Genomic DNA, 55,931 nt, shown 5'->3' with positions numbered 1-55,931 from the left:
CGATGACCGCGGGGAGGATCTGCGGCAGGTAGTAGGTCGCGCGCAGGAAGCTGGCGAGCTTGCCGCCGAACTTGCGGCCGATGAGGTCGAAGAGCATCGCGGCGAGCAGCAGGCCGAGCAGCGTCGGCACGATCACCATCGCGAGGATCATCGCGATCGAGTTGGCGAAGCTGGTCCAGAAGACCTCGTCGCCCATCAGTTCGACCCAGTTCTCGAGGCCGATCCACTGCGGCGGGCGGATGCCGCGGTACTCGGTGAACGTCAGGTAGACGTTCCAGAGCAGCGGCACCACCACGATGACCGCGAGGAGCGCGAGTCCGGGCACGAGGTAGAGCCAGTAGGTGCCGCGACGGGCGCCCGGGATGAGCCCCTCCTCGGGCCCGCGCGGGCGGCGACGGGAGGCGCGGCCGGCGCCCGTGGCATCCGCCGCCTCGATCGTCGTCGCGGCCCTGGTGTCGAGGGCTGACATGGTGGTTCCTTCCGGTGGTCCGGCATGCGCGAATGGGTGTGCCCCCGAGGGGCGGATGCCGCGGCGCACGCACCACGCCGCGGCATCCGGGTCTCAGCCGACGATGTCGTCGACGCCCGACTGGTACTGCTCGCCGAGCTGTTCCTGCACCTCGGCCGGCGTCTTCGTGCCGTTCACGAGCTCCTGGAGCCCGGCGTTCAGCTCGTCGTAGAACGTCGGCGTGGGCCAGTCGGGGTAGAACGAGATGCCGTCCCTGTCGTTCAGCGCGTTGAAGTTCGCGATGAGCTCCTTCGACTTCTCGTCGGTGATGTCGGCCTCGTCGGCCGCGACGGGCACGCCGCCGTTGTTGCCGAGCAGCGCCTGGATCTCGGGGCGCATCGTGATGTCGATGAACTCGTACGCGAGCTCCTTGTTCTGCGCCCGCTCGGGCACGACCCACATGTTGCCCGCCGAGCCCGGCGAGAGCTCGGCCTCGGGGAAGAGGAACGTGCCCCACTCGAAGTCGGTGATCTCGCTCGTGAAGCGGCCGTACCACCAGCTTCCCGAGTAGAAGATCGGGGCGTCGCCGCTGATGAAGCTCACGCCGGCGTCTTCGGCCTTCAGGCCGGAGGCATCCGTCGAGATGCAGCCCGCGTCGACCCAGTCCTTGACGGTCTCGGTCGCGTAGCTGATCTCGTCGCCCGACCAGTCGACCGGGTTCTCGTACAGCTGGTAGTCGTTCACGAACTGGCGGTCGGCCTCGCTCAGCGCGAGCTGGTACCAGAGCTGCCCGAGCGGGTACTCGGCGGCCGACTCGGCGAGCGGCGTGGTCCCCTGGTCGGCGAACGTCTTCAGCACCGCCTCGAACTCGGCGAGCGTGGTGGGCACCTCGACGCCGGCGGCGGCGAACGCATCCTTGTTGTAGTACACCTGCACGAACTCGCCGTAGTTGGGCACGCCGTACCAGCTGCCCGAGCCCATGATGCCGTTCTCGTCGTACCTCGCCGTGGTCTGCAGGGCGGGCGCGAGCTGGTCGGCCCAGCCGTACTCCTCCACCACGTCGTCGAGCGGCGTCAGCAGGCCCTCGCTCGAGAGCAGGCCCGCGGTCGCGTTGCCCTTGTTGTACTCGAGGATGTCGGGCGCCTCATCGGAGTTGAGGACCTGGCTGGCCGTCGAGCGGATCTGCTCGAAGCTCTTCTCCTCGAACTCGACCGTGGCGCCCGTCTCCTCCTCGAATATCTCGATGGCGCGATCCCAGGCGATGCCCATGGCGGAGTCGGCGCCCTCGTAGTGCCAGAGACGCAGGGTGTCCTCGTCGCCGCCCGCGTCGCCGCCGGAGCAGCCGGTGAGGACGAGGGCCGCGGCCGCGACCGAGGCCGCGACGGCGAGGGTTCTGGTGTGCTTCATTGCTACCTCCTGGTGTGGGTGGTGCCGGTGGTCCGCTCCCAGGCGGATTCCGATGGTGTGGATGGAAGGGGGGTGTCGGGTCTGGCGTGATTGTCGAAGCGCTTCGAAAGACGGCGAACGGATGCTCGGGGCGGACGGCCCCCGTCAGGCCGAAGCGCGGGGCAGCGGCGCGGTCGAGCCGTGCTCGCGGTACTCGGGGGCGATCAGGCGGACGCCGGGCGGCACCTCGTCGCCGTCGACCAGGCGCATGGCGAGCTCGACCGCGAGCTCGCACGACGCGCTCGGCACGAGCGGGACGGAGTCGACCGGCGGATGGAAGGCGGAGGTGTCGAAGGTCGCCCCGACGGAGACGACCGACACCCCCTCGGGCACGCGGCGGCCGAGCACCGCGAGCTCGTCGAGCGCGACGGCGTGGCTCGTGTCGTCGCAGTGCAGCACGAGCGCGGTCGCACCGCCCTCGACGAGGTCCCGCACCGCGGCCCGCACTGGCGTGCGGCGCGGGCCGTCGGCCTCGGGCAGGCGCACGGTGCACGCGATGCCGAGCTCGGCGGCCCGCTGCTCGAGCCCGCGCCGCACGCGCGGCGGGAAGTTGGACTTCTCGTACGAGGTGGGCGGGTGCCCGACGAAGCCGATCGACCGGTGGCCGAGGTCGGCGAGCCGGTCGATCGCCAGGGCCGACGCCGCCTCGAAGTCGAGGTCGACGCATACGAGGCCCTCGTGGTCGTCGGGCACGCCGATGAACACCGTCGGCAGCGAGATGCGTCGCGCCAGGGCGACGCGCTCGTCGTCGGGCGCCACGTCGAGCACGAGCACGCCGTCGGCCAGGCCGCTGGACGCGACCCGGCGCATGCCGGCCGACGCCTCCTCCTCGGTGAGGAGCAGGATGTCGTACTCGTACCTGCGCGCGGCGATGGAGGTCGCGAGCACGAACGCCATGTGGGCCGGCGCGTGGGTGTCGGCCCGGAACGGCTCGGTGAGCGCGAAGATCTGCGTGCGGCGGCCGGCGAGCATGCGGGCACCGGCGTTCGGCCGGTAGTCGAGCTCGAGCGCCGCCTCCTCGATGCGCCGCCGGGTGTCGGCGGAGATCGAGCGCTTGCCGCTCAGCGCGTACGACACGGTGCTGATGGACACGCCGGCGGCCTTGGCCACCTCGTGGATCTTCGCCATGTCGACTCCATCGTCTCGAAGCGTTTCGATTGGATTGGGATGGACTCTACGCAGGTGTCGAAGCGTTTCGCAAGTGTTTGTCGAAATTGAGAACAAATGGCTTCCGCCAAGTTGCGCGGCAGGGCGGCGCCGGGTTATGTTTGGTATGCCAACAAATCAACGACGATGCCCGAAAGGCCCGCCCATGGCTCCCACGCCCACCCGCGACGACAAGTTCTCCTTCGGCCTCTGGACGATCGGCTACAACGGCACCGATCCGTTCGGCGGCCCGACCCGCAACGCGCTCGACGTGGTGCACGCTGTCGAGAAGCTCGCCGAGCTCGGCGCCTACGGCCTCACGTTCCACGACGACGACCTGTTCGCGTTCGGCTCCTCCGACAGCGAGCGGCAGACCCAGATCGACCGGCTGAAGGGCGTCCTCGCCGACACCGGCGTCATCGTGCCGATGGTCACGACCAACCTCTTCAGCGCGCCCGTCTTCAAGGACGGCGGGTTCACCTCCAACGACCGCCAGGTGCGCCGCTTCGCGCTCCGCAAGGTGCTGCGCAACATCGACCTCGCCGCCGAGCTCGGCGCGAAGACGTTCGTCATGTGGGGCGGCCGCGAGGGCGCCGAGTACGACGCCGCGAAGGACATCCGGTCGGCGCTCGAGCGCTACCGCGAGGCCGTCAACCTGCTCGGCGACTACGTGACCGACAAGGGCTACGACATCCGGTTCGCGATCGAGCCGAAGCCCAACGAGCCGCGCGGCGACATCCTGCTGCCGACCCTGGGCCACGCCCTCGCGTTCATCGACTCGCTCGAGCGCCCCGAGCTGGTCGGCCTGAACCCCGAGGTCGGGCACGAGCAGATGGCGGGCCTCAACTTCGCCGCCGGCATCGCGCAGGCGCTGTACCACGGCAAGCTCTTCCACATCGACCTCAACGGCCAGCGCGGCATCAAGTACGACCAGGACCTCGTGTTCGGCCACGGCGACCTGCACAACGCGTTCGCGCTCGTCGACCTGCTCGAGAACGGCGCCCCGAACGGCGGCCCGGCGTACGACGGCCCCCGCCACTTCGACTACAAGCCGTCGCGCACCGAGGACGAGACCGGCGTCTGGGACTCGGCCGCCGCGAACATGCGCACCTACCTGCTGCTCAAGGAGCGCGCCGCGGCCTTCCGCGCCGACCCCGAGGTGCAGGAGGCGCTCGAGGCGGCACGCGTGCCCGAGCTCGCGCAGCCGACGCTCGGCGAGGGCGAGTCGTACGACGACCTGCTCGCCGACCGCTCCGCCTACGAGGACTTCGACGCCAACGCGTACCTCGGCGGCAAGGGCTTCGGCTTCGTGCGCCTGCAGCAGCTCGCGACCGAGCACCTGCTCGGCGCCCGCTGATCTCCGCCGTCGCTGCGCCGGTTCGGCAGCCGGCGCGCCACTCCTGGTGGCGCGCCGGCCCCGCGAGTGGCGCGGCGGCGCACCCATCCTGCTGACGAAGGAGTTCCCATGGCGCTCGTCGCCGGCGTCGACTCGTCGACGCAGTCCTGCAAGGTCGTGATCCGGGATGCCGCGACCGGGGCGCTCGTGCGCTCGGGCCGCGCTGCGCACCCCGAGGGCACCGAGGTCGACCCCGCCGCCTGGTGGGGCGCGCTGCTCAGCGCGTTCGCCGACGCGGGCGGCTTCGACGGCGTCGAGGCGGTCTCGGTCGGCGGGCAGCAGCACGGCATGGTCGTGCTCGACGCCGAGGGTCGCGTCATCCGCGACGCCCTGCTCTGGAACGACACCCGGTCGGCGCGGGCCGCGCGCGACCTGATCGACGAGGTCGGCGCCGACGAGTACGCGCGGCGCACCGGTGTGGTCCCCGTCGCCTCCTTCACCGCGACGAAGCTGCGGTGGCTGCGCGACGCCGAGCCCGAGAACGCGGCGCGCGTCGCCGCCGTCGCACTCCCCCACGACTGGCTCACCTGGCGCCTGCGCGGCTTCGGCCCCGCCGGCGAGTCGCCGCTCGGCCCGGTGCTCGAGGAGCTCACGACCGACCGGTCCGACGCCTCGGGCACGGCCTACTGGGGTGCCGACGGGTACGACCGCGACCTGCTCGTGCGGGCGCTCGGGCACGACGCGATCCTCCCCCGCGTGCTCGGCCCCGGCGAGGCCGCGGGCCGCACACCCGACGGCATCCTCATGGGCCCCGGCGCCGGCGACAATGCGGCGGCCGCACTCGGGCTCGACGCGGCATCCGGCGACGTCGTCGTCTCGATCGGCACGAGCGGCACGGTGTTCGCCGTGACGGATGCCGCCACCGCCGACGTCTCCGGCACGGTCGCCGGGTTCGCCGACGCCACGGGCCGGTACCTGCCCCTCATCGCCACGCTGAACGCGGCGCGGGTGCTCGACGCCACGGCGAACCTGCTCGGCGTCGACCACGCCGAGCTCGGGCGGCTCGCGCTCGAGGCCGAGCCCGGGGCTTCCGGTGCCGTGCTCGTGCCCTACTTCGAGGGCGAGCGCACGCCGAACCTGCCCGACGCGACCGCGTCGTTCACCGGCCTGACGCTCGCGAACACGACCCGGCCGGCGGTCGCGCGCGCCGCCGTCGAAGGCCTGCTGTGCGGGCTCGCCGACGGGCTCGACGCGGTGCGGTCGCAGGGCGTGGAGGCGCGGCGCATCCTGCTCATCGGCGGGGCCGCCCAGAACCCCGCGGTCCGCCGGATCGCCGCGCAGGTCTTCGACGTGCCGATCGTCGTGCCGGCCCCGGGCGAGTACGTCGCCGACGGCGCCGCGCGCCAGGCCGCGTGGGCGCTCACGGGCTCGCGCCCGGCCTGGCCGGTCGAGACCGCCGACGAGCTCGCGCCCGACACGCGTCCGCTGATCCGCGAGCAGTACACCCGCGCGGCCGGGGCCGTGGCGGTCGCCCCCGCCGAGGTGCCGGTTGCGCCGGGTCCCGAGGTCGCCGACCCGGCCGAAGCGGCAACTCGAGGGAACCGCGCGTGACCTCGGGCGCACACGTCTCTGCTCCGGGCGGTCCCGAGCACCGGCTGGGCACGACGACGCTCGTGGTGACCGGGGCTTCGGGCGAGCCGATCTCCGACGCGGAGGTGGTCGTCGAGCAGACCCGCCACGCCTTCACGTTCGGCAACATCGGGTTCGACCTCGTCGGCCTCGCGAACGGCCGGGGCGAGGTCGGCGACGAGGTGATCGCCGAGCGCTACGTCGAGCTCTTCAACGCCGCGACGCTCCCGTTCTACTGGCGCGACTTCGAGCCCGAGCCCGGCCGGCCCCGCACCGAGGAGCTGCGACGGGCCGCCGAATGGTTCCGCGACCGTGGGGTGGCGGTGAAGGGCCATCCGCTCGCCTGGCACACGCTCGCGCCGCAGTGGCTGCTCGGCCGCCCGCTCGACGAGGTGGAGCAGACCCTGCGCGCGCGGATCCGCAGGGACGCAACCGAGTTCGCCGGCCTGATCGACACGTGGGACGCGATCAACGAGGTCGTGATCATGCCGGTCTTCACGGCCGAGGAGAACGCGATCACGCCGCTGGCTCGCCAGCGCGGGCGCATCCACATGATCCGCCTCGCGTTCGAGGAGGCCCGCGCCGCGAACCCGCACGCGACCCTCGTCCTCAACGACTTCGACCTCTCGAGCGCCTACGAGTGCCTCATCGAGGGCGTGCTCGAAGCCGGCATCCGCCTCGATGCCATCGGGCTGCAGACGCACATGCACCAGGGCTTCCGCGGCGAGGAGCAGCTGATCGCGATCGCCGACAGGTTCGCGCGCTACGGCCTGCCGTTGCACTTCACCGAGACGTCGCTGGTCTCCGGCGAGCTCATGCCGCCCCACATCGACGACCTCAACGACTGGCAGGTCGACGAGTGGCCGTCGACGCCCGAGGGCGAGGCGCGCCAGGCCGACGAGCTCGAGCGTCACTACCGGGCGCTCGTCGGGCACCCGGCGGTGGAGTCGATCACGTACTGGGGCATCACCGACCGCGGCGCGTGGCTCAACGCGCCCATCGGGCTGCTGCGAGCGGATGGCACGCCGAAGCCGTCGTTCGACGCGCTCCGCTCGCTCGTCAAGCGCGAGTGGTGGCTGCCGCCGACGACCGTCCGCGCCGATGGCGAGGGTCGCGTCTCCGTCCGCGGCTTCGCGGGCGACTACGAGATCCGGCATGCGGCGGACCCGGGCGGCAGGCGCACGGCGTTCTCGATCGCGCGCGGCGCCGACGAGGACGTGGCCATCACCCTCTGACGGGGCGCCGCCCACGTCGCGCGCGAGGGGTTCCGCTCGCCGGAACCGGGCGGGCGCAGGGCACGACGCTCGTGCGCGCGTCAGGCGCTCGAGCGCGCGAGCGCGGCGCCCGCCGCCTCGAGCCAGCGCAGCGGGTCGGCCATGGCGGCGTCCCCGCTGCCGGCGAGCTCGGTGAGCGACGCGGACGCGGCGAAGCCGGAGGCATCCGCGTCGATGGCCCCCGCGACCAGGGCGACCGGCACATCCTCAGCAGCAGCCCGCGCGGTGACCTCGCTGGGCACCTTCCCGGCGGCCGACTGGCCGTCGAAGCGCCCCTCGCCGGTCACGACGAGCGTGGCGCCGCGCAACGCCTCGGAGAGCCCGATCGCGTCGGCGACCGCGCCGGATCCGCCGGCCATCGTCGCCCCCCACGCGAGCAGGCCGAACCCGGTACCGCCGGCCGCGCCGGCGCCCTCCTCCTCGCAGAGCCCGTCGCCGCCCGGAACAGCGCGCACGAGTCGCGCCAGGTTCACGTCCATCGCCTCGACGAGCTCGGGCGTCCCGCCCTTCTGCGGACCGAAGATCGCGGCCGCGCCGAAGGGTCCGATCAGCGGGTTGGTCACGTCGGAGAGGATGAGCGCGCCATCCGCGGGCAGTGGCCGCAGCCCCGAGAGGTCGGCCCGGGCCAGGGCGCCGACGCCGCGGTTGCCGAGCGGCACCGGCCGACCCTGTGCGTCGAGGAACGCGCCCCCGAGCGCCGCGAGTGCGCCCACGCCGCCGTCGGTCGACGAGCTGCCGCCGATCGCGAGCAGCAGCCGACGTGCGCCCGCGTCGAGCGCGGCCGCGATCGCCTGCCCGAAGCCGAGCGTGTGAGCATCGAGCGGGCGCAGCGGATCGAGCAGCGTGATGCCGCTCGTGAGGGCGAGCTCGACGACCGCAGAGCCGTCGGGCAGGCGAAGCCACGCGGCGTCCACCGGCCGGTCGTCGGGCCCCTGAACGGTGACGGGCACGCGCTCGGCTCCCTGCACCGCCGTGGCGAACGCGTCGACCGTGCCCTCACCGCCGTCGGCCATGGGCTTCTCGATGAGCAGGTCGTCGGGCGCGACCGATCGCCACCCCCGTGCGAGCGCGTCGGCCGCCTCGGCGGCCGTGGCCGTGCCCTTGAACGAGTCGGGGGCGAAGACGACGCGGCGGCTCATGCGCCGTCCGCCGCGGCGCCGGCCGCACCGCCGGCTGCACCGCGATCGCCAGCCGTCGGCGCCGGTACCTGCGACAGCCACCCGAGCGCTCGCTCGATGAGCGCGCGATGCCCCTCGGAGTCGTACGAGCGGGCGTCGTGCCCGAGCGCGTCGTACACGAGCCGCGAACGCCCGAACTCACGGGCCCAGATGAACGGATGGCGCGTCCCGCCCTCCTCGTGCTCGCCGATGGGCTCGATCACGTCGTAGAGGCGCAGCGCGGTGTAGCGCTCGTCGAGCACGGTGAAGTCGTCGAGGCCCTCGCGCACGGGATGGTTGCCCACGAGGTGCACGCGCGTCTCCCCGAACGGCGGATGCCACGACACGTCGGGTTCCCACCGCCCGCCGACGGCCCGATCGTACGCGGCGTAGTCGCGCAGGCTCGACGCGGCCGCGTGCATCGCGAGGATGCCGATGCCGCGCTCGATCGCGGCATCCAGCGCCGTCTCGTCGGCCACCGGCGGGTCGCCGAGCTCGACGCCGTCGGGCACCGACCCGTCGGGGTCGGCCGCGTTCACCACGAGCAGCGTCACGTCGTCGCCGAGCGAGGCGAGGGCGGCATCCACGTCTTCACGCACCTCGACGTCGTACCCCGCGTCGCGCACGAGCTCGGCCAGTCTGGCGCTGGTCTCGGGATAGGGATGCCAGGGGTCGGCGTACCGCCCGGCCCCGCTCAGGATGATCGCGCGCATGGGAACCTCCTCGGTCGGCTGATCGTACGACGCTCAGTCGGTGAGCACCATGGTCCAGTCGTATGCGCCGAGTTCGACGCGCGCGACGCGCTCGCCCGTGACGGCGTCGAGGCCCGCGATGTCGACGGATGCCACGGGGCCGCCGTGGTTGACGAGCGTGAGCAGCCGCCCCCGCCGGGCGGCCTCCACGTGGTCGGGCAGCCCCGCGGCGACCGGCTCCACGTCGGTCGCCGCGAGGAGTCGGTCGACGACGGCCTGGACTCCGGCCTCGTCGGGGATCGTCGCGAGGTAGCGCGCGGTGCCTGCTCCGGCGGCTCGCACGGTGAGGGCGGGGTCGCCGGCGCGTCGGCCGGCGGTGAAGGTCGCCTCGACGCGCGCGTCGGCGGCGATCACGTGCAGCTCCTCGGCGAGCAACGTGCCCGTGCCGGCGAAACCAGGGGCCGACTCGACCGCCTCGCCCGCGAACGGCGCCTCCCGCTGGCCCGGGTGGTCGCCTGGCGTGGACGGCGCGACCAGCGCCCCGAAGTCCTCGATGCGGATGCCGCAGAGCGGTCCGAGCTGTGTCGCGAACCCACCCTCGCGGAACCGGTCGACCTCGTCGACCACGTCGGTGAACGGCCCGACGAGGAGGTGCCCGCCGCCGTCGACGAAGGACGTGAGCGCCGCGGCATCCGCCTCTCGGACCAGGTAGAGCAACGGCGCGATCGCGACGTCGTAGTCCCCGCCGACCCGCGCGGCGGGCACGACGTCGACCTGCACGTGCCGGCGGTGCAGCGCGCGGTACCAGCGCTGGATGACCGCGAGATAGTCGATCCCGTTCTGCGGGTGGTCGGACGCCTCGACGGCCCACCAGTTCTCCCAGTCGAACACGAGCGCGACCCGCGCGTCGCGGGCGCCGGCCGGCAGTGTCGGCAGCGCCGCGAGATCGGCGCCGAGCGCGACGGCTTCCCGCCACGTGCGCGTGTCGGTGCCGGCGTGCGGCAGCATCGACGAGTGGAACTTCTCGGCGCCCGCCCGGGACTGCCGCCACTGGAAGAACAGGATGCCGTCGGCGCCGCGCCCGATCGCCTGCGCGCTGAGCGCCGCCATCTGCCCCGGCGCCTTGGGCGCGTTCGCCGGACGCCAGTTCAGTGCATTGGTCGACTGCTCCATGAGGATCCACGGCACCTCGGGCTTGAGCGACCGCACGAGATCGCGCTGGAAGGCGGCCGCACGGAACGACTCGGGATCGTTGGGGTCGGGGTAGGCGTCGTCGCTGATGACGTCCATGTGCTCGGCCCACCCGGCGTAGTCGGCGGGCTTGAACGCGCCCATGAAGTTCGTCGTGATCGGCTGCGTTGCACCCGCCGCGCGGATGATCTCGCGCTCCAACAGGTAGCACTCGAGCAGCATGTCGCTCGTGAACCGGCGGAAGTCGAGTTCCTGGCCGGGGTTGCGGGAGTACGGCGCCTTGCGGGGCGGGAACACCTCGTCGAAGGACTGGTACCGCTGCGACCAGAAGTTCGTGCCCCACGCCCCGTTCAGCGACTGGACGTCGCCGTAGCGTTCGGCGAGCCAGCGCCGGAACGCGTCGCGCGCGGCGTCCGAGTAGTCGGCGTTGAGGTGGCAGCCGTACTCGTTGTTCACGTGCCACATGACCACGCCGGGGTGCTGCGCGTACCGTTCGGCGATCGCCGTGACGAGCTCCCCAGCGAGCCGGCGGTACACCGGCGAGGATGGCGCGAACTGCTGCCGGCTGCCCGGCCAGTACGTGGCGCCGTTCTCGTCCTGGGGCAGCATCTCGGGGTAGGCGGCCGTGGCCCACGGCGGCGGCGACGCGGTCGCGGTCGCGAGGTCGACGGCGATGCCGCCCTCGTGCAGCAGGTCGATCACCCGGTCGAGCCAGGCGAAGTCGAACTCGCCCTCACGCGGCTGGATGCGCGACCAAGCGAAGATGCCGAGGCTCACCATGGTCACCCCGGCCTCGCGCATGCGCGCGACATCCTCGGGCCACACCTCCTCGGGCCACTGCTCGGGGTTGTAGTCGGCGCCGTAGTGCACGCGGGTCTCCTCGGTCATCACAGGTCGAAGGGTTTCCGTTCGTCGCGAGGTGCACCCGACGGTCGGGGTCGGTCGCGACGAACGGAAACCATGGGCCGGAACAGCGGCCGGGCGTCAGCCGAGGATCACGCCCGCCTCGGTGAAGAACTGGTCGACCGCGTCATCCACCGTGATCGCGCCGAGACCGATGGACTTGCCGAGGTCCCAGAAGGTCTGCTCGAGCGAGCCGTAGCCGACCACCGGCACGGGCGGGGCGTCGCCGATGCGGTCGGCGACCGACTCGAGGTACTCGGCGACCTGTGCGTCGGCACCCTCGAGCGAGGCGCCCGCGAGCTTGGTCTCCGACGCCGGGAAGCCGAGCGTGGTGCCGAAGACCTCGCCGGCCTCCTCGCTGTTCACCACGAAGTCGAGCCACAGCGCGGCCGCCTCGGGGTGCTCGGTGTCGGCCGAGATCGCCATCTGCAGGCCGGCCTGGCGGTAGAGGTCCTGGCCGTCGGGGTCGTCGGTCGGCGGCGCGACCATCGTGATCGACGTGGCGCCGGAATCGGCCAGGTAGCCGCCGAGGAAGTTCGACCAGCTGCCCTCGCTCGCGGTGAGGTTGGCGCCGAAGCCCGAGATCGGGGCGATCTCCTCGAGCTTCTGCTGCGGGATGGTGACGCCGTCGCGCGCGTCGGCGCCGGACTCCCAGAAGTCGCGGAGCTGGTCCTCGGTGAAGCCGAGCTCGCCGTCCTCGGTGTAGAGGTTCTCGCCCTGCGCGCGCAGGACGTTCTCGAACGTCTGGATGCGCTGCGTCACGTCGGTGCCGCCGTAGACCGCGCCGCCCGTGGCCTCGGTGACCGACGCCATCCACTCGGTGTACTCCTCGTACGAGGTGCCGCCTTCGTACGGCTCGACGCCGGCCTGCTCGATGAGGGCGTCGTTGAGGAAGATCGCCCACGCGCTGTAGCCGGTCGGAAGCGAGTACTGCGTACCCTCGAGCTGCCCGGTCTGCTTCAGGCCCTCGTCGAACGCGTCGAAGTCGATGTAGTCGCCGACCTGCTCGAGGTCGAGCAGGAGCCCGGGCTCGGCGTACTCGCGGAGGTACGAGTCGGAGAACTGCCACACATCGGGAAGACCGCCGCCGGCCGCCTCGGTCTTGCGCTTCTCCCAGTACGACGGGAAGTCGGTGAACGTGCCGTCGATCGTGATGTTGGGGTGCTCCTCCTCGAACGCGTCGATGAGCTGCTGGTAGCGCTGGGCGCGGTCGTCGTTGCCCCACCACGTGAAGTTCAGCGTCACCTCCTCGTCGGGGTCGTACGCGGATGCCTCGCTGCCGCCGCTCGCGCATCGGTGAGCGCGAGGGCCGCAGCCCCCGTCATCGCCGCCGCGGCGAGCATGCGTCGCCGGCCGTTCCTCGTGAACATGTGTCCTCCGTCGTCGTCGTCGGGTTGTCGCGCGCTGGGGGTTAGGGAAAGCGCTTCCCGCACTGTAGCGTGCGACGTCGGAAACCGTCAACGCTCGACGTGAGGAAGATCATGGACGACGACGGGATGGCGCTCCGCCTCCCCGCGGCAGAGCAGCGACCGCCGCGTCGCCGGCCCGCGATACCGAACGAGTGCGACCGGCACGGCCCCTCGCGCTGACCCTCCGCTACTCGGGCAGCGGCACCACGAGCACCGGTGACCCGTCGCGCACCCGCGGCTCGGCCGCGGGCGCGTCGGTGACGACGACCACCTGCGACGGGGCGCGCCAGGCCCGCCACCACGCGGCATCCGGCACCTGCACCTCGCCGTCCGCGAGCATCGACCGGCCCAAGGTGTGCGGCTTGATCGCCGTGAGCCACGGCGCGACGCCCTCGAGGGTCCGCCGCTGCACCCCGGGCAGGCGGCCGGATGCCTCGGGGCCGACATTGAGCAGCAACCGGCCGCCGCGCGACACCACGTCGGCCCAGTGCTGCGCCAGCTCGCGGGGCGACAGCGTCGACGCGACATCCTCGGCCCGGTTGAACCCGAACGAGAAGCCGAGGCCGCGGCAATGCTCCCAGCCGACGGAGGCCTCGTGCTGGGCATGCGCGTCGTACTCGCTCGTGCGGAAGTCCCACACATCGGCGCCCCACCGGTCGTTCACGATGCCGTCGGGGACTCGGCGCCGGTAGTACGCCAGCAGCGATTCGAGCGAGTACGGGCCCGGCTGCTTCGCCGCATCGGGCCAGTCGATGTCGTTCCAGAGCAGGTCGGGGCGGAACCGGTCGATCAGGTCGGCGGCATGGCCGTGGACGTAGGCGGCGTACGCCGCGTCAGTCGGGCGCACGGTCTCGACGTCGCGGGTCGAACGCAGGGGTGGCAGGTCGGCGAACGCCCAGTCCAGGCCGCCCGAGTAGTACACGCCGAACCGCAGGCCCTCGGCACGCACCGCGTCGGCCAGGGGCGCGATGAGGTCGCGGCGCGGGCCGCGCGCCACCGTGGTGAGGTCGCCGGATCCCGGCGCATCCCACAGTGCGATGCCGTCGTGGTGCTTCGTCGTCGGCACGACGTAGTCGGCCCCGACCGCCGCGAAGAGCCGCGCCCAGTCGGCCGGGTCGTACGCCTCGGCGAGCCAGTCGTCGAGGAACGCCGCGTACGGGCGCCCGCCGTGCGCGCGGGCGTGATGCTCGGCCGCGGGCGAGCCCTCGAGCCTGATCGTGTTGGCGTACCACTCCGCGTACGCGTTGTGCGCGAACCACTCGTCGTCGGGCACCGCGCCGAGGGCACCGGATGGCTCCGCCCAGGCCGGCACGGAGTAGGGGCCCCAGTGCACGAAGATGCCGAGCGTCGCATCGCGCGCCCAGCGCGGGAGCGGTCGGCCTGATGCATTCACACGTGGCGGTCGACGGAGGTCGCGTCGTCATCGTCGCTGCGCCCGCCCCGCGGCCGTTCTGGGACGGCCACGATCGCAAGCGCGACGCAGCCGAACGCCGGCACGACGAGCGGAAGCAGCTGCCACGTCACGACCGCCGCGAACACCCCCGTCGCGACGAGGTAGGCCGCGCCGATCGGGTCGCCGGCCACCGCGGCGGGGACGGAGCGGAACGCGCCGCGCCATCCGTGCCCGGGGGTCCACAACCCCGCCGCCGTGAAGAGTGCGAGCGCGAGCGCCGCGAGACCGAGCCACCCGACCGCCGCGACCACCGGGCCGCCGGGCAGCACGCCACTGCCGGCCAGGTCGATGTCGAGCAGCAGCACGAGCGCGAGCACGAGCGTGCCGACGCCGACGCCGATCCCGCCGAAGAGGCCCGCCCGGACGTCGGACCAGAACATCCCGAGCGAGGACGATTCGGCCTTCAGGAACCGGCGCAGGTGGCGGACGCCCGCCGCGAGCCCGGCCGGCAGCGTCACGACGGGGATCGACACGATCGCGACCAGCACGCCGACGAGGAGCACCTCGCCGAGCAGGCCGAACGCGCTCGTCGCGCCCGGGAAGCGGGCCGGCACCGCACCGGAGCGGACCGGGCCGCTGCCCGACCGCTCGGCGCGGCGCGCCGCACGCTCGCTCGCCCGAGACATCCGCTCGTCCTAGCCCTTCAGGCCCTGGGTCGCCACGCCCGCGACGAGGAACCGCTGGAACACGATGAAGAAGATGAGGATCGGCAGCAGCGCCAGGAACGACACCGCGACCGTCGCGCCGTAGTCGGACGACGAGGTCTGGTCGTTGTAGAGGCGCAGCGCGATCGGGAGCGGATACAGCTCGGGGCTGTTCACGTACAGCAGCGGGCCGAGGAAGTCGTTCCAGGTCCAGATGAACGTGAAGATCGCCGAGGTGATCAGCGCTGGCTTGATCAGCGGCAGGATGATCGAGAAGAAGATGCGCCAGTGCCCGGCGCCGTCGATCTTGGCCGCCTCGTCCATGTCGCGCGGGATGTTGCGGATGAACTGCACGATCAGGAACACGAAGAACGCCTCGGTCGCGAGGAATTTCGGCAGGATCAGCGGCCAGTACGTGTCGACCAGTTCCAGCTTCTGGAACATGATGTACTGCGGGATGATCACGACGTGGAACGGCAGCAGCAGCGTGCCGATCATCGCCGCGAACAGGATGCCGACGCCCCTGAACTGGACGCGGGCGAACGCGTAGGCCGCCAGCGCCGAGCTGAGCAGGGTGCCGACGACCGCGGCGACCGCGATGATCAGCGAGTTCGCGAAGAACCGCCATAGCGGCACGCCCCCGATGCCCTCGAGCACCTTGAAGTAGTTGTCGACGGTGGGCTGGTCGGGCAGCAGGCCCGGGTTCTGGCCGAACTCGCTCGACGGCTTGAACGTCGCGAACGTGAGCCACACCAGCGGGTAGAGCACGATGGCCGTCAGCGCGAGCAGCACCACGAACCAGATGATCGTGTTGATCGTCTTGCGCTTGACGCGGCGGCGACCCCCGGTGGGACGCTCCGCCAGTTCCACCTCGAGGAACTCGGGGCGGGCGATCTCGGAGGTTGAGGTGGTCATCGGTTCTCTCCCGCGTAGTGCACCCACGACTTCTGGGTCTTGAACAGGATGGCGGCGATGATGGCGACCACGATCACCAGGACCCACGCCATCGCGGCGGCGTAGCCCATCTGCAGGTCGGCGAAGCCGCGCTTGTAGAGGTAGACGGTGTAGAAGTTGGTCATGCCCGCGGGCCCGCCCGAGCCGTTGGAGATGATGTAGGCCGACGCGAACACCTGGAACGCGTTGATCAGCTCGAGCAGCAGGTTGAAGAAGATCACGCTGGAGAGCATGGGGAACGTGACCGAGCGGAACTTGCGGACCGGGCCGGCGCCGTCGACCTCGGCCGCCTCGTACAGCTCCTGCGGGATCTGCTTGAGGCCGGCGAGGAAGATCACCATCGGCGCACCGAACTGCCAGACGGCCAGCAGGATCATCATCGGCAGTACGAGGGCCACGTTGCCCACCCACCCGCCGAGCTCGATGCCGAAGAGGCTCAGGGTGTTGTCGACCGGGCCGTCCGTGGAGAACATCGCCCGCCACACGATCGCGACCGACACGCTCGCGCCGATCAGCGACGGCGCGTAGAACGAGGAGCGGAAGAACGCGGACCCGCGGTCCCGGTAGTTCAGCAGCATCGCCACGCCCAGGGCCGCGGCGAGCTTGATGGGCGTGCCGACCAGCACGTAGACCAGCGTGATCTGCACCGACTGCAGGTACACCGGGTCCTCGGTGAACATCCGGACGAAGTTGTCGAATCCGACCCACTCCGGCTCGGTGAACAGGTTGTACTTCGTGAACGCCAGGTACAGCGAGTACAGCATCGGCCCGAGCGTCAGGCCGATGAACCCGATCATCCACGGCAGGAGGAAGGTGTAGCCGGTCGCCGTCTCACGACGGTTCCGAGCCCTGATGCCCGCACGAGTCGGGACATCGGGGCCGCGACGGCCGGGACGCTTGGCGTCCTCGTCGGCCGTGACGATCGCTCTCGTCAGGGTGGTGCTCACAGTGGGTCTCCGTTCGGTCCTGAGGCTACTCCGGGCCCGGACCGCGGTGCGCGGCCCGGACTCGGACGGCCACTACTGGTTCAGGACGACGTCCATCTCGGCGAAGAACTGCTCCACGGCCTCGTCGACGGTCAGGGTGCCGTAGCCGAGCTCCTGGCCGATCTGGCGGAACTTCTCCTCGAGCGTGCCGTAGCCGACGATCGGCACGGGCGGGGCGTCGCCGAGGCGGTCGGCGATGGACTCCTCGTACGCGGCGATCTGCTCGCCGAGCGCGTCGAGCTCAGCGCCCTCCAGCTGGGTCTCCGAGGCGGGGAGGCCGCGGTTGGTGCCGAACGCGGCGCCGACCTCGGGGGCGTTGACGAGGTAGTTCAGCAGCGTGGCCGCCGCCTCGGGGTGGTCGGTCGTCGAGGCGATCGAGTGCAGCATGGACGGCTTCAGGTACAGGTCCTTCGCACCATCTTCGGTGACGGGCGGCGCGACCAGGCCGAGCTCGGTGTAGTTCTCGCCGAGGTTGCCCAGGTACCCGGCACCGAAGTTGTCCCAGGTCAGCTCGCTGGCGGTGAGGGCCGAGTCGAAGCCGGAGAGCGGGTAGACCTCTTCGAGGCGCTGCTGGCCGATGACCGAGCCGTCGGTGCGAACCTCATCGCCCTGCTCCCAGAACGCGGCGAGGTCCTCCTCGGTGAAGTTCGGCTCGCCGTCGGGCGTGAAGAGGTCCTCGCCCTTCGCGCGCTGCTGGATCTCGAAGTTCTGGATGCGGCCGGTCCAGTCCGTGCCGCCCCAGACCTCAACGCCGGCTGCGGTCGACGCGTCGGTGACCTCCTTCATCCAGGCGTTGTAGTCCTCCCAGTCGCCGCCGCCGAACTCCTCGACACCCGCCTGCTCGAGCAGGACCGGGTTGGTGTACATGCCCCACGCGTTGGTCGACGTCGGGATGCCGGTGGTCTCGTCGCCGACGACGCCGATCTGGAGGATGTTCTCGCTGAGGGGCTCGGTGTCGATGATGGTGCCGAGGTACGGGGTGAGGTCGAGCAGCAGGCCGGTCTCCGAGTACTGGCGCAGGTAGGAGTAGTCGAACTGCATGACGTCGGGCAGGCCGCCGCCGGCCGCCTCGGTCTGGCGCTTCTCCCAGAACTCGGGAAAGCCGAGGAACGAGGTGTTCACCGTGATGTTCGGGTACTCCTCGTTGAACGCGGCGATCGCCTCCTCGTACATCGCGGCGCGGACGTCGTTGCCCCAGAACGCGAAGTTGAGCGTGACCTCCTCATCGGGGTCGTACGTCGCTGCCGGCTCGTCGCCGCCACCGGCGCACCCCGTGAGCACGAGGGCCGCGCTCGCCGTGACTGCCGCCGCGGCGAGCGCCGCGCGACGGGTGCGAATGTTGAACATCGTTGTCCTCCCGGAAACGTCTCTGTCTGCCTGGTGCGGATGCGCTGCTGGGAAAGCGCTTCCCCAAACTGTAGCCGCTTCCCAGGCCTCGGTCAATGCGATCCAGAAAATCGTTTCAACCGAGGCTGGATCGTGAGGGAGCCCGGCGGGCGGCGGGCCGCATGTCGCCTCGCGCGCCGAGCGGGGCGACCGGCGCGTCGCGATCGCAGCGCAGCACGCCGTCGACCACCGTGAGCGGTGCGGCGAACACGGCGCTCCGGCGCGCTGGCGCGGCATCCGTCGACCCCAGCTCGGAGCCGTTCCATTGCGGGTGCGTGAAGTAGAACAGGACGGCGCGATCGCCGTCGACCACGACGTCGCCATGCCGTCCGAACGTCTCGTCGCCGCGGCGCCCCGGTTCGCCGAGCATGACGTCGTCGTCGCCGCCCTGCCGGGTCCAGCGGACGGCGTCGGGCGAGCGATACACGGCCATGCCGCGCCACTCGTCGACGACCATCCACCACCAGCCGCTCAGCTCGAACACGTTCGGCCCCTCGTGCGGCCGGCCGCCGATCGCTCGGCCCTCCACCCGCCACGATCCGGGCGCGAGGTCGGAGCTCGCGGCCACCCACGTCGTCGAGTCGTCCGCCTCGTCCTTGTACCAGAGCCGCCAGAGCCCATCGGGGCAGCGGGCGACGCACGCGTCGATCACGCGATCGCTCGACAGCGGGATCTCGCCGACGACGCGCCAGTGCGCCAGGTCGTCGCTCACGTACTCGACGATCCGGCGCGCGTGGCCCTCCCACCGATCGGGGATGCCGTCGATCACCGTGAGGTACATGCGGTACCGGCTCCCGTCGTGGATCACCTCGGGCGCCCAGTGGGTCTCGGCCCACTCCGACTCCGGCCCGCCGCCGATCCGAAGGCCGTCGAGCGTGCCGGCGTACCGCCAGTGCTCGCCGTCCACGGAACGGGCGATGCCGATGCGACTGCCGTGCACCCACGCGACGCCGGGCTCGTCGGCCGTCGAGCGCCGCTGGGTGTAGAACATCCACCACTCCCCCGTCGCGTGATGGCGGATCACCGCGGGATCGGCGGCGCCGTCGTGCACGGGATCGTGGAAGAGGGCGTGGTCATCGGTCGCGCATGGGCCGACGGGGTCGAGCGGGTCGACGGATGCCGCGGCGCGGTCGCTCATCGCCGCAGGTCGGTGATCGGGCTCTCGAGGCTTCGCAGGCGATCGGCGTCGTCGCGCAGCGCCTCCCGCGTGACCGTGCGGCCGGCCGTGGCCGAGGAGTAGATCGCCGTCACGATCTCGAACGAGCGAGCCGGGTCGGTCGCGGTCGACGGCAGCGGCTCGCCTGCGACGAGCGAGCGGTAGATGTCGCGCACGAGCGGATCGTGCCCGCTCGGTTCCTCGACTTGCGGCAGCGCCGCCCACGCCTCCGCCGCCGCCTCGTCGACGCCGGGCGCCGGGGTGATGCGCCAGTGCTCGTGCCCGTGCCCGTACAGGTGGTCGACGGTCACGGTGGCGAGCTCGGTGTCGATCCGGATGGAGCTCGTCTCGCGCGGCGAGAGCGCGCTCGTGATGACGGACGCCACGGCACCGCTCTCGAACGCGACGGTCGCCGTCGAGACGTCCTCCATCTGGGTCTCGCGCGCGAGCCGCCACAGCTGCCCGTTCACGCTCGACCATTCGCCGAGCAGCCACGCCATGAGGTCGATTTGGTGGATGCCGAGGCCGAGCGTCGGCCCGCCGCCCTCGGTGGCCCACTTGCCGCGCCACGGGACCGCGAAGTACTCGGGCGCGCGGTACCAGAGCGTCTGGCAGGTCGCGACGAGCGGGCGGCCGAGCCCGCCGGAGTCGAGCAGGCCCTTCACGTGCGCGGCGGCGGTTCCGGTGCGCTGCTGGAACACGACGGCCAGGCGTCGGTCGTTGCGGCGCGCCGCCTCGGTCATCGCGTCGAGCTCGTCGAGTGAGAGCGCGGCGGGCTTCTCGCAGACCACGTGCACGCCCGCCTCGAGCGCGGCGATCGCCTGCTCGGCGTGCACGCCGGGCGGAGTGCAGACATGCAGCACGTCGACGCCCCCGTCGGCGAGCAGCGCATCGAGGGAGTCGGCGACAGCCGGTCCGCCCCACCGCTCGGCGAAGGCGCGCGCGTGGTCGAGGTCGCGGTCGACGACGGCGACGAGCTCGGCGTCGGTCGTGGCCCCGATGGCCTGGGCGTGCGCGTTCGCGATCGCGCCGGTTCCGATGATCGCAGCGCGGAGCGGGGTGGTCGGGGCGGTCATCGGTCTCCTCCGGTGGGGTCGACGGGTGCGTCGATGGGTTCGATGGTCGTGTCGTAGCGGTGCAGCCGGCCGCACATGCCGAAGGCGGGGGCGGCGGATGCGTCGGCCACGCGCGCCGTGGCCAGGCCGGCATCGTCGCCGTTCGCGAGCGCGTCGAGGCGGTCGCCGGTCTCGCGGACGACGGCGAGCGCGCCCGCCTCCCAGCGCTTCCGCCACTCCGCCGCGCGCGGAGCGACGAGTGCCACCGCACGGGCGTGCAGTCGGGCGAGGCGGTCGGGATCGACGGTGCGGTCGTCGCGGAACAACGCGAGGTAGCCCTCGACGGCGAGATCGCGACGGGCGCGCGCGGCGGCGAGTCGGTCGGCGTCGGATGCCTCGGGCCCGGGCAGCGCCGCGGCATCCGCGTAGCGCTCGGGGTCGGCGAGCACGTGGCCGGGGAACGTCATGACGGCGTCGCCCGCCTCGGGGAGGCCCGCGTTCTGCATGATCACGCGAACCTCGAGCGCGCCGTCGTCGACCGCGCGGTGGATCACTCCGGGCGCGAACCAGACGAGGTCGCCGGGCGCGAGGGGGCGCTCGGCGAACGTGCCGCCGCCGTCGATCGTGTGCAGGCGACCGCGACCGCCGACCACGAGGTAGGCCTCCGTCGACACTGTGTGCAGGTGCGGCGTGCCGCCCGCGATGCCGTCGGGCGCGACCGTGTCGTAGACCTCGACCGCGCTGACCGAGGTCGCACCGGGGAACGCGGGCCGGGTCACGACCGCCCCAGCAGTGCCGGCAGCCCCGCCGTCGCGGCGGCGGCCAGTGCGGCCGCGCGCTCGGAATCGGCGGCGCCGTCGGCGATCACGATGCCGTAGCGCAGGGCCATCGTCGCGCCGGGCCCGATGACGTGCTCCTCGCTGAAGAACGGCGCGGGGCACAGGCACGCGAACTCCTCGCTGCGTGCGAACCACTGCGGCGGATGCTGCAGGTTGCCGGGATCGTCGACCATGACGACGGTCGAGGCCGCATCGACCTCGTCATGGCGGCCGGTGAAGCCCATCCAGGGAGCGCGGGTGCCGCGAAGCTCGTCGCCGCCCTCGACGCCCGGCGCAAGCACCTGTCCGCCGGTGAACGACCGGGGCCCGCGCCAGAAGAGCCCGCCGTAGCCGGCGTTCTCGCGACCGCGGGTCGTGGGCGACCCGACCGGGACGGCGCGCTCGGTGCGATTCGTCATGCGGGTGGCGAAGCCCAGCAGCCAGGCGTCGCCGGCGAGCGCGGATGCCGCGACCGTGCGCTCCTCGTCGAAGAGCGTCTCGCCGGTCTGCGTCACCCATTCGAGCCGCTCCACGGTGCGGGCCGCGGCGGACGCCGCCGCGGAATTGGCTCGCTCCTCGTCGAAGCCGACGTGACGCTGCTCGCCGTTGTTCGGCAGCTGCACGTACCCCTCGCCGCGCACGAACGTGGGCCCGCCCCAGAAGTTCTCGTCGCCCACGACCGGGAGCGACCAGGCGATGCCCTTGTGCCAGACGTGGTCGTGCGGGCGGTAGAGCGTGACGGTCGCGCCGCCCAGTGTGCGGACGGGGCTGAAGTAGGGCCGCGGCGACTCGAACGCGGGGTGGACTGGCCGGAAGACGTACTCGGCGAGGACCGCGTCGCCCGCCCGGATCAGGAGGCGATCATCGCGCTCGTCGATGCGGAGGTCGTGCATCCGGGCTCCTTCGGGTCCTCGTCGATCCGGCGCCGCTCCCGACCGGGTGTCCGCTTCGGAAAGCGCTATCCCAGCAGCCTACACGCTCACGACGTCTCGCGCAGGGTGGAATCGAGGAGCCGCATCAGTTCCCCCACGCGCCCGTCGCTCCGCGGTGCGACCGGATATCGGCGCAGGACGGCGACGACCGTCGCCGGCGCCTCGCGGATCGCCGCCTCGGCGACGGCGTCGCCCACTCGGGCATCGTCGCCGGCATCGAGTTCGGCGGCCCGCGCGGCGCGGGCCGCAGGTCCCAAGATGTGCTTGACCTGATCGGCCTGGGCGAGCGGATGCAGGAAGGCCGCGGCGGCCGCGCCGCTCGCCGCGTGCGCGGCCTCGGCGGCGGCCGGCGTCGCCGCCGACTGGACCGCGCGGAACGCCGCCCAGGCCCTCGAGCGCAGGGCGTTCGTGCGGTCCGCCCCCGCGGCGAAGGCGACCGCCGCGTCGATCGCCTCGCGGGGGCGGGCGTCGTCGGGCATCTCGGCCTCGAAGATGGGCAGCACGGTGCTCGCCCACCGCGCCGCATAGCCGGCGACCTCTCGGAGCTCGTCCTCGCTGAGCGCGATCACGTGGGAGTCGGTCGGCATGGGTCCATCCTGCTCCTGCTCCGGGCCGTGCGCACCCGCTCGCACAACCGGCCGGACCGACGATGTTCGCCGCGACATCAGGTACCGGAGTACCGGAGGTCGTGCGGCGGGACCATGGACCCGTTCCGGGTCGCCGGGGGATCGGCAGACTCGGCCCATGCCCTCCGCCCGCACGGTCGCGTTGGCCGTCCTGATCCCGCTGACCGCGGGAGCCGCGGCGCTGCACCGGCTCGGCCGCACCTCCGGCTCCACGGCCGCCGAGCGCCGCGAGCGGCTCCCGGGTGACGAGGTCGTCGACCGCCCGCAGATCGTCGCGACGCACGCGGCGACCCTTCCCGCCCCGCCCGACCGGATCTGGCCCTGGCTGGTCCAGGTCGGCTGGCACCGCGGCGGGTGGTACACCCCGCGATGGGTCGACGTGCTGCTGTTCCCCGACAACTGGCCGAGCGCCAACCGCATCCACGCCGAGTTCCAGGACCTCGAGGTCGGCGACGTCATCCCCGACGGCGCGCCGGAAACGATGTGCGGCTTCACGGTGCGCGAGGTCGAGCGCGCCGGCCACCTGCTGCTCGAGTCGACGACGCACCTGCCGCTGTCGTGGAGGCAACGCGACCTGGCGCGCCTGCACTGGACGTGGAGCTTCCGCCTCATCCCGGTCGACGGCGGCCGTGCCACGCGTCTCGTCTTCCGCTGGCGCGCGCGCACCGCGCCGTGGTGGCTGACCCTCGGTGCCCACCTGTTCGTCGTGCCTGCCGACTTCATCATGTCGCGCGGCATGCTGCGCGGGTTGCGCGAACGCGTCGCCGAGCCGTCCTCAACGCCCTGAGCGCGGATGACGCGCCGGCGTGGAAATGTCCGCACTCACGCCGACGCCCCGACCGCGGCCGGCGCCGCGGTGCTGTCTCGGGCCTCGAGTCGCGGCCGGTACAGCACGGTGTGCTCGACCGGCCCGCCGGCGATGAGGGTGCGCAGCCGAGCCCACACCTGCGCGCCGATCTCGCTGCGCGGCACCGACATGCTCGTGAGGCGCGGCGACGCATACCGCGCCATCGGCACGTCGTCGAAGCCCGCGACCGACAGGTCGCCCGGCACGTCGACGCCGAGTTCGCGCAGCCGGGCGAGCAGGCCGAGGGCGACGAGGTCGTTGAACGCGATGACCGCGGTGACGCCGGCGCGGTGCGCGTCGCGCACGGCGTCGGCGACGGCCTCCCCGTCCTCGGGATGCGACCCGCCGGGAATGGGGTCGATGCGCACCCCGGGGTGCAGCGCGAGCGCCTCGTCGACGCCGCGCAGCCGCTCGGCGTTCGACGCGCTCGTCGCCGGGCCCGTGACGAACGCGAGGTGGCGGTGGCCGAGCCCGACGAGGTGCTCGACCAGGTCGCGGATGCCACGCACGTAGTCGACGCCCACGATCGGCACGTCGAGGTCGGCCATGGGTCGGTTCACGACGACCACGGGCGCGACGCGCTCGACGAGCCGGCGCAGGCGCGGGTCGGGGAGGCGCGGCGCGCACAGCACGAGGGCGTCGCAGCGCTGGCGCGCCTCGATCGCGGTGGTCTCCTCATCGTCGACGCGTTCGGCCGTGTCGGCGACGAGCACCCGGTAGCCGTCGTCGGCCGCTGCGCGGCTCAGCCCCTTGAGGATGCCCTGGAACAGCGGATTCTCGAGATCGGGCACCACCATCGCGACAGTCGTGTTGCGTCCGTGCACGAGGCTGCGCGCCACGAGGCTCGGCGCATATCCGAGCGCGGTGATCGACGCCTGCACCCGGCGCACGATGTCGGGATCGACGCTCCGCCTGCCGTTCAGCACGCGCGACACGGAGGCAGGCGACACGCCCGCGTGCGCGGCGACGTCGGAGATCGTCACGCCCCTGCTGCGCTCGCCCATGCGTCTCTCCCCGGATGTCGCGACCTGCTGCCTGCACGGCGGGAAATCGGTTCCTCAGTGTAGCGTCCGGGTTGCCCCCAGCACCGCCTTTCATCTACTCTCGCTGTGAGAAATCGCTTTCTCGACTCGCCGGACAGGAGCATCGATGCACGTCGTCGTCACCGGATCGTCGGGCCGCCTCGGGCGCTCGCTCGCGATCGGACTGGCCGCCGCCGGCCACGACGTCACCGGTCTCGACCGCGCCGGCGCGGGGCTCGCGGGCGTCGACGAGCGCACCGTCGACCTCGCCGAGCCCGGTGCGGCCGGTGCGGTGCTCGCCGAGCTCCGCCCCGACGCGCTCGTGCACCTCGCCGGCATCGCGGTGCCGTTCAGCGCACCCGAACGCGACATCCTGCTCACGAACACGGCCCTCGCGCACGACGTGCTCTCCGCCGCGGCGTCGGCCGGGATCGCCCGCGTGCTCGCGGCGTCGAGCCCGACGCCGATCGGCTACTCGTCGCCCGCCTGGCGCGCGGCCGCGGTGCCCATCGACGAGACCCACCCGCTCGAGCCCGCGAACGCGTACGCGCTGTCGAAGGTCGTCATGGAGGAGACGGTGCGGATGTTCGCGCGCACGGCCCCCGGCGCGTTCGGGTTCTTCCGGCCCTGCTACGTCATCTCCCCCGAGGAGTGGGCCGGCGCGCCGACCCAGCAGGGCCACACCGTCGCCGAGCGCCTCGCCGATCCGCGGCTCGGGGCCGTCAGCCTGTTCAACTACGTCGACGCGCGCGACGTCGCCGCCTTCGTCGACGCGTGGCTCGCCGCCCCGGCCGACGCGGTCGACGGCGAGGGCTTCTTCGTCGGCGCGGCCGACGCGCTCGCTACCCGCCCGGTCGCCGAGCTGTGGCGCGAGTTCGCGCCGGGCCTCGGTCCCGCCGCCGATTCGCTGGAGGGCAGCGCGCCGGTGTTCTCGATCCGCAAGGCGGCCGACCGCCTCGGCTGGATGCCGCGGCGCGACTGGCGCACCGAGCTCGCGGCCGCGACTCCCGACATCCCCGCCACCGAGGTTCGTCGCGCGACCGCCCCGCCCGACGCGCATGCTCCCGACACCGGAAACCATTCGGTCGGGCGGCACACCACCGGAACGAGGACCGCATGATCACCCCGACCGCACGCCTCGACTTCGACGGGGTGCTCTTCTTCCCCGTCACCCCGTTCGACGCCGCCGGCCGCGTTGACCTCGACGTGCTCCGCGAGCACCTCGCGACGCGCCTGCCGTTCGGCCCGGGCGGCGTGTTCCCCGCGTGCGGCACGGGCGAGTTCCACGCGCTCGCGGCGCGCGAGGCCATCGAGGTCGTGCGCGAGAGCGTCGACGTCGTCGCCGGCCGCGTCCCGGTGATCGCGGGCGCCGGCGGTCCGCTCGGTCACGCGATCGAACTGGCGCGCGGTGCGGCCGACGCCGGCGCCGACGGGCTGCTGCTCCTGCCGCCGTACCTCGTCGGCGGCACCACCGACGGGCTCGTCGCCTGGACCGAGGCGGTCGCCGCGGCATCCGAGCTGCCCGTCATCGTCTACCACCGCGGAACGGCTCGCTACACGGCTGACGCGGTCACGCGGCTCGCCGCGAACCCGAAGATCGTGGGCTTCAAGGACGGCACCGGCGACATCGGCCTCGCCCAGGAGATCGTGCTCGCCGCCGAGGCGGCGGGCCGCGACGACTGGGCGTTCTTCAACGGCCTGCTCACCGCCGAGCTCAGCCAGGGCGCGTACCGCGGCATCGGCATCCCGCTGTACTCGTCGGCCGCGTTCGCGATGACCCCCGAGCTCGCCGGGCTGCACTACCGCGCGTACGTCGACGGCGACGAACCGACGCGGATGGCGCTGCTGCGCGACTTCTACGCGCCCCTGGTGCGCCTGCGCGACGAGACGCCCGGCTTCGGGGTGTCGCTCATCAAGGCCGGCCTGCGGCTGCGGGGGCTGCCGGTCGGCTCGGTGCGCCCGCCGCTCGTCGACCCGACACCCGAGCAGGAGGCGCGGCTGCGCGCGATCCTGGACACCGGCCTCGCACTCGCCGAGCGGTTCGGTCCGGGTGAGGCGGATGCCGCGGAGCCGGCCGCGCCCGCGACGAGCTCCGCCGCTCCGGCGGAGGCATCCGCCCGGTGACCGCGACGATCGCGCGCCTCGCCACCCGGCCGATCAGGATCCCGCTCCGGCGGCCGTGGGGCGCCGACGTGCGCGAGATCTCGGTCGTCGAGGTCGAGGTCGGGGACTCCGACGGCGCCGTCGGCTGGGGCTTCTCCTGGACGCCGTCGATCGGCGCCGCGGCCGTGCGGGCCCACCTCGACCACGACATCCCCGCGTACGCGGTCGGGCGCGAGGCCGAGCCATCCGCGCTGTGGGAACCGCTGTGGACGCACCTGCACGAGGGCGGCGGGGGCGGCATCACGACCATCGCGATGGCCGGGCTCGACCTGGCGCTCTGGGACCTCGCCGGTCGCCGTGCGGGCGTCGGCGTCGCCGACCTCATCGGGCGGAGGCACCGGACCGCGACGGCCTACGGCAGCGGCGTGAACCTGCACTACCCGCTCGACGAGCTGGTCGCGCAGGCCGAACGCTGGGTCGCCGCCGGGTTCGACGCGGTCAAGGTCAAGGTCGGCAGCCCCGATCTCGCGCGCGACCTCGAGCGAATCGCCGCCGTGCGCGAGGTGATCGGCCTCGAACGGCGGCTCATGATCGACGCGAACCAGCGATGGAGCCTCGAGCAGGCCGAGCGTGCGATCGGGGAACTCGCCGCGTTCGACCTCGCCTGGATCGAGGAACCGCTGCGCGCCGACGACCTCGCGAGCCATGTCGAGCTCCGTCGCCGCATCGACGTGCCCGTCGCCCTCGGTGAGAACCTGTACACCCGCTACCGGTTCGCCGAGTTCATCGACGCGGGCGCGGTCGACATCGTGCAGCCGAACGTCGTGCGGGTCGGCGGCATCACGCCGTTCCTTCGGATCGCCTCCCTCGCCGCCGATCGGGGCATCGAACTCGCCCCGCACCTGCTGCTCGAACTCTCGGCGCAGCTCGCGCTCGCCCTGCCCGGCGAGCACCTCGTCGAATCGGTCGAGGACGCCTCCTTCGAATCCCTCGGCGCGCTCGCCGAGCCGGCGCCCGTCGCCGTCGCGGGCGCCACGGCGACCACCACCGGTCGTCCGGGGCTCGGCATACGATTCATGAGCGAGCACACCGATGCCGCGGCATCCGCTCGACCCACGGAGGAATCATGACCGACATCGCCGCCACCCCGACCGCCGCCGGGCTCGACGAGGCCGCCGTCGCCGCGCGCCGCGCATTCTCGGTGACCGTCGCCTCGACCGCCGCCGAGCGTGCCGCCTGGCTGCGCGCCGCAGCCGACGCGCTCGACGCCGCACGCGACGAACTCGTCGCCATCGCCGACGAGGAGACCCGCCTCGGGCCCACGCGGCTGAACGGCGAGGTCGCCCGCACCAGCGCGCAGCTGCGCCTGTTCGCCGACGCGATCCTCGAGGGCTCCTACCTCGAGGCGACGATCGACCGCCCCGACCCCACGACCACGCCGCCTCGCCCCGACCTGCGGCGCATGCTGCGACCGCTCGGGCCCGTCGCGGTCTTCGGCGCGTCGAACTTCCCGTTCGCGTTCTCGGTCGCCGGCGGCGACACGGCCTCGGCCCTCGCAGCCGGGTGCCCCGTCATCGTCAAGGGCCACTCCGCGCACGCGCGCCTCTCGCGGCGCACCGCCGAGGTCGTCGGCGAGGCACTGCTCGCCGCGGGTGCGCCCGAGGGCGTCTTCGGCCACGTCGAGGGTCGCGAGACCGGCGTGGAGCTCGTGCAGCACCCCGAGATCCGCGCGGTCGGATTCACGGGCTCGCTCCATGGCGGACGATACCTGTTCGATCTCGCGCAGCAGCGCCCCGACCCGATCCCGTTCTACGGCGAGCTCAGCGCCGTGAACCCGGTGCTCGTCACGGCGGCTGCGCTCGACGCGCGCGCCGACGAGCTCGCGGCGGGGCTCGCCGGGTCGTTCACGCTCGGCGCCGGACAGTTCTGCACCAACCCCGGCGTCGTGCTCGTGCCGGCCGGGTCGGGATTCGCCGAGCGCGTCGGTGCCGCGGTCGCCGCGACCTCCGCCGCACCCATGCTCACCGACGGCATCGCCGCCGCGTTCGCCGACGGCCTCGGGGGCCTCGCCGGTCGCGACGACGTCGAGGTCGTCGCCGGCGACCCGGTGCAGCAGCCCGGCACGGGTGCGCCCGTGGTGCTGCGCACGACCACCGCGGCGGTGCTCGCCGATCCGGGCGCGCTGTTCCACGAGTGCTTCGGGCCGTCGACCCTCGTCGTCGAGTACGCGGATGTCGCGGACGCCCTCGCGGCCATCCGCGCCGTCGGCGGCAGCCTCACCGCGACCGTGCACGCCCAGCCAGGCGAAGACCTCGCCCCCATCGTCGAGGTGCTCAGCGAGATCGCCGGCCGCGTGCTCTTCGCCGGCTGGCCGACGGGGGTCGCCGTGAGCTGGGCGCAGCAGCACGGCGGGCCATGGCCGTCGACGACGTCGATCCACACCTCGGTGGGCGTGACCGCGATGCGCCGGTTCCTCCGGCCGATCGCCTTCCAGGACGCACCGGATGCCGCGCTCCCGCCCGAGCTGCGCGAGGCTAACCCGCTCGGCATCCCCCGTCGGGTGAACGGCGTGCTCGAGCTGCCGGTCGTCGCGCCGCCGGTCGCCTGAGTGGGCGTCGCGACCTACATCGTCGCCGCCACGCCGCCGCGGCTCGCCGTCGGCGGGATCACGGTCGCGCTGCCGGTGCTCGCGGTCGAGCAACTCGGCGACGTCGCCGTCGGCGGCCTGCTCGCAGCGGCGGCACTCGGCCCGAGCATCGTCGCGGCGCCGATCGCGGGCGCGATGCTCGACCGCAGCCGGCGGCCGGGCGCCCTCGTCGCCGGTGCCGGCCTCGCGACGGCGGCGGCGTTCGCGATCGCTGCCTTCCTCGGCCCGGTACCGGCCTGGGTGGTCGCGCTCGCGCTCGTGCTCGCCGGGGCGACGACGCCCTTCTTCTTCGGCGGGCTATCGAGCTTCGTGACCGAGGGCATCCCCGACGAACGGCGCGCGTACGCGATCGACGCGCTCGCCTACAACCTCGGTGCGGTCATCGGGCCGGCGGTGGTCGCGGCGGCCACCGCCCTCGGCTCCGCCCGCGCGGCGACACTGCTCATGGCGGCGTTCGCGCTGCTCGGCGCCCTCGGCACGGTGCCGATGCGCCTCCGGCCGCTCGCGCACGCCCACGAACGCCGCCCGATGCTCGTCACGATCGCCGCCGGCTTCCGGCACATCACCACCCACCGCCCGCTCGCCGTCATCACGGCGAGCGGCACGCTCAGCCAGTTCGGCAACGGTGGCCTGGCCATCGCCGCCGTCGCCCTCTCGGTGACGCGCACCGGCGGTCCGGGCGACGGTCCGATCATCGTGACGGCCTTCGCCATCGGCGGGCTCCTCGGCGCGCTGTGGGGGTCGCGACGTCCCTCGCGCCGCGCGCCCGAGCTCGTGATGGGCGCCGGGTTCGCCGCGACCGGCGTCTTCACCGTGCTCGCCGCGATCGACCTGGGGATGGCCTGGGCGATCGCGGTGATCGGCGCGTCGGGGCTGTTCACCGCGTCGAGCTCTGCGGCGATGCTGCTCATCCGGAAGCAGCAGAGCCCGCCGACCCTCCGCTCGCAGGTCTTCACCGTCGGCGCCGGCCTCCGCGCGGCCGCCGCCGCCGCGGGTGCCGCGGCCGCGGGGATCGCCGCCGGTGTCGGCGCCGAGGCGCTCATCGTCGCGATCGGCGTGGTCTGGATCGCGTCGGGTGCGATGCTGCTCGCCTACCCGAGGGGCGCGCCCGCGATCGACGGCGACGGCTGAGCCATCCGCCCACCCCCTCGGGGCGCCGCGAGCGCATGACGGATGCCGCGGCATCCGTCACCCGACGTCACTGCACGTTGGTGAAGACGACCGACTCGTACACGAACGACGGCGCGGTCTCCATGGTCAGCGATTCGAGGTCGGCGACCGACCACGCCTCGCGCCACGTGACCGACTCGCCGGGCTGGACGGCGGTGGTGGGCGGGATGCCGACCTGCCCGCCCTCGGCGCCGACGTCGATGATGCGCGTCGCCTCGGTGCCGTCGGACGAGAGCGACGAGAGCACGACCGGCTGCACGCTCTCGTCGGACCCGTTGGTGAGGGTCAGCGTGAAGACGATGTCCTCGGCCTGGTCGGAGCCGCCCGCGAGGTTCGACGGCGTGAACGGCTCAGGCTCCGACACGGTCATCGTGACGCCGTCGCTCCACTCCATCGTGTCGCCGAACGCGAGGCCCTCGAGCGAACCGGAGCCGGCCTCGTCGGTCGGGGCGGGCTCGGTCGGCACCGGCGTTCCCAACCCCTCCTCGATGCCCTCGCGGATCTCCTCCTGGATGACGCCCGAGTCGACGAGCTGCCCGAAGATGCCGAACGCGACGACGGCCGCCACGATCGCGCCGACGATCGCACCCACGATCGAGACGATCAACGCGACGATCGCCGGCCACTTCCGGCCCTTCAGGAACAGCGCCACGATCGACAGCACGAACGCGATCGGGAGCAGGATCCATCCGACGACCTGCACGAACGGGATGCAGGCGAAGATGAAGCCGACGCCGGCGATGACGAGGGCGACGATGCCGAGCACGTTCGGGCCGGATGGCTCGGAGCCGGGCCCGGGCGGCTGCGGGCCCCCCGGCACGGTCGCGGTGCCGTACGACGTCGTGCCGTACGAGGTGCTGCCGTATGCGGTGGTGTCGTACGCGCCCGAGCCGTACGGCTGCGCGGCGTACTGCTGGGTCGCGGACTGGTCCGCGGACGCGACGGAGCCGTACGGCGCGGTCGCGGTGAGGTCTTCAGGGGTCGCGGGATACGCGGCAGTCGCGCCTTGGTCGGCGGCGGGCGCGAGCGGGGCGGTGTGCTCCGTCCACTGCGTCCCGTCCCAGTAGCGCAGCGCGCCGCGGCCGTCGTCGTACCAGCCGGCGGGAGGGTTCGTGGGATCGGTCATGCTGGCGATGCTGCCAGCAGGGTGCCGCGGCCGTGGGGCCGAAAGGCCCTCCGTGGCGCGCCGGCGCCCTCGGGCGCGCGTTCAGACGCCGAGATCGAGGTCGGCGATGCGCACGGGCTCGCCGGTCTCGAGCGAGCGGTTGCCCGCGATGCCCACCGACACCGCGCGCACGCCGTCGGCGTAGCCGGCGACGCGGCCGAGGGGCGCATCATCCGTCACCCGGTCGAAGACATGGCGCAGCAGGTACGCGTCGCCGCCGCCGTGACTGCCGATGCCCTCGGGGATCTCGACGACCTCCGCGGCCTCCCAGTGCCGCTGCAGCACGAGCCGCTCGCTGTCGGGACGCACCTCGTCGACCGCCGAATGATCGGGATGCATGCTGGGGTCGACGACCACGCGTCCGTCGTCGCCGATGAGGACGGCGCCGCGCTCGACGACTTCGAGCTCGGCGCGACCCTCGGTGCCGTTGACGGTCACGCGATAGCCCTCCCACGGTGCGTGCGCGTTGAGCGAGTAGCTGAGCGTGGCGCCGCTGTCGTAGTCGACGAGCGCGGCGAGGTTGTCCTCGATGGTGATGCCCGGGTCGAACACGTCGCGGTCGCGGAGGTAGCCGTCGTGGTGCTCCTGGTCGAGGTAGAGCTCCTTCAGGCGCGCGTCGCCCGCGAGGTCGAGCGCGAACGGGTCGCCGGTCGTGCCCGTGCCGCGCGCCGGCCGATCGCCCAGCCCGCGCGCCGCGGCGTTCTCGGCGCCGTAGAATCGCAGGCCGCCGCTCGCGAAGACGCGCACCGGGGCCGCGGCGATCCACCAGTTGACGAGGTCGAAGTGGTGCGACGCCTTGTGGATGAACAGTCCGCCCGAGTTGGCCTTCTCGCGGTGCCATCGGCGGAAGTAGTCGGCGCCGTGCACCGTGTCGAGCGCCCACTCGAAGTGCACGCTCGTCACCTGCCCGATCCGTCCGTCGGCGATCACGCGGCGGAGCGTCGAGTTGCGCGGACTGTAGCGGTAGTTGAAGGTCGTGATGACCTCGCGGCCGGTCTCGGCGATGGCGGCGCCGATGCGTCGCACGCTCTCGGCGTCGATCGTGAGGGGCTTCTCGACGACGACATCGGCGCCCGCGCGAAGCGAGCGCACGATGTAGTCGGCGTGCGTGAAGTCGGGCGTCGTGATGATGACGCGGTCGACGCGCTCGTCGGCGATCATGCGCTCGAGGTCGTCGGTCGCGTATCGGGCCGGTGCCGGATGTCCGGCCGCCACGACCTCGCGCTCGTACACGTCGAGCCGCCCGGGGTTCACATCGCTCCACGCGATGAGCTCGGCGGCGGCCGGAACGTGCTCGGCGCCGAGTACGGTGCCGGTGAGCGCGCCGACGTACATTCCTGCGCGACTGCCCGTACCGATGAGGCCGTACCGTTCGCGCTGCACCATCGCCTGCTCCACTCGTCGTACGGTTGAGAAAGCGATTTCCCGTCAAGCTGCGCTCGGAGGCGTCATCCGCGTCCGAGCGCTGGGAAAGCGCTATCTCGCTGCGGTACTATTTGTACCACCGCCGGCGGCGGGCGGCCAAACCTCCCGGGCGAGCGTCGACCCGGGGAGTAGCATCGGAGCGCCCCACGCAGGCGCCACTGACCACCGGAGGACGCATGAGCGGCGACGCAGCCCCCACCACGCGGAGCGCCCCGGCGACGCTGCACGACGTCGCCCGCGAGGCCGGCGTCTCGCTCGCGACCGCGTCCCGCTCGCTCAACGGCAGCACCCGCAAGGTCAACGAGGAGTACCGGCAGCGCGTGCTCGCGGCCGCAGCGAAGCTCAACTACTCCCCCAACCTCTCGGCGCAGGCCGTGGCACGCGGCACCACCACCACGGTGGCGCTGCTCGTCGCCGACATCGCCGACCCCTACTTCTCGCAGATCGCCGCAGGCGTGGTGCGCGAGGCCGACCGCGAACGGCTCATCGTCACGATGGCCGCCACCGAGCGCGACACCGAGCGCGAGCTCGAACTCGTGCGCACGCTCCGTGGCCAGCGTCCGCGCATCATGATCCTGGCGGCGTCCCGCCGCGAGGGCGACCCGAACAACGAGGCGCTCGAGGCCGAGCTCCGAGCGTTCGAGTCGAACGGCGGGCAGGTCGCCTTCGTGAGCAGCACCGACCTGCCGTTCCGCGCCGTCCAACTCGACAACCGCGCCGGCGCCGAGGCGCTCGCGCGCGAACTCACCGGCCTCGGCTACCGCCGCTTCGCCGCCATCACCGGCGCCGAGGGCATCCGCACCGCCGACGAGCGGCTCGCGGGGTTCCGCGCCGGACTCGAGGCCACCGGCGGCACGCTCGAGCGCGTCGTGCGCCCGGAGTTCACGCGCGACGGCGGCTACGACGGCATGACGCAACTCATCGACGCCGGACTCGACGGCATCGAACTCGTCTTCGCCGCGAACGACGTCATGGCCGTGGGCGCGATGTCGGCGCTGCGCGACGCGGGCCTGATCCCGGGCGCGGATGTCGCGGTCGCCGGCTTCGACGACGTGCCCACCGTGCGCGACGTCACGCCCGCACTCACCACCGTGCGCATCCCGCTCGAGGAGGTCGGCCGGCGCGCCCTCCGCCTCGCACTCGGCGAGGCGACCGCCGAGGATGAGGCGCCGGTGCACACCGAGGTGGTCGTGCGCGACTCGACGCCGCCCCGTGGCTGACCCGCGCCGTAGCTGACGCCGCGGCGTCGGCGCCGCGCTGCCCCGCGCCATCCGGTCCCCACCTTGCCGCCCGAATCCCGCCGTTCCGCGGGTGCACCCGCATGAACCCGGAATTCGCGGCCCTGGAGGGATCGGGGCCACCCAACGCCTGACGCGAAACGAAGTGTTGCGCAACCGGCGAAGCGTCCCGTACACTCGGGTAAACGCTTTCCCGCAGCGGTGCGGCGGCCGAGTCCGACGCCCCGCTCCCGGCCCGAAGAGGAACACCACCGTGGCAGACACGACGACCCCGAAGACCATCGGCATCATCATGAACGGCGTGTCCGGCCGCATGGGATACCGCCAGCACCTCGTGCGCTCGATCCTCGCGATCCGCGAGCAGGGCGGCGTCGAGCTGAGCGACGGCACGCGCGTCCAGGTCGAGCCGCTCCTCGTCGGCCGCAGCGAGGCCAAGCTCGCCGAGCTCGCCGCCAAGCACGACCTCGAGCACTGGACCACCGACCTCGACGCCGCGCTCGCCGACGACCGCTGGCAGATCTACTCCGACTTCCTCGTCACGAAGGCCCGCGCCGCCGCCCTCAAGAAGGCGATCGCGGCCGGCAAAGCCATCTACACCGAGAAGCCGACCGCCGAGTCCTTCGAGGAGGCGCTCGAGCTCGCGCGGCTCGCGCAGGAGGCCGGCGTCAAGAACGGCGTCGTGCACGACAAGCTCTACCTCCCCGGCCTGCAGAAGCTCAAGCGCCTCATCGACAGCGGCTTCTTCGGCCGCATCCTGAGCGTGCGCGGCGAGTTCGGCTACTGGGTGTTCGAGGGCGACTGGCAGCCCGCCCAGCGCCCGAGCTGGAACTACCGCGCGGAAGACGGCGGCGGCATCATCGTCGACATGTTCCCGCACTGGAACTACGTGCTCGAGAACCTCTTCGGCCGCGTGGAGTCGGTCTACGCCAAGGCGGTCACCGAGATCCCCGAGCGCGTCGACGAGCGCGGCGAGCGCTACCAGGCGACGGCGGATGACGCGGCCTACGCGATCTTCGAGCTCGAGGGCGGCATCACCGCCCAGCTGAACTCGAGCTGGACGACGCGCGTCAACCGCGACGAGCTCGTCGAGTTCCAGGTCGACGGCACGCACGGCTCGGCCGTGGTCGGCCTGTTCGGCTGCAAGATCCAACCGCGCAACGCGACGCCGAAGCCGGTCTGGAACCCCGACCTCGCCGACGAGCACGACTACGCGACCGACTGGATCGAGAGCCCCGGCAACCGCGACTTCCAGAACGGCTTCAAGGAGCAGTGGGAGGAGTTCATCCGCCACGTCGTCGAGGACGCCCCGAACCACTACGACTTCCTCGCCGGCGCGCGCGGCGTGCTCCTCGCCGAGGAGGGCCTGCGCTCGAACGCCGAGGGCCGTCGCATCGACATCCCGGTCGTGGCGCTCGACGGTCCCGTCGAGACGGTCCAGGTCCCCGGCGACGCCTCCGAGCTCACGGGAGCGCGTTGACATGACCGCCCTCACCCTCCTCGATGCGGATGGCGCGACTCGCGCGGTCGCGCTGGCTCCCGCGCCATCCTTCTCGAAGCCGCGTCGCCCGCTCCAGTCGCGCGTCGCCTACGCCGCCGCGCACGTGGTGCCGAAGGCGCATGCCGACAACACGCCGGATCAGCCGGCCGAGATCGACTGGGACGCGACCCTCGCCTTCCGCCACCACGTGTGGTCGTGGGGCCTCGGCGTCGCCGACGCCATGGACACCGCGCAGCGCAACATGGGCCTCGATGCGGCCGCGACGCGCGAACTCATCTCCCGCAGCGCCGCCGAGGCGGCGTCGGCGGGCGGAAACCTCGTCGTCGGCGTGAATACGGACCATGTCGGCGACGAGTCCATCTCCCTCGAGCGGGTGATCGACGCCTACAAGCAGCAGCTGCACCACGCCGAGGACGCCGGGGCCGGAGCGGTGCTCATGGCGAGCCGGCACCTCGCGCGCGCCGCGCAGAACGCCGACGACTACCGTCGCGTGTATCGCGAGGTCCTCTCTGCTGCGAGCGCCCCTGTCGTGCTGCACTGGCTCGGCACGGCGTTCGACCCCGCGCTGGAGGGCTATTTCGGGTCGACCGACACGGATGCCGCTGCCAGTACGATGCTGCAGGTCATCGAGGCGAGCCGCGACAAGGTGCAGGGCGTCAAGATGAGCCTGCTCGACGACGCGGCCGAGGTCGCGGTGCGCCGCCGCCTGCCCGATTCGGCTCGGATGTTCACGGGCGACGACTTCCACTACGTCGGCCTGATCGAGGGCGATGCCGAGGGGCACTCCGACGCGCTGCTCGGCGCGTTCGCGGCGCTGGCACCGAACGCGTCGGCCGCGATCCAGGCGCTCGACGCCGACGACGCCGACGCCTACCGAGCCATCCTCGGCCCGACCGAGGAGCTCTCGCGGCAGGTCTTCGCCGCGCCGACGTATTACTACAAGACCGGCGTGGCGTTCGTGTCGTGGCTGAACGGCCACCAGCCCGCGTTCCAGATGGTCGGCGGGCTGCACGCCGCCCGCAGCCTGCCGCACCTGTCTCGCATCGTCGAGCTCGCGAACGCCTCGGGCGCGCTCGAGCGGCCCGAGCTCGCCGCCGCCCGCTGGCACGAACTGCTCACCATCAACGGCGTCGACGTGACGGCCGCCCGCCCGACGGGCACCGAGGCGACGGATGCCGCGTCCGCGGCGCCCACGGCCGCGGCCGCGCCTGCCCGGCCCGAGGTGGGGGTCCCCGCATGAGCGCGCACCCGCGTCTGTCCCTGAACCAGGCGACGATCAAGCACGCGTCGCTCCAGGAGGCCCTCGACGTCACGGCCGGCGGCGGCTACGGCGCGATCGGCCTGTGGCGCGAGCCCGTGGCCGAGGTCGGCCTCGCCGAGGCATCCGCTCGCCTGGCCGACTCGGGGCTGCGCTTCACGAGTCTCTGCCGTGGCGGCTTCTTCACGATGCCCGAGGGACCCGCACGGCGCGCGTCGATCGACGACAACCGCCGCGCGATCGAGGAAGCCGCGACGCTCGCGGCTGCGGGCGCCGACGGCTCGACCGCCGTGCTGGTGCTCGTCGCGGGGGGCATCCCCGACGGCTCGACCGACCTCATCGGCGCTCGCGCGCGCGTCGCCGACGCGCTCGCCGAGCTCGCGCCCGACGCCGAGGCGGCCGGCGTGCAGCTCTCCATCGAGCCGCTGCACCCGATGTACGTCTCCGACCGGGCCGTGGTGTCGACGCTGAAGCAGGCGCTCGACCTCGCCGAGCCGTTCGCTCCCGAGGTGGTGGGCGTCGAGGTCGACACGTTCCACATCTGGTGGGACCCGGAGTCGCTCGACCAGATCGCGCGCGCCGGCCGCGAGGGTCGGATCGCGAACTACCAGGTGTGCGACTGGAAGGCGCCGCTGCCCGCCGACGTGCTGCTCGCCCGCCACTACCCCGGCGACGGGGTGATCGACTTCGCGTCGTTCACGCGGGCCGTGGAGGCGACCGGCTACGACCGCGACATCGAGGTCGAGCTCTTCAACGCCGACATCTGGGCCGCGCCGTTCGCCGACGTGGTCGCCCGGACCGCGGCATCCTTCGACACGGTCGTCGCCCCGCACCTCGCCCCCGCCCGCGCCGCGGCCCCCGCGCGCTGACCCACGCCGCGCGGCTCAGTCGAGCCGCGTGATCGCGGGCAGCCGGTACGTGCCGTCGAGCACCTCGGCGCGCGGCTGGTAGATGCGCACCATCGGCCGGAAGTCGCCGTCGGGCGTCGGCAGCCAGTTCGCCGCCGCGGCCTCGTCGGACGGGCGCTCGCGCTGCATCCGGATCACCAGCGACCCGTCGGTACCGCGTACGAGACCCGGCGTGCGGTCGCCGATCGAGTAGCGGTCGATGGGGTTCGCCACGAGCAGGAAGTCGGGCATCGAGTACATCGTGATCGACCAGAAGGCGTCGGCGGGCGGCTCCTCGTCGAGACGCAGCTCGTAGGCGTGCGCGCCGTTGAGCTGACGCCCGTCGGCGTCGACGAAGACCTCGCCGTAGACGGCCTCGTAGCCGTGGTTGCCCCAGAGTCCGTTGCGGGCCGATCGCGCCCGCGTCTCGTACGCCCGCTCGCGGTCGGCGATGCGCCACTCGGGCGAGTCGATCGTGCCGATGCCGAAGTGGTCGAGGTTGTAGTCGAACGCATGCACGAGCAGGTTCCACCCGTTCACGGCCGTCGCCGGATCGGGGCGCGAGAGCTCCTCGATGCGGTTGCGACCTTCGGCGGTGGCGTGCGCGAGGTGGGCGTCGAGCTCGCGGGAGACCATGCCATAGGGGTTGGCCCGGTCGGTGAGGCCGTACGCCGCGAAGCGACGCAGGTACTCGCGGTCGCCCGCGGCGGGCGGGAAGGCCTGGCTCCAGACGCGCATGAGCTCCCACGGCCGCAGGTGCTCGGGGAGCTCGGCGATGTGTCCGCGCGGGATTCCGCGGAGCGGCCCGTTGCCGGGAAGCGGCTCGAGCCCGAGTCCCTCCTCGATCCGCTGCACGCGCGGCAGGTCGTCGTGGCCGTCGACCGCGAGGCGCCCGACGATCGCCGCGACGTCGGTGGGCGACTCGATCACGCGCGCGCCCTCGGGCGCCGAGCCCGCCCATCCGGGCGGGACGACGAGGAACTCCGCCTCGGCCGTGCCCGTCGCGCGACGCCCGACGTACGCGAAGTTGTTGGTCCACGCGTCGACGAACTGCAGCACGTAGTACGCGCCGTCCGTGTCGGGCACGTGCAGGCGGACGGGCCCGCCCGACAGGTCGAGGAATGCGATCGCGTAGATCGTGTCGTTGTTGACGCTCACGAACGCGTCGTCGGGCGTCGCGAGCCGTGGTGCGAACGCGAAGCGGTTCCATCCGGGTGCCGGCAGCGCCTCGCCCATGCCGTGCTCGGCGATCGCCTGGATCGAGGAGAGGTTGTAGACGAGCGGATACCCGAAGACGTAACCGTCGACGAGTATGCGGTCGGTCCAGTCCATTCGGCACCCCCGGGCTCACCGGGCTCGCGCCGAGCCCGTCCCGTCAGGCTACCGAGGTCACGCCGATTGCACGCGATGCAGTTCGGCGTACCGACCGCCCGCGGCGACGAGTTCGTCGTGCGACCCGGTCTCGACGACGCGTCCGCCTTGGAGCACGACGATGCGGTCGGCCGAGCGGATGGTGCTGAGCCGGTGCGCGACGACGAGGGTCGTGCGTCCGCGCATGAGCCTGGCCAGTGCGTCCTTGACCTTCGCCTCGGATTCGGGGTCGAGCGCGCTCGTCGCCTCGTCGAGCAGCAGCACGCGCGGGTCGCGCACGAGCGCGCGGGCGATCGAGAGCCGCTGCCGCTGCCCGCCCGAGAGGCGCGCGCCGCGCTCGCCGACGACGGTGTCCCATCCCTGCGGCTGCGCCTCGACGATCTCGAGGGCGTTGGCGTCGCGGAGTGCCCGGAGCACGCGCTCGTCGCCGACCTCGCCGAGTCCGTAGACGATGTTCTCGCGGATGGTGCCCTCGAACAGCACCGACTCCTGGGGTACGACCGAGACGAACCGGCGGAACGTGCGCAGGTCGAGCTCTTCCATGTCGACGCCGTCGAGCAGGACCCGCCCGCGGGTGGGCCGCAGGAAACCGAGCACGAGGTTGAGCAGCGTCGACTTGCCGGAACCCGAGGGGCCGACGAACGCGACGGTCTCGCCGGGACGGATGTCGAGGTCGACGTCGTCGAGCGCGGGGGGCTCGCCGAACTCGTAGCGCACCTCGGCGCCCTCGAGCCGGATGCCGCCGACGACCGCGTCGACCGGTCGCTTGCCGGCGTTGAACTCGAGGTCGGGCTCCTCGAGCACCTCGGCGATCGAGCGGATCGACTCGGTGCCGCGAGCGATGATCGGCAGCAGCATGAGCAGCCCGGTCGCGGCCTGCGTGAGGAGCGCGAAGTAGGAGCTCAGCAGCACGACCTGGCCGGCCGTGATGGGCAGCCAGCCGCTGACGGAGATCCAGGCGGCGAGCACGAGGCAGCCGACGCCGAGCAGCTGCAGGCTCACCCACGACAGCGACGCGAAGCGCCCGTTCAGCAGGTCGAGCTGGAAGCCGGCCTGCCGCACGCCGTCGGCGCCGCGCGCGACCCGGCCGACCGCGACGTGCTCGAGCCCGTGCGCGCGGGTGATGGGCAGCAGGGTCGCCATCTCGCCGACGCGCGCAGAGAACTGCTCGACCTCGCGCCGGAAGGACTCGTTGCGCTGGCGGCTGCGGCGGTTCAGGATGGCGCGCAGCGCGACCGCGAGCGGGATCGCGAGCGCGTAGACCGGCAGGAACTGCGGCACGTTGATCGCGGTCATCACGATGGCGCCGATGAGCACCATGGTCGCGGAGAGCAGCGGGTGGGCGGTCTGCTGCAGCATGACCTCGACGTTCTCGACGTCGCGGACGACCTTGGTCTGCACGATCGCGGAGTTGGCCCGCGTGTGGAAGCCGATCGAGAGCGTCTGGAGCCGTGACGCGAGCGCGTTGCGCAGGTCGCGCCCGATGTCGCGCACGGCGCCCATGAACAGGCGCGTGTAGGCGACGTGGTTGGGGTAGTTCTGCAGCAGCGCGACGACCGCGATCGCGGCCCAGAGGGCGAGCGAGCCGACCGGTCCTCCGGCGACCACGACATCGATGATCTCGGCGGTCACGACGGGCATGAGCCAGAGCGGGGTGTCCTTGAGGGCGAAGAAGGCGACGGATGCCGCGACCCGGCCGCGGTGCATGGCGAGCAGTCGCAGCACCGACCTCGCCGGGCTGCGGCCGTCGACGGCTCGCTCGATTCGGGAAAGCGTTTGCCGAGTCACTCGTCCATTGTGCCGCCCTCCGGGCGCGCGCGCCATCCCCTTCGGGTGCCCCCCGAACGTGGGAGCGCTCTCCGCCAGTGATCACGGGAGTTACGGAAGCGTTACCAACTCGTATTGGGGCGCCACACCCGCGGGAGGATCATGGCAGTGCCACCGCCGACGAAGACGGTGACACCCGGAGGGGTCGACCTCACCTTGTAGGGGAGAGACATGAGAACGACATCCGTGATCTCCGCCGCCGCGATCGCCGGTGCTTCGGCACTCCTGCTGGCGGCCTGTGCGGGAGGCGACGGCGGCGGTGGCGATGAGGGTGGTGGCGGCGAGGCTGCGGCCCGCGCATGCGTCATCCTGCCTGATGCCGCATCGTCGCCGCGATGGGAGAACTTCGACCGCAAGTACCTCGAGGAGGGCCTCACGGAGGCCGGCTTCGAGACCGACATCCAGAACGCGCAGGGCGACACCAGCAAGTACGCGACGATCGCCGACCAGCAGCTCAGCAAGGGCTGCGGCGTGATGCTGCTCGTCGACTACAACGGCGCCGGCGCTGCGGTCGCCGAGCAGGCCAAGGCCGAGGGCATCCCGGTCATCGCATACGACCGCTCGATCGAAGGCGCCGACTACTACGTGTCGTTCGACAACGTCGAGGTCGGACGGCTCGAGGGCCAGTCGATCCTCGATGGCCTCGCCGCCGCGGGCAAGAACCCGGCCGAGGCCGTCGTCGTGTACATGGGCGGCGACCCGTCCGACAACAACGCCAAGATGTTCCACGACGGGGCCGTCGAGGTCATGGAGGCCGAAGGCATCACCCCGGCCGCCGAGCCGCCGGGCGTGTGGGACGGCGACAAGTCCGCGACGAACTTCGAGCAGGCGCTGACCTCGCTCGGCGGGAAGGTCGACGCGGTGTGGGCCGCCAACGACACGAACGCCGCGGGCGTCATCACGATCCTCGACAAGAACAACCTCGTGGTTCCGGTCTCCGGCCAGGACGCGTCGATCGCGGGCCTGCAGAACGTGCTGCTCGGCAAGCAGACCGCCACGGTCTACAAGCCGGTCAAGCTTGAGGCCGACGCCGCGGTCGAGCTGGCGGTCCAGCTGCTGAACGGGGAGACGCCGGAGGATCCCGGCCTGGAAGACCCGTACGGCACGCCGTACTTCGCGGTCACGCCGCAGCTCGTGGGTCCCGAGGAGGTCATCGACGTCGTCGAGGCCGGCGACGCCGACCCGGCCGAGCTCTGCCAGGGCGAGGTCGCGGCCAAGTGCGACGAGTACGGCATCGAGTACTAGTCGTCCCTCTGGTCGCCCCGCGCGACCGCACCAGCAGCGGTCCCGGTCCGCGCGACATCGTCGTCGCGGTCCGGGACCGCTCGACCACTCCCATTCGCGGGCGACGAGTGCCACGCTGGGAACCGACGACGTCGTCGAGAGGATGCACATGAACGCGCCCATCATCGAACTGACCGGGGTGGTGAAGAGCTTCGGCCCCGTGAGCGTGCTCAAGGGGGTCGACATGAAGGCGTACCCGGGCAAGGTGACCGCGCTGGTCGGCGACAACGGCGCCGGGAAGTCGACCCTGATCAAGGGCCTCGCGGGGGTGCAGCCCTACGACGCCGGCGAGGTGCGGTTCGACGGCCAGCCGGTGACCCTGCACACGCCCCGCGACGCGGCCCGACTCGGCATCGAGGTGGTGTACCAGGACCTCGCGCTGTGCGACAACCTCGACATCGTGCAGAACATGTTCCTCGGCCGCGAGGAGACGGAGTTCGGCACGTTCGACGAGGGCCGCATGGAGAAGGAGGCGTCCGACACCCTGCGGTCGCTGTCGGTGCGCACCGTCAAATCGGTGCGGCAGCGGGTGTCCAGCCTCTCCGGAGGGCAGCGGCAGACGGTCGCGATCGCCCGCGCCGTGCTGAAGAAGGCCCGCGTGGTGATCCTCGACGAACCGACCGCCGCCCTGGGTGTCGCCCAGACCGAGCAGGTGCTGCACCTCGTGCAGCGCCTGGCCGAGCAGGGCGTCGCGGTCATCATCATCAGCCACAACCTCGCCGACGTGTTCGCGGTCGCCGACCACATCGACGTGCTCTACCTCGGGCAGATGGTCGCCTCGCTCGAGGCCGACACGACCACGCGTGACGACGTCGTCGGCTACATCACCGGCACCAAGACGCAGCAGGGGGCGAGCGCATGAGCACCCAGAAGGCGTCACCGGCGATCGAACCGTCGGTGACCGAGATCCCGGCCGACCTGATCGGCTCCGGTCAGGAGGGCTCGGTCGCCGACCAGGCGCGCGCGTACCTCCAGCGGCTGCGCCACGGCGACATGGGCGCCCTGCCCGCGGTGGCGGGGTTCGTGGTCCTCATGATCCTGTTCAGCTTCCTGAGCCCGTTCTTCCTGACCGAGCGGAACTTCGCGAACCTCCTCACCCAGGCGGCGACGCTCGTCATGCTCGGCATGGCGCTGGTGTTCGTCCTGCTCCTCGGCGAGATCGACCTGTCGGCCGGCGTCACCTCCGGCATGACGATGGCCCTGTTCATCGTGCTCGTGAACGTGCACGGTTTCGCCTGGCCGGTCGCGCTCGCAATCGCGTTCGCAGTCGGCATCCTCACGGGAACGTTCATCGGGTTCTTCGTCGCCAGGGTCGGCATCCCATCGTTCGTGGTCACGCTCGGCCTGTTCCTCGGCTACCAGGGCGTGACGCTGATGATCATCGGCGCCGGCGGCCTGTACCGGGTGCAGATCCCCGAGATCCGCGCGATCCAGAACGCCAACATGCCGGTCTGGGCCGGGTGGGCCATGCTCGGCGTGATCATCGCCGTGTCCGCCGCGACCTCGTTCTGGGACCGCGCCCGCCGCACGCGCGCCGGCGTCGCCAACCGCACCGTCGCGCTCGTGTGGATCAAGCTCGGCGTCATCGCCGTCCTCGGCGGCGCGGCGATCGCCATCCTGTCCCGCAACCGCGGCCAATCCGTGGGCGTCGTCGAGGGCGTCCCGATCGTGGTGCCGATCGTGCTGCTCATCCTCTGGATCGGCACGTTCGTGCTCGACCGCACGAAGTACGGCCGCTACCTCTACGCCATCGGCGGCAACGCCGAGGCCGCCCGCCGATCCGGCGTGAAGGTCATGCTGATCCGATGGACCGCGTTCATCTGCTGCTCGACCCTCGCCGTCGTCTCCGGCCTGTTCTCGATCAGCAAGGTCGGCTCCGTCGACGCCGCCGCCGGCCGCGAGATCGTACTCTCCGGCGTCGCTGCGGCGGTCGTCGGCGGTGTGAGCCTCTTCGGAGGTCGCGGCCGGCTCCTGCACGCCGCCATCGGCGCCCTCGTGATCGCCGTGATCACCAACGGCCTGGGCCTGCTCAACCTCCCTGCCGGCGTCAACCTCATGGTCACCGGCGGCGTCCTCATCCTCGCGGCGACCGTCGACGCGGTCTCTCGAGTCCGCGCGGGAGGCTCCATCCTGCGCACCTGAGCATGCGATCCGGCGGCGCGGGCGTCGGTAGGCTGGATCGATGTCGTTCGAACCGCGCTCCCTCCCGATCGACCCCGATGCGAAGGCCGCGCTGGCCGCCAAGAGCCTCGACTACCGCCTCCTCGACCCCGGCGACCTCGATTCGCTCGACGCGTGGATCGAGGCCGACCATCGCGGCTTCCACCACGCTCGGCCGCGCGACGTGGGCCGCGACTACGACCGGCGCGTGATGTCCGAGCGTCGCGTGCACGGGGTCTACGACGACACGATCCCCGATCCTGCGGTGCCCGTCGGCACCGTCTCGAGCTGGCCGGCCGGGCTCAGCGTCCCGGGCGGGCGCAGCGTCGACGGCTGGGCGGTCAGCTCCGTCACGGTCTCGCCCACCCACCGCCGTCGGGGCATCGCCCGTGCGCTCATGGAGGCCGAGCTGGCCACCGCCAAGCGAGCGGGCGCCGCCGTGGCGATGCTCACCGCCACCGAGGCCACGATCTACGGCAGGTTCGGCTACGCACCCGCGGCGAAGGCCGCCACGATCGAGATCGAGCGCCGGCGGGCGCACTGGATCGGACCCGACGCACCGGGGCGAGTCCACTTCGTCGACGTGAGCGTCCTGCGCGAGCAGGCGGCGGCCATCTCACGGCGCGCGGTGGCACGCACGCCCGGCGAGATCGACCGGTGGTCGGGGGCGCTCGACCGCATGCTCGGCCTCGTCGACGCCGACTCCGACGCGTCGCGCTCGCTCCGGGCCCTCCGATACGACGACGAGCACGGGCAGCCGCAGGGCTTCGCGACCTTCCGCGTCACGCGCGAGCCCAACCAGCCCGGCTGGGCCGAGTTCGACGTGCTCGCCGCTGCGACCGACGACGCCGAGCGGGCGCTCTGGCGCGTGCTCGTCGAGCAGGACTTCGTGACCGGCGTGCGCGGGCTCCTGCGATCGATCGACGAGCCGCTGGAGTGGCTGCTCGAGGACCCCCGGGCCGTGACCGTGAAGGATGTCACCGACCACCTCTGGGTGCGCGTGGTCGACGCCGCGGCCGCGCTCGGTGCGCGCCGCTACGGCGCCGCGGGCGAGCTGGTGCTCGACATCGTCGACCCGCTCGGCTATGCCGCCGGTCGCTTCACGCTGCTCGCCTCTGCAGACGGTCGCGCGGTGGTGCACTCGCCCCGACCCGACGGCGAGCCCGCCGACCCCGCGCCCAAGCGCGAGCGGTCCCGCGCCCGCGCCTCCGAGGGCGAGCCGGCCGGATCCCGCTCGGCGTCGCGGGCCGCCGCCCCGCGATCCATGCGGCTGCACGTGCGCGACCTCGCGTCGATCTACCTCGGCGGCGTGCGTCCGTCGGTGCTCGCGCGCGCCGGCCGCATCACCGAGGCCTCCGCCGGGGCGCTCGAGCTCGCCGACCGCATGTTCGCGTCGCCCCGCACGCCGCACCTCAGCATCTGGTTCTGACGCGCCGCGCTCACGCGGCATCCTGCCGGGGGAAGATCACCTTCTCCACGATGATGATGAGCGACGCGGCGATGGGGATGGCGACCAGTGCGCCCAGCACGCCGCCGAGCGTGCCGCCGGCGACGGCCGCGATCACGACGAGCGCGCCCGGCACCGAGACGGCCCGGCTCATGATGCGCGGACTGAGCACGTAGGCCTCGACCTGCATGTAGATCAGGTAGTAGATCGCGGCCGCCGCACCGGTCGCCGGCGATGCCGCGAAGCTGAAGAGCGTGATGATCACGGCGCCCGTCAGCGTACCGATGAGCGGCACGAGCGAGCCGAGGAAGGCGATGAAGGCGAGCAGGATGGGGGCGGGCGCCCCGATGATCGACAGGTAGATCAGGCTCAGCACGCCGTTGATCGACGCGAGGCTGACCTGGCCGATCACGTAGCGGCCCACCGAGCCCGTGATCTCCTCCGACACGTCGATGAAGCCGTTGCGCGAGGACGCCGGCACGAACCGCGCCGCGTAGCGCTTCATCGAGTCGAGCGAGGCGAGGAAGTACAGCGTCAGGATGAGCACGATCGTCGCCCCGGTCAGCCCGCCCGCGATGCCGGCGCCCACGGCGAGGATGCCGCCCGTCAGCGCGCCGATGTTCTGCGGGTCGCCGAGCCAGTCGCCGATCGAGGCGATGCCGTCCTCGATCCAGGTGGTGCCGCCGGCGATCGAGCTGATCCACGCGACGAGGTCGCTGTTCGCGGCATTCTCGACGATCTGGTCCCAGTCCTCGACGATGGTGGTCACCTGCTCGACCACGAGCGGCACGATCGTCGCGAGCAGGGCGATGAACAGGCCGATCACGAAGAGGAAGACGATGAGGATGGCGACCCAGCGCGCCATCCCGCGCCGCTGCAGCCAGCTCACGACCGGGTCGAGGCCGAGCGCGAGGAACAGCGCGAGCGCGATGTAGAGGATGACGGTGCTGAGCTGGCCCACGATGCCCCCGAGGAACACCGCGAGGAGCACGCCGACCGCCCCGACGAACCCCATCCGGAACGCCCGCACGCGGACCTCGGGGGCCCTCGAGTTCGCCTCGGCGGTGACCTCGGCGCGCACGGGCGGTTCGGGCTGCCGGACCGCTCCGGCGACACGTCTCCACATGATCGCGACGCTACGCGTGCGGCGGTGTGCCCGACGGTCGGCGCGCCGCGCCGCCCGCCAACCCGGGCATCTCACACCGCCGACGGGCGGAGCGGGCCCGGCGGCTCAGGGCAGGATCCCGCCGACGCCGAGGCCGATCAGCACGGCGACGCCGACGCCCAGAGCGCCGACGACCATGCCGCCGAGGCCGAAGAGGATCCGCTTCCGGGACGCCGCGGGGTCGTCGGTGCGCGCCCACGTGGGCACACGGCCCTTGCGCGCGTGCGTCTCGACGATCATCGTGCGGATGATGTCGCGCATCGTGCTCGCGACGTCGTGCGCATTCGGGCGCACCGCAGGGTCGTCGGCGGTCATGGCACCGAGCAGGGCCCGCCACTCCGGCGAAAGCGACTCGGGGATCTCGGGCGAGCGGTGCAGGCGGGCGAGGGCGGCCTCGATGGGCGTGCCGGCGTACTCGCGCTCGCCCTTGAGGGACTCGAGCAGCACGAGCCCGAGCGAGTAGATGTCGGTCGCCGCCGTGACATCCTCGCCGCGGGCCTGCTCGGGCGAGATGTACGCGGCCGTGCCCATGATCGTGCCATGCCCCGTCAGGCGGGTGCCGTCGACGAACTGCGCGACGCCGAAGTCGGCGAGGCGGGTCATGAGGGTGTAGCCGAAGGTGGGCGTCTCGTCGATGAGGATGTTCTCGGGCTTGATGTCGCGGTGGATCACGCCTCGGCCGTGGACGTAGCTCAGCACATCGGCCACCTGGGCCCCGATGTCGGCGACCTGGCGCGGCTTGAGCCGTCCCTCCTGGATGCGGTGCGCGAGCGAGAGCCCCTCGACGAGCTCCATGACGAGGTAGCGCCGCTCGACTCCGGCGTGCATGAGGCGCCCGGCATCGTAGACGGGCACCAGCCCGACGTGGCTCAGCCCGCTCAGCAGGTTGATCTCGCGCTCGCGCCGTTGGCGATCGGAGACCGACTCGTCGGCGTCGCGGAACAGCTTGACGGCGACGTGGCGCCCGAGCTCGTTGTCGCGGGCGCGATACACGTCGGCCATGCCGCCGGAGCCGATGTGCTCGAGGAACTCGTAGCGGGGCGGCGGCTCATGGAGCGCCTCGCCCGGCGAGAGGGGATCGGACGCCGCGGCCTGACCGGCCTCGCCGGGGGCGGGGACCACCGGCATGGCGCGCGGGTCGCCGCGCAGGCTTGGATCGGTGCGGACGCTCGGGTCGGTTCGGACGCTCGGGTCGGCGGACGCGGCGGGATCGGCGATCGCTCCGGGTCCGGTACGTCGCGCCGGGTCGGGTCGGAGCGTGGGGTCGGTGCTGACTCCGACGCCGACGACGCCCGGCAGCCCGAGGGGCGCGGGCTGGCCCTCGGGGGACGACGACTCGCGCATGGCGGCCTCTTCTCTTCGGTCGGGGGAGACCGATTCCGCGCACCCGATCAGGGGCTGGGGTGCGTCATTTCGCTAGTTTATCTAACTAGTAGTCCGTGGTATCCGTCAATGCGAGCAAGTCTTCCGAATCCGGATACCCGCAGACAAGGCCCCACCGCAGGGGTTGACAGGGGGCGCACATACTTGCAGCCCGGACAGCAATGCCTGATGGCGGCGGAAGTCGGGCTCAGGTCAACGAGCGGGCCGGCTCGCCGGCCTGGACCCGCATGTCGGGCTTCGCCTCGCTCACGCTGTCCACGGCGTCCCGCATCCGCTCGAGGAACGCGAGCACCGTCACGGCCTCGTCGGGTTCGAGCTCTTCGGCGACGTCGATCATCCGGCGGTGCATCTCGCCGAGGGTCGCTCGGACCTCGTCGTCGCTCGCGATGGTGGGGGCGATCACGAGGGCCCGGCGGTCCGTCGGATGCGGTCGCCGCTCGACATGACCGCTGCGGACGAGGCGATCGATGAGCACGGTCGTCGACGCCGACGAGATGCCCAGGTGTGCCGCGAGGTCCTTCGGGCTCACCGAACCCCCCTCGCCCTCGCGCTTGAGCAGGAAGCGGATGGCCAGCAGGTCGGTCTCCCCCATGCGCATCGCGGATCGGGTGCGCCGCCGCATCGCCGCCTCGGCGGCGCGGTAGTCGCGCAGAGCATTGAGGACCGCCACGCCCCGACGCGTGCGATCGGCGGAATACCAGTACCCCGAAGATCGCTCGCCAGTCATCCCAGTGATACTACACGACCTTGTTACTAGACCATCTAGGGATCGTTCAGCGAACCGCGGTTCGCTGAACGATCCGGCCCGGAAGCCGAGAACGTGCGGACGTAGACCCACGGGCGGCGGTCCATCAGGAGCCGGTGACGCGGGCCGGCATCGGGTCCGCCGCCCTCGGACCCGAGCCGGGGCGCCGGCGCGAAGTCCTCGTCCTCCTGCCACAGGAGCATGCCGCGATCCTCGCTGAACCGGCCGACGTACGCCCGCACCTCGCCGGACCGCAGCGCATCGAGCGCCTCGTCGACGGATGCCGCGTCGACCAGGCCGTGCAGCGTGACCCACGTGGGCGGGAACAGCGTCATCGCTCCCCCGGCGTGCCGCTCGAGCGCGTCGGCCGGGCGGAGCCATTCGACGGCCACGAGTTCGTCGATCGCGGCCACGGGCTCGCCCTCGGGCGCGCGGGCGGCGAAGAACCGCGTGCGCATCCGCTTCGGCACGCCCTCGGGCGGGCTCCACACGGCGAACTCCACGAGGGCATCGGGGTCGACTTCGAGCCCCACCTCCTCGACGGTCTCCCGCACCGCGGCCCGGCGCGCGGCGGCGGTCGAGTCGCGCGGTTCGCCCGCGGCATCCTCGTCGTCGACCGCGCCGCCGGGGAACACCCACGCGCCCGCGAACGACCCGCGGTCGTGCGGTCGTTCGCCCAGGAGCACCTCGACTCCGCCGGCCCCGTCGCGCAGCAGGACGACGGTCGCGGCCGATCCGACGGAGGAGGGTGCGGCGTCGCGATCCATGCCGCCAGCCTATGCCGCTCGGTACACTGCCGAGGTGGCCGAGACCGCCGACGCTTCCCCGCCGCCTCATGGCGTGATGCTGGTCCGCGCGCCCAATCCCGGACCGATGACCCTCGACGGAACCAACTCGTGGGTGCTCCGCGGCCGGGGCGCGCATGCGTCGGTCGTGATCGACCCGGGCCCGACGGATGCCGCGCACCTCGCGCGCCTCGCCGAGGGCGGCGTCGAGCTCGTGCTCATCACGCATCGCCATCCCGACCACACGGAGGCGGTCGACGCGTTCGCGCAGCTCACGGGCGCGCCGGTCCGAGCCGTGGATCCCGCCTGGTGCCGCGGCGCCGACCCGCTCGCCGACGGCGAGCGCATCGCCGCCGGCGGCGTCTCGCTCGAGGTGCTCGCGACGCCCGGCCACACGTCGGACTCGGCGTGCTTCGCCCTCGCGGGAACGGGGAATACAGACGGCGCGGATGGCGCCGGCGCCGGCTCCGGTCGGGCGCCCGGCGCGGTGTTCACCGGCGACACCGTGCTCGGCCGCGGCACCACGATCATCGCCCACCCCGACGGCGCGCTCGGCCCGTACCTCGACTCGCTCGAGCGGCTGCGGGCGCTCGGCGCCGGGCACCCGGTCGCCGTCCTGCCGGGGCATGGGCCGGTGCTCCCCGACCTCGCCGCGATCTGCGACGCCTACCTCGCGCACCGTGCCGACCGGCTCGACCAGATCCGCGGCGCGCTCGCGCGCCTGGGCGCCGACGCGACCGCCGAGGCCGTGACCGACGACGTGTACGCCGACGTCGACCGGTCGGTGCGCGGCGCCGCCGAGGCATCCGTTCGCGCGCAGCTCGAGTACCTGCGCGCGCGCTGAGACGGCGAGGGGGGGGGGGGGGGGGGGCCGCCCCCCCCCCCCCCCCCCCCCCCCCCCCCCCCCCCCCCCCCCCCCCCCCACGCCGACCGTCACTCGACCGGCTGCGCCTCCTTCACGGTGCCCGTGTCGTCGACGTACTGCTGGTGCAGGTGCACGGGCTCGACGGCCCGGGCGCCGGCGCGCTTCTTCCGTCGCGCGGCGGCAGCCAGGTTCAGCGCCTCGACGAAGATCGCGAACGCCATCGGCACGTAGATGAGGGCCTTGTCGATCTTGATCCCGAACCCGTCGGCCACGAGGAACACGCCGATGAGCAGGAGGAACGACAGCGCGAGCATCTTCACGGTGGGGTGCTTGTTGACGAACGTGAAGATGTACCGCGCGGCGACGAGCATGAGGCCGAACGAGAGCACGACGACCGCGATGATCACGATCATGTTCTCGGTCATGCCGACCGCGGTGATGACGGAGTCGAGGGAGAACACGAGGTCGAGCGCGAGGATCTGCGCGATCACCGCGCCGAACGTGGCGGTGCCGGCGCCCGTCGCGTGCTCCTCCTCGCCCTCGAGCTTGTGGTGGATCTCGGTGACGGCCTTGTAGACGAGGAAGATGCCGCCGGCGATGAGGATCAGGTCGCGACCCGAGAAGCCCATGCCCCACAGCTCGAACAGGTCCTCCTTGAGCGTGATGATCCAGGCCGCGGCGAACACCAGGCCCACGCGCATGAGCATCGCGAGCGTGAGGCCCAGGTTGCGCGCCCTCGCCTGCTGCTCGACGGGCAGCTTCGACGCGAGGATCGAGATGAAGATGACGTTGTCGACGCCGAGCACGACCTCGAGCACGAACAGGGTCAGGAACACGACCAGCAGATCGGGCGTGAACTCGAGAGAGAAGTCCATGCCGACCATTCTCCCGGAGGAATCCCGACCACCCGTGCACGCGCGTGCACGCCGGGTCGGCTCCGGCCCGACCGCCGCGGACTAGTCTCGCGACGACGTGGGCGCGAGCATGATCGGCGGGATGGGCGTGCCGAGCGGATGGCGCATCCAGACGTTCCCCGTCCGCCGATGCTCCTCCCGCGTCGCGAACGTGTACAGCTCGGTGCGCGCACGGACGGCGACCGGACGCTCGCCGTGGAACGGGTCGTGGGCGAGCAGCCGCAGCGTCGCGGCATCCGCTTCGAGCAGCTGCTCGAGGAACCGCAGGAACCACTCCTCGTGGATGCGCCCGAGCGGGAGGAACCACATCAGCCAGTCGAGGCGCAGGTGGTACGGCGCGTACTGGCGCGGGATGCGCTTCGCGTCGCCCGGCTTGCCCTTGAACAGGTACTCGCGCCACGCCGCGTCGGGCAGGCGCGGGTCGTCGGCCGTGCCCTCGACGACCACCTCGACGCGCTGCCGGGTGACGGTTCCGAACGCGCCGTAGGCGTTGACGAGCATGAACCGGTCGAACGAGGCGTTCATGAGCTGTCGCTTCGAGAAGAGGTTCATGAGCGGATGGCGGCTGAGCCAGAGGATGAGCGCCGTGACGAGGAGCACGATCGCGATCCACCACGGGGGGCTCGCGGCATCCGCGGGGGTCTGGATCGCCTCCAGCGGCACCCACGGCAGCAGCCACTGGACCGCGGCGTCGCCGACGGCGCCGAACGCGAGCACGATCGTGATCCAGTTGAGCCACGCGAAGTTGCCCGTGATGACGAGCCAGAGCTGGGTCGCGATGATGATCGCGGCGGCGATGGTGCGCACGGGTTGCGGCGCGAAGAGCAGGAACGGCACGACGAGCTGCGCGAAGTGGTTGCCCAGCACCTCGAACCGGTGGAACCACTTCGGCAGCAGGTGCGCCTGGCGGCTGAGCGGCCCGGGCATGGGCTGGGTCTCGTGGTGGTAGTACAGCGCGGTGAGGTCCCGCCACTCGGGGCCCCCGCGGATCTTGATCATCCCGGCACCGAACTCGAGCCGGAAGACGAGCCACCACACGAGCACAATCGTGGGCAACGGGGGCGGCACGTCGCGCGAGCCGAGGAACGCCATCAGGAACCCGGCCTCGCAGAGCAGCATCTCCCAGCCGAAGCCGTAGAACGTCTGTCCGACGCTCGCGATCGACAGGTACAGGCCCCAGAGGGCGAGGAACACGAGCATCGGCGCCCATGGCGGGCCGAGCTGCGGCAGCCCGACGACGACGGATGCCGCGAGCACGAGGCCCGCCACGCAGACGCCGACCAGCTTCGCGTCGCTGTAGCCCCAGCGGCGGAAGATCGTGGGGCCGAGGTACCCGCGCCGACGCGTGCGGCGCCAGAGGCCGACCTTCTCGCCGGAGCGCCGTTCACGTTCGCGGAGCCGATCCTCGGCGCCGCGGACCGCGTCGAGCAGGTCGGGCACGGGGAGCAGGCCGCGCTCGCCGAGCAGCGGGCGGAACTGGTTCAGCGTCGACAGGAACGCGACCAGGAACAGCGCGGCGATGCCGCGCTGGAGCACCTCGCGCGCGAGGTCGGAATCGCGTGCGTCGAACCACGAGAACCAGGAGCCCCAGTCCACGTCGTCACGCTAACCCCGGCGAGGGCCGCGGGCGCAGGCCGAACGGCCCGCGCCCGCCAGGTCGGTCACGGACCCGTCGTCAGGCCGGCGGGTTCGCCGGATCGACGGTCTCGATCGTCTCCTGCTCGACGGCGTTGTCGGCTTCGAGGTCGTTCGCGTCGGGACCGGGGTCGGTGTCGGCACGGCCGCCGGGAGCCGGCTCGGGGCCCGTGTCGCCCACGCCGCCGGCAGCGGTCTGCTCGGCGTCGGCCGCTTCGCGGTCGGCCGTGTCGGGATCGAGGATCGCGTCCCCGTGGCTGCCGCCCGCGCTGTCGCTCATCGAGCCGCCGCCCATCGTTCCTCCGGAGTCGATCATGCTTCCGCCGCCCATCGTGTTGATCGTGCCGGTCAGTCCCGGCGAGTCCTCATTGAGGTCCCCCGCGGGTGGGAGTCGGTCCTCGTCCTCCCACGGGTTCAGCGGGTCGCCCATGTGTGCGTGCCTCCTCTGCGAGTCGCGTTGCCTTCGATGACTCCACGTTGCTCCGAGTGCACCGGGGCGTCAACGGGTTGACACCCCGAGACGCCGACGCGCCCCGGGCCGGATGGCTCGGGGCGCGTCGTGCGCACGCGTGAAGGTCGTCGGATCAGGCCACGAGGGCGACGCCGGCGTTCCAGCCGACCTTCTCCTGCACGGCGAGCGTGAGCTGGAGGAACCCGATCGACTCGAGCTCGCGCGCGCGGGCGAGCCGGCCCGCGTCGACGGCGTCGACGCCGCCGGCGCGCACGACGTCGATGAGCGCCTGCTTGGCGAGCTCGTCGTCACCCGCCACGAGCACGGTCGTGGGCTGCGCGCCGCCGACGTTCTTCGAGGCGAGGGTGGCGGCGAAGTTGGTGTTGAAGGCCTTGAGCACGCGCGACTCGGGCAGCTTCGCGGCGAGCTCGGCGGCCGACGACGCGTCGGCGGGCACGACGAGCGAGTCGAAGGTCTCGAAGTCCAGCGGGTTGGTGATGTCGACGACGACCTTGCCGGCGAGCTGCTCGCGGCGCGCCTCGACGATCTCGGCTACCGAGGGGTACGGGACGGCGAGGATCACGAGGTCGCCCGTGACCTGCTCGGAGGCGTCGCGGCCGACGAACTCGACGGTGTTTCCACCCGCTGCCACGATGCCGCCGATGGCGGTGCCCATGTTGCCGTTTCCGATGATGCTGACGGTCGTCATGATGTCCTCTCCGCGCCGCTCGGCGCGATTACTTGTAGCGACAACTAACACTCTAGCGGCATTCAGTTGTCGCGTCAACCAAGTGTGCGAGAATATGACGCATGACGGAGGACACGCGCTGGCTGAACACCGAGGAGTCAGCCGCCTGGGTACGGCTCGTCGCGCTCACCGAACTGCTTCCGGGCGCGCTCGACGCCCAGTTGCTGCGCGACGCGCAGCTCACGCACTTCGAGTACGGCGCCCTCATGGCGCTTGCCGCCGCGCCCGAGCGCACGATGCGCATGACGGCGCTCGCGTCGCGCACGAACGCCACGCTCCCCCGACTCTCGCATGTCGCACGCCGGCTCGAGGAGCGCGGCCTCATCCGGCGGTTCCCGTGCCCCGAGGACCGGCGCGCGACGAACGCGACCATCACCGACGCGGGACTGCGCCTCATCGACCAAGCGGCGCCCGGCCACGTCGAGGCGGTCCGGCAGAACGTGCTCGACGCGCTCACGCCCGAGCAGCTCGAGCAGCTCTACGCGATCGCCGGCGCCGTGCTGACCCGCCTCGACCCCGAGCAGCGGATGTCGGCGACGTCGTGCCAGTTCAGCGAGGGTCCCGCGATCGCGCGCGCCGGCTGAGCCGACCTCGCGCGCCCGAGGTCAGCGCGCCTCGTAGGTGAGGCAGTCGGCGTCGACCGCGCCCGGACCGACGCGCACCGCGGTCGCGGTGCACTCGAGCGAGTCGTTGTGCACGCACTCCGAACGCTGGCATGCCCCGACGTGGCTGATCACCTTGTCGAGCCCGCCCTTCGTGCCCAGCGGGATGAAGGTCGCGCACTCGGCGTCGCCGACGGAACCGGCGATGGTCACCGCGGCGGCGTGGCAGTGCGAGTGGTCGTTGTACGAGCACCCGGTCACCGAGCACTCGGCAACGGCGGGCAGTTCGTCGAGGGTCATGCTCACGGTGACCTCCAGATGGGGTGTCGGACCGGCAGGTGCGGGCGATGCTACTCCCGCGTGCGCTCCGCGGCCAGACCCCGTCGCGCGCGTCGCGCCGCCCGCGGAGGCATCAGAGGAGCCAGGGGTCGATGCCGAGGTCGTCGGCACGCGGCGGCTCCGCGATCGCGGGGGGCGGAGCCATCCGTCGCCGTGCCGCGGCGGTCGCCCGGCCGCGCAGACGGCCGAGCGCCCCCGTCTCGCCCGCACCCAGCCGCACCAGCTCGCGCGCGCCCGGCCCCGTCGGGATGTCGCGCGGCAGCGACGCCGATGCGACGAGCCAGCGCGGCATGCCGAGCAGGTCGAGCA

Annotated in this window: 51 protein-coding genes (2 of these 51 running past the window's edge); 19 read left to right on the top strand and 32 right to left on the bottom strand. The window is 72.3% G+C overall.

The genetic code is table 11. The annotated features are described in order from the left end of the window. From ACZ4TW_RS09190 to ACZ4TW_RS09180, 3 genes are all read right to left on the bottom strand, one after another. Positions 1 to 469 carry the start of a carbohydrate ABC transporter permease gene (locus ACZ4TW_RS09190; RefSeq protein ID WP_465542252.1) on the bottom strand. Its footprint begins 539 nt before the window's first position, so only the first 469 of its 1,008 coding nucleotides appear in the window; it begins with the start codon at positions 467 to 469; the stop codon falls past the left edge of the window. A gap of 93 nt (positions 470 to 562) precedes the next feature. Next, complete coding sequence (locus ACZ4TW_RS09185) at positions 563 to 1,855, bottom strand: ABC transporter substrate-binding protein (protein ID WP_465542251.1); 1,293 nt, start codon at positions 1,853 to 1,855, stop codon at positions 563 to 565. A gap of 144 nt (positions 1,856 to 1,999) precedes the next feature. After that, a complete protein-coding gene (locus tag ACZ4TW_RS09180; protein WP_465542249.1) occupies positions 2,000 to 3,022 on the bottom strand; it encodes a LacI family DNA-binding transcriptional regulator in 1,023 nt (340 codons plus the stop codon). Between the two features lie 184 nt (positions 3,023 to 3,206). Between ACZ4TW_RS09180 and xylA the strand changes: the two genes are divergently transcribed. From xylA to ACZ4TW_RS09165, 3 genes are all read left to right on the top strand, one after another. Continuing rightward, positions 3,207 to 4,397, top strand: a complete 1,191-nt coding sequence (gene xylA / locus ACZ4TW_RS09175) for a xylose isomerase (protein ID WP_465542247.1) — start codon at positions 3,207 to 3,209, stop codon at positions 4,395 to 4,397. A gap of 108 nt (positions 4,398 to 4,505) precedes the next feature. Next, entirely contained in the window at positions 4,506 to 5,987 is a 1,482-nt protein-coding gene (gene xylB / locus ACZ4TW_RS09170; protein ID WP_465542245.1) for a xylulokinase, read from the top strand. Continuing rightward, complete coding sequence (locus ACZ4TW_RS09165; protein WP_465542244.1) at positions 5,984 to 7,240, top strand: endo-1,4-beta-xylanase; 1,257 nt, start codon at positions 5,984 to 5,986, stop codon at positions 7,238 to 7,240. Before xylB ends, ACZ4TW_RS09165 begins: the two co-directional genes overlap by 4 nt. Positions 7,241 to 7,320: 80 nt before the next feature. Here the strand turns inward: ACZ4TW_RS09165 and ACZ4TW_RS09160 are convergent, their stop codons facing one another. The 14 genes from ACZ4TW_RS09160 to ACZ4TW_RS09095 form a co-directional block, all read right to left on the bottom strand. Next, a complete protein-coding gene (locus ACZ4TW_RS09160) occupies positions 7,321 to 8,418 on the bottom strand; it encodes a glycerate kinase (protein WP_465542242.1) in 1,098 nt (365 codons plus the stop codon). Then, entirely contained in the window at positions 8,415 to 9,149 is a 735-nt protein-coding gene (locus ACZ4TW_RS09155) for a ThuA domain-containing protein (RefSeq protein ID WP_465542240.1), read from the bottom strand. The genes ACZ4TW_RS09160 and ACZ4TW_RS09155 overlap by 4 nt, the downstream gene beginning before the upstream one ends. Positions 9,150 to 9,182: 33 nt before the next feature. Beyond that, positions 9,183 to 11,207, bottom strand: a complete 2,025-nt coding sequence (locus tag ACZ4TW_RS09150) for a beta-galactosidase (protein ID WP_465542239.1) — start codon at positions 11,205 to 11,207, stop codon at positions 9,183 to 9,185. A gap of 96 nt (positions 11,208 to 11,303) precedes the next feature. Continuing rightward, a complete protein-coding gene (locus tag ACZ4TW_RS09145; protein ID WP_465542237.1) occupies positions 11,304 to 12,467 on the bottom strand; it encodes an ABC transporter substrate-binding protein in 1,164 nt (387 codons plus the stop codon). 351 nt (positions 12,468 to 12,818) lie between these two features. Then, complete coding sequence (locus ACZ4TW_RS09140; RefSeq protein ID WP_465542235.1) at positions 12,819 to 14,024, bottom strand: alpha-L-fucosidase; 1,206 nt, start codon at positions 14,022 to 14,024, stop codon at positions 12,819 to 12,821. Then, entirely contained in the window at positions 14,021 to 14,710 is a 690-nt protein-coding gene (locus ACZ4TW_RS09135; protein ID WP_465542233.1) for a hypothetical protein, read from the bottom strand. The genes ACZ4TW_RS09140 and ACZ4TW_RS09135 overlap by 4 nt, the downstream gene beginning before the upstream one ends. 9 nt (positions 14,711 to 14,719) lie before the next feature. Further along, positions 14,720 to 15,643, bottom strand: coding sequence for a carbohydrate ABC transporter permease (locus ACZ4TW_RS09130; RefSeq protein WP_465542231.1), 924 nt, complete (start codon positions 15,641 to 15,643; stop codon positions 14,720 to 14,722). Next, positions 15,640 to 16,629 (bottom strand): carbohydrate ABC transporter permease, encoded by a 990-nt coding sequence (locus ACZ4TW_RS09125; RefSeq protein WP_465542229.1) that lies wholly within the window; start codon positions 16,627 to 16,629, stop codon positions 15,640 to 15,642. The genes ACZ4TW_RS09130 and ACZ4TW_RS09125 overlap by 4 nt, the downstream gene beginning before the upstream one ends. A gap of 72 nt (positions 16,630 to 16,701) precedes the next feature. Next, complete coding sequence (locus ACZ4TW_RS09120) at positions 16,702 to 18,015, bottom strand: ABC transporter substrate-binding protein (protein ID WP_465542228.1); 1,314 nt, start codon at positions 18,013 to 18,015, stop codon at positions 16,702 to 16,704. A 115-nt stretch (positions 18,016 to 18,130) separates the two neighbouring features. Beyond that, positions 18,131 to 19,192, bottom strand: a complete 1,062-nt coding sequence (locus tag ACZ4TW_RS09115) for a family 43 glycosylhydrolase (RefSeq protein WP_465542226.1) — start codon at positions 19,190 to 19,192, stop codon at positions 18,131 to 18,133. Continuing rightward, on the bottom strand, positions 19,189 to 20,286 hold the full coding sequence (locus ACZ4TW_RS09110) for a Gfo/Idh/MocA family protein (RefSeq protein WP_465542224.1): 1,098 nt from the start codon (positions 20,284 to 20,286) through the stop codon (positions 19,189 to 19,191). Before ACZ4TW_RS09110 ends, ACZ4TW_RS09115 begins: the two co-directional genes overlap by 4 nt. Then, positions 20,283 to 21,044, bottom strand: coding sequence for a cupin domain-containing protein (locus ACZ4TW_RS09105; RefSeq protein ID WP_465542222.1), 762 nt, complete (start codon positions 21,042 to 21,044; stop codon positions 20,283 to 20,285). The genes ACZ4TW_RS09110 and ACZ4TW_RS09105 overlap by 4 nt, the downstream gene beginning before the upstream one ends. Beyond that, the gene (locus ACZ4TW_RS09100) at positions 21,041 to 21,976 is read right to left on the bottom strand and encodes a DUF6807 domain-containing protein (protein WP_465542220.1); all 936 of its coding nucleotides are present in this window, start codon (positions 21,974 to 21,976) and stop codon (positions 21,041 to 21,043) included. Before ACZ4TW_RS09100 ends, ACZ4TW_RS09105 begins: the two co-directional genes overlap by 4 nt. Before the next feature lie 86 nt (positions 21,977 to 22,062). Next, positions 22,063 to 22,602 (bottom strand): putative immunity protein, encoded by a 540-nt coding sequence (locus tag ACZ4TW_RS09095; RefSeq protein WP_465542219.1) that lies wholly within the window; start codon positions 22,600 to 22,602, stop codon positions 22,063 to 22,065. Between the two features lie 157 nt (positions 22,603 to 22,759). Here ACZ4TW_RS09095 and ACZ4TW_RS09090 point away from each other — a divergent pair, with 157 nt between their 5' ends. Continuing rightward, a complete protein-coding gene (locus ACZ4TW_RS09090) occupies positions 22,760 to 23,428 on the top strand; it encodes a hypothetical protein (protein ID WP_465542217.1) in 669 nt (222 codons plus the stop codon). Positions 23,429 to 23,463: 35 nt separating this feature from the next. Here ACZ4TW_RS09090 and ACZ4TW_RS09085 read toward each other — a convergent pair whose 3' ends face one another. Further along, positions 23,464 to 24,492, bottom strand: coding sequence for a LacI family DNA-binding transcriptional regulator (locus ACZ4TW_RS09085; RefSeq protein WP_465542216.1), 1,029 nt, complete (start codon positions 24,490 to 24,492; stop codon positions 23,464 to 23,466). 145 nt (positions 24,493 to 24,637) lie between these two features. Between ACZ4TW_RS09085 and ACZ4TW_RS09080 the strand changes: the two genes are divergently transcribed. Genes ACZ4TW_RS09080 through ACZ4TW_RS09060 form a run of 5 tightly spaced genes read left to right on the top strand, consistent with a single transcriptional unit; the run spans position 24,638 to position 30,391 of the window. Further along, on the top strand, positions 24,638 to 25,630 hold the full coding sequence (locus ACZ4TW_RS09080; RefSeq protein ID WP_465542214.1) for an NAD-dependent epimerase/dehydratase family protein: 993 nt from the start codon (positions 24,638 to 24,640) through the stop codon (positions 25,628 to 25,630). Next, positions 25,627 to 26,634 carry a 5-dehydro-4-deoxyglucarate dehydratase gene (locus ACZ4TW_RS09075; protein ID WP_465542212.1) on the top strand — a complete coding sequence of 336 codons (1,008 nt, stop codon included), beginning with the start codon at positions 25,627 to 25,629 and terminating at the stop codon, positions 26,632 to 26,634. The genes ACZ4TW_RS09080 and ACZ4TW_RS09075 overlap by 4 nt, the downstream gene beginning before the upstream one ends. Then, positions 26,631 to 27,743, top strand: coding sequence for a mandelate racemase/muconate lactonizing enzyme family protein (locus ACZ4TW_RS09070; protein ID WP_465542210.1), 1,113 nt, complete (start codon positions 26,631 to 26,633; stop codon positions 27,741 to 27,743). Before ACZ4TW_RS09075 ends, ACZ4TW_RS09070 begins: the two co-directional genes overlap by 4 nt. Beyond that, on the top strand, positions 27,740 to 29,221 hold the full coding sequence (locus ACZ4TW_RS09065; protein WP_465542208.1) for an aldehyde dehydrogenase (NADP(+)): 1,482 nt from the start codon (positions 27,740 to 27,742) through the stop codon (positions 29,219 to 29,221). Before ACZ4TW_RS09070 ends, ACZ4TW_RS09065 begins: the two co-directional genes overlap by 4 nt. Further along, on the top strand, positions 29,222 to 30,391 hold the full coding sequence (locus tag ACZ4TW_RS09060; protein WP_465542206.1) for an MFS transporter: 1,170 nt from the start codon (positions 29,222 to 29,224) through the stop codon (positions 30,389 to 30,391). 67 nt (positions 30,392 to 30,458) lie between these two features. Here the strand turns inward: ACZ4TW_RS09060 and ACZ4TW_RS09055 are convergent, their stop codons facing one another. After that, entirely contained in the window at positions 30,459 to 31,556 is a 1,098-nt protein-coding gene (locus tag ACZ4TW_RS09055) for a DUF2510 domain-containing protein (protein WP_465542204.1), read from the bottom strand. Between the two features lie 81 nt (positions 31,557 to 31,637). Next, positions 31,638 to 32,981: a Gfo/Idh/MocA family protein gene (locus ACZ4TW_RS09050; RefSeq protein WP_465542202.1), complete on the bottom strand. Its 1,344-nt coding sequence runs from the start codon at positions 32,979 to 32,981 to the stop codon at positions 31,638 to 31,640. A gap of 215 nt (positions 32,982 to 33,196) precedes the next feature. On the opposite strand from ACZ4TW_RS09050, the gene ACZ4TW_RS09045 reads away from it, so the two are divergent. The 4 genes from ACZ4TW_RS09045 (at position 33,197) to ACZ4TW_RS09030 (ending at position 37,883) form a co-directional block, all read left to right on the top strand. After that, positions 33,197 to 34,240, top strand: coding sequence for a LacI family DNA-binding transcriptional regulator (locus tag ACZ4TW_RS09045; protein ID WP_465542200.1), 1,044 nt, complete (start codon positions 33,197 to 33,199; stop codon positions 34,238 to 34,240). A gap of 310 nt (positions 34,241 to 34,550) precedes the next feature. Continuing rightward, positions 34,551 to 35,735, top strand: coding sequence for a Gfo/Idh/MocA family protein (locus tag ACZ4TW_RS09040; RefSeq protein ID WP_465542324.1), 1,185 nt, complete (start codon positions 34,551 to 34,553; stop codon positions 35,733 to 35,735). A gap of 1 nt (position 35,736) precedes the next feature. Further along, positions 35,737 to 36,996 carry a DUF993 family protein gene (locus tag ACZ4TW_RS09035; RefSeq protein WP_465542199.1) on the top strand — a complete coding sequence of 420 codons (1,260 nt, stop codon included), beginning with the start codon at positions 35,737 to 35,739 and terminating at the stop codon, positions 36,994 to 36,996. Continuing rightward, a complete protein-coding gene (locus tag ACZ4TW_RS09030) occupies positions 36,993 to 37,883 on the top strand; it encodes a sugar phosphate isomerase/epimerase family protein (RefSeq protein WP_465542197.1) in 891 nt (296 codons plus the stop codon). Before ACZ4TW_RS09035 ends, ACZ4TW_RS09030 begins: the two co-directional genes overlap by 4 nt. A gap of 15 nt (positions 37,884 to 37,898) precedes the next feature. Here ACZ4TW_RS09030 and ACZ4TW_RS09025 read toward each other — a convergent pair whose 3' ends face one another. Both ACZ4TW_RS09025 and ACZ4TW_RS09020 read right to left on the bottom strand, forming a co-directional pair. Continuing rightward, a complete protein-coding gene (locus ACZ4TW_RS09025) occupies positions 37,899 to 39,233 on the bottom strand; it encodes a DUF1254 domain-containing protein (protein ID WP_465542195.1) in 1,335 nt (444 codons plus the stop codon). Between the two features lie 57 nt (positions 39,234 to 39,290). Then, on the bottom strand, positions 39,291 to 41,060 hold the full coding sequence (locus tag ACZ4TW_RS09020; protein ID WP_465542193.1) for an ABC transporter ATP-binding protein: 1,770 nt from the start codon (positions 41,058 to 41,060) through the stop codon (positions 39,291 to 39,293). Between the two features lie 210 nt (positions 41,061 to 41,270). On the opposite strand from ACZ4TW_RS09020, the gene ACZ4TW_RS09015 reads away from it, so the two are divergent. The 4 genes from ACZ4TW_RS09015 to ACZ4TW_RS09000 all read left to right on the top strand — a co-directional run bounded on the left by ACZ4TW_RS09015 (position 41,271) and on the right by ACZ4TW_RS09000 (position 45,972). Beyond that, entirely contained in the window at positions 41,271 to 42,344 is a 1,074-nt protein-coding gene (locus tag ACZ4TW_RS09015) for a sugar ABC transporter substrate-binding protein (protein WP_465542191.1), read from the top strand. A gap of 148 nt (positions 42,345 to 42,492) precedes the next feature. Then, on the top strand, positions 42,493 to 43,245 hold the full coding sequence (locus ACZ4TW_RS09010; protein WP_465542189.1) for an ATP-binding cassette domain-containing protein: 753 nt from the start codon (positions 42,493 to 42,495) through the stop codon (positions 43,243 to 43,245). Next, positions 43,242 to 44,525 carry a sugar ABC transporter permease gene (locus tag ACZ4TW_RS09005; RefSeq protein WP_465542188.1) on the top strand — a complete coding sequence of 428 codons (1,284 nt, stop codon included), beginning with the start codon at positions 43,242 to 43,244 and terminating at the stop codon, positions 44,523 to 44,525. The genes ACZ4TW_RS09010 and ACZ4TW_RS09005 overlap by 4 nt, the downstream gene beginning before the upstream one ends. A gap of 40 nt (positions 44,526 to 44,565) precedes the next feature. After that, positions 44,566 to 45,972, top strand: coding sequence for a GNAT family N-acetyltransferase (locus ACZ4TW_RS09000; protein WP_465542186.1), 1,407 nt, complete (start codon positions 44,566 to 44,568; stop codon positions 45,970 to 45,972). 10 nt (positions 45,973 to 45,982) lie between these two features. On the opposite strand, the gene ACZ4TW_RS08995 is transcribed toward ACZ4TW_RS09000, so the two are convergent. The 4 genes from ACZ4TW_RS08995 to ACZ4TW_RS08980 all read right to left on the bottom strand — a co-directional run bounded on the left by ACZ4TW_RS08995 (position 45,983) and on the right by ACZ4TW_RS08980 (position 50,050). Further along, complete coding sequence (locus ACZ4TW_RS08995) at positions 45,983 to 47,116, bottom strand: AI-2E family transporter (RefSeq protein WP_465542185.1); 1,134 nt, start codon at positions 47,114 to 47,116, stop codon at positions 45,983 to 45,985. Positions 47,117 to 47,221: 105 nt separating this feature from the next. Further along, the gene (locus ACZ4TW_RS08990; RefSeq protein WP_465542183.1) at positions 47,222 to 48,499 is read right to left on the bottom strand and encodes a serine/threonine-protein kinase; all 1,278 of its coding nucleotides are present in this window, start codon (positions 48,497 to 48,499) and stop codon (positions 47,222 to 47,224) included. 226 nt (positions 48,500 to 48,725) lie between these two features. Continuing rightward, positions 48,726 to 49,265 carry a MarR family winged helix-turn-helix transcriptional regulator gene (locus tag ACZ4TW_RS08985; protein ID WP_465542182.1) on the bottom strand — a complete coding sequence of 180 codons (540 nt, stop codon included), beginning with the start codon at positions 49,263 to 49,265 and terminating at the stop codon, positions 48,726 to 48,728. Positions 49,266 to 49,300: 35 nt separating this feature from the next. Continuing rightward, positions 49,301 to 50,050, bottom strand: a complete 750-nt coding sequence (locus tag ACZ4TW_RS08980) for an NUDIX hydrolase (RefSeq protein ID WP_465542180.1) — start codon at positions 50,048 to 50,050, stop codon at positions 49,301 to 49,303. A 76-nt stretch (positions 50,051 to 50,126) separates the two neighbouring features. Here ACZ4TW_RS08980 and ACZ4TW_RS08975 point away from each other — a divergent pair, with 76 nt between their 5' ends. Then, positions 50,127 to 50,912 carry an MBL fold metallo-hydrolase gene (locus ACZ4TW_RS08975; RefSeq protein ID WP_465542323.1) on the top strand — a complete coding sequence of 262 codons (786 nt, stop codon included), beginning with the start codon at positions 50,127 to 50,129 and terminating at the stop codon, positions 50,910 to 50,912. An 89-nt stretch (positions 50,913 to 51,001) separates the two neighbouring features. On the opposite strand, the gene ACZ4TW_RS08970 is transcribed toward ACZ4TW_RS08975, so the two are convergent. The 4 genes from ACZ4TW_RS08970 to ACZ4TW_RS08955 all read right to left on the bottom strand — a co-directional run bounded on the left by ACZ4TW_RS08970 (position 51,002) and on the right by ACZ4TW_RS08955 (position 54,642). Beyond that, on the bottom strand, positions 51,002 to 51,808 hold the full coding sequence (locus tag ACZ4TW_RS08970) for a TerC family protein (protein ID WP_465542178.1): 807 nt from the start codon (positions 51,806 to 51,808) through the stop codon (positions 51,002 to 51,004). Positions 51,809 to 51,889: 81 nt separating this feature from the next. Next, a complete protein-coding gene (locus ACZ4TW_RS08965) occupies positions 51,890 to 53,443 on the bottom strand; it encodes a lipase maturation factor family protein (RefSeq protein WP_465542176.1) in 1,554 nt (517 codons plus the stop codon). 79 nt (positions 53,444 to 53,522) lie between these two features. Next, on the bottom strand, positions 53,523 to 53,912 hold the full coding sequence (locus ACZ4TW_RS08960; protein WP_465542174.1) for a hypothetical protein: 390 nt from the start codon (positions 53,910 to 53,912) through the stop codon (positions 53,523 to 53,525). Positions 53,913 to 54,066: 154 nt separating this feature from the next. Further along, a complete protein-coding gene (locus ACZ4TW_RS08955) occupies positions 54,067 to 54,642 on the bottom strand; it encodes an NADPH-dependent F420 reductase (RefSeq protein ID WP_465542172.1) in 576 nt (191 codons plus the stop codon). A 101-nt stretch (positions 54,643 to 54,743) separates the two neighbouring features. On the opposite strand from ACZ4TW_RS08955, the gene ACZ4TW_RS08950 reads away from it, so the two are divergent. After that, the gene (locus tag ACZ4TW_RS08950) at positions 54,744 to 55,265 is read left to right on the top strand and encodes a MarR family winged helix-turn-helix transcriptional regulator (protein WP_465542170.1); all 522 of its coding nucleotides are present in this window, start codon (positions 54,744 to 54,746) and stop codon (positions 55,263 to 55,265) included. Positions 55,266 to 55,286: 21 nt separating this feature from the next. Here ACZ4TW_RS08950 and ACZ4TW_RS08945 read toward each other — a convergent pair whose 3' ends face one another. Both ACZ4TW_RS08945 and ACZ4TW_RS08940 read right to left on the bottom strand, forming a co-directional pair. Then, on the bottom strand, positions 55,287 to 55,583 hold the full coding sequence (locus ACZ4TW_RS08945; protein WP_465542322.1) for a DUF1540 domain-containing protein: 297 nt from the start codon (positions 55,581 to 55,583) through the stop codon (positions 55,287 to 55,289). A gap of 112 nt (positions 55,584 to 55,695) precedes the next feature. Then, on the bottom strand, positions 55,696 to 55,931 hold the final stretch of the coding sequence (locus ACZ4TW_RS08940) for a hypothetical protein (protein ID WP_465542169.1). The gene runs 538 nt beyond the window's last position; the window shows 236 of its 774 coding nt (coding positions 539–774); its start codon lies beyond the right edge, outside the window; it ends in the stop codon at positions 55,696 to 55,698.

The organism is Agromyces sp. NPDC029043, assembly GCF_055564615.1.
This window is presented reverse-complemented; position numbering and strand designations above follow the sequence as displayed.

Coding starts and splice junctions, on each gene's coding strand:
- ACZ4TW_RS09180 (WP_465542249.1), bottom strand. CDS start 3,022: ATGGCGAAGATCCACGAGGTGGCCAAGGCCGCCGGCGTGTCCATCAGC.
- ACZ4TW_RS09155 (WP_465542240.1), bottom strand. CDS start 9,149: ATGCGCGCGATCATCCTGAGCGGGGCCGGGCGGTACGCCGACCCCTGG.
- xylB (WP_465542245.1), top strand. CDS start 4,506: ATGGCGCTCGTCGCCGGCGTCGACTCGTCGACGCAGTCCTGCAAGGTC.
- ACZ4TW_RS09130 (WP_465542231.1), bottom strand. CDS start 15,643: ATGACCACCTCAACCTCCGAGATCGCCCGCCCCGAGTTCCTCGAGGTG.
- ACZ4TW_RS09115 (WP_465542226.1), bottom strand. CDS start 19,192: ATGAGCGACCGCGCCGCGGCATCCGTCGACCCGCTCGACCCCGTCGGC.
- ACZ4TW_RS09120 (WP_465542228.1), bottom strand. CDS start 18,015: ATGTTCAACATTCGCACCCGTCGCGCGGCGCTCGCCGCGGCGGCAGTC.
- ACZ4TW_RS09065 (WP_465542208.1), top strand. CDS start 27,740: ATGACCGACATCGCCGCCACCCCGACCGCCGCCGGGCTCGACGAGGCC.
- ACZ4TW_RS08960 (WP_465542174.1), bottom strand. CDS start 53,912: ATGGGCGACCCGCTGAACCCGTGGGAGGACGAGGACCGACTCCCACCC.
- ACZ4TW_RS09135 (WP_465542233.1), bottom strand. CDS start 14,710: ATGTCTCGGGCGAGCGAGCGTGCGGCGCGCCGCGCCGAGCGGTCGGGC.
- ACZ4TW_RS08950 (WP_465542170.1), top strand. CDS start 54,744: ATGACGGAGGACACGCGCTGGCTGAACACCGAGGAGTCAGCCGCCTGG.
- ACZ4TW_RS09090 (WP_465542217.1), top strand. CDS start 22,760: ATGCCCTCCGCCCGCACGGTCGCGTTGGCCGTCCTGATCCCGCTGACC.
- ACZ4TW_RS09035 (WP_465542199.1), top strand. CDS start 35,737: ATGACCGCCCTCACCCTCCTCGATGCGGATGGCGCGACTCGCGCGGTC.
- ACZ4TW_RS09010 (WP_465542189.1), top strand. CDS start 42,493: ATGAACGCGCCCATCATCGAACTGACCGGGGTGGTGAAGAGCTTCGGC.
- ACZ4TW_RS08975 (WP_465542323.1), top strand. CDS start 50,127: ATGCTGGTCCGCGCGCCCAATCCCGGACCGATGACCCTCGACGGAACC.
- ACZ4TW_RS09160 (WP_465542242.1), bottom strand. CDS start 8,418: ATGAGCCGCCGCGTCGTCTTCGCCCCCGACTCGTTCAAGGGCACGGCC.
- ACZ4TW_RS09005 (WP_465542188.1), top strand. CDS start 43,242: ATGAGCACCCAGAAGGCGTCACCGGCGATCGAACCGTCGGTGACCGAG.
- ACZ4TW_RS09040 (WP_465542324.1), top strand. CDS start 34,551: ATGAACGGCGTGTCCGGCCGCATGGGATACCGCCAGCACCTCGTGCGC.
- ACZ4TW_RS09110 (WP_465542224.1), bottom strand. CDS start 20,286: ATGACCGCCCCGACCACCCCGCTCCGCGCTGCGATCATCGGAACCGGC.
- ACZ4TW_RS08990 (WP_465542183.1), bottom strand. CDS start 48,499: ATGCGCGAGTCGTCGTCCCCCGAGGGCCAGCCCGCGCCCCTCGGGCTG.
- ACZ4TW_RS09000 (WP_465542186.1), top strand. CDS start 44,566: ATGTCGTTCGAACCGCGCTCCCTCCCGATCGACCCCGATGCGAAGGCC.
- ACZ4TW_RS09080 (WP_465542214.1), top strand. CDS start 24,638: ATGCACGTCGTCGTCACCGGATCGTCGGGCCGCCTCGGGCGCTCGCTC.
- ACZ4TW_RS09015 (WP_465542191.1), top strand. CDS start 41,271: ATGAGAACGACATCCGTGATCTCCGCCGCCGCGATCGCCGGTGCTTCG.
- ACZ4TW_RS09150 (WP_465542239.1), bottom strand. CDS start 11,207: ATGACCGAGGAGACCCGCGTGCACTACGGCGCCGACTACAACCCCGAG.
- ACZ4TW_RS08945 (WP_465542322.1), bottom strand. CDS start 55,583: ATGACCCTCGACGAACTGCCCGCCGTTGCCGAGTGCTCGGTGACCGGG.
- ACZ4TW_RS09075 (WP_465542212.1), top strand. CDS start 25,627: ATGATCACCCCGACCGCACGCCTCGACTTCGACGGGGTGCTCTTCTTC.
- ACZ4TW_RS08995 (WP_465542185.1), bottom strand. CDS start 47,116: ATGTGGAGACGTGTCGCCGGAGCGGTCCGGCAGCCCGAACCGCCCGTG.
- ACZ4TW_RS09095 (WP_465542219.1), bottom strand. CDS start 22,602: ATGCCGACCGACTCCCACGTGATCGCGCTCAGCGAGGACGAGCTCCGA.
- ACZ4TW_RS09030 (WP_465542197.1), top strand. CDS start 36,993: ATGAGCGCGCACCCGCGTCTGTCCCTGAACCAGGCGACGATCAAGCAC.
- ACZ4TW_RS09045 (WP_465542200.1), top strand. CDS start 33,197: ATGAGCGGCGACGCAGCCCCCACCACGCGGAGCGCCCCGGCGACGCTG.
- ACZ4TW_RS08970 (WP_465542178.1), bottom strand. CDS start 51,808: ATGGACTTCTCTCTCGAGTTCACGCCCGATCTGCTGGTCGTGTTCCTG.
- xylA (WP_465542247.1), top strand. CDS start 3,207: ATGGCTCCCACGCCCACCCGCGACGACAAGTTCTCCTTCGGCCTCTGG.
- ACZ4TW_RS08955 (WP_465542172.1), bottom strand. CDS start 54,642: ATGACGACCGTCAGCATCATCGGAAACGGCAACATGGGCACCGCCATC.
- ACZ4TW_RS09100 (WP_465542220.1), bottom strand. CDS start 21,976: ATGCACGACCTCCGCATCGACGAGCGCGATGATCGCCTCCTGATCCGG.
- ACZ4TW_RS09085 (WP_465542216.1), bottom strand. CDS start 24,492: ATGGGCGAGCGCAGCAGGGGCGTGACGATCTCCGACGTCGCCGCGCAC.
- ACZ4TW_RS09025 (WP_465542195.1), bottom strand. CDS start 39,233: ATGGACTGGACCGACCGCATACTCGTCGACGGTTACGTCTTCGGGTAT.
- ACZ4TW_RS09050 (WP_465542202.1), bottom strand. CDS start 32,981: ATGGTGCAGCGCGAACGGTACGGCCTCATCGGTACGGGCAGTCGCGCA.
- ACZ4TW_RS08980 (WP_465542180.1), bottom strand. CDS start 50,050: ATGGATCGCGACGCCGCACCCTCCTCCGTCGGATCGGCCGCGACCGTC.
- ACZ4TW_RS09055 (WP_465542204.1), bottom strand. CDS start 31,556: ATGACCGATCCCACGAACCCTCCCGCCGGCTGGTACGACGACGGCCGC.
- ACZ4TW_RS09185 (WP_465542251.1), bottom strand. CDS start 1,855: ATGAAGCACACCAGAACCCTCGCCGTCGCGGCCTCGGTCGCGGCCGCG.
- ACZ4TW_RS08985 (WP_465542182.1), bottom strand. CDS start 49,265: ATGACTGGCGAGCGATCTTCGGGGTACTGGTATTCCGCCGATCGCACG.